The 57671-nt window shown below is 65.4% G+C and carries 50 protein-coding genes, 6 tRNA genes and 1 pseudogene (1 of these 57 cut by a window edge); 36 read left to right on the top strand and 21 right to left on the bottom strand.

Annotation, left to right across the window (positions count from 1 at the left end):
* Positions 1–8 precede the first annotated feature (8 nt).
* Positions 9–1169 (top strand): pyridoxal phosphate-dependent aminotransferase, encoded by a 1161-nt coding sequence (locus tag P8T11_RS13165; RefSeq protein ID WP_268081528.1) that lies wholly within the window; start codon positions 9–11, stop codon positions 1167–1169.
* A 57-nt stretch (positions 1170–1226) separates the two neighbouring features.
* Here the strand turns inward: P8T11_RS13165 and P8T11_RS13170 are convergent, their stop codons facing one another.
* Entirely contained in the window at positions 1227–2039 is an 813-nt protein-coding gene (locus P8T11_RS13170; protein ID WP_268081527.1) for a lytic transglycosylase domain-containing protein, read from the bottom strand.
* A gap of 83 nt (positions 2040–2122) precedes the next feature.
* Between P8T11_RS13170 and ubiD the strand changes: the two genes are divergently transcribed.
* On the top strand, positions 2123–3667 hold the full coding sequence (ubiD, locus tag P8T11_RS13175; RefSeq protein WP_268081526.1) for a 4-hydroxy-3-polyprenylbenzoate decarboxylase: 1545 nt from the start codon (positions 2123–2125) through the stop codon (positions 3665–3667).
* A gap of 87 nt (positions 3668–3754) precedes the next feature.
* Here the strand turns inward: ubiD and P8T11_RS13180 are convergent, their stop codons facing one another.
* From P8T11_RS13180 to P8T11_RS13220, 9 genes and pseudogenes are all read right to left on the bottom strand, one after another.
* Positions 3755–4105: a hypothetical protein gene (locus P8T11_RS13180; RefSeq protein ID WP_268081525.1), complete on the bottom strand. Its 351-nt coding sequence runs from the start codon at positions 4103–4105 to the stop codon at positions 3755–3757.
* 3 nt (positions 4106–4108) lie between these two features.
* Positions 4109–4522, bottom strand: coding sequence for a phage holin family protein (locus tag P8T11_RS13185; protein ID WP_100854827.1), 414 nt, complete (start codon positions 4520–4522; stop codon positions 4109–4111).
* Between the two features lie 51 nt (positions 4523–4573).
* The gene (locus tag P8T11_RS13190; protein ID WP_268081524.1) at positions 4574–4891 is read right to left on the bottom strand and encodes a DUF883 family protein; all 318 of its coding nucleotides are present in this window, start codon (positions 4889–4891) and stop codon (positions 4574–4576) included.
* 84 nt (positions 4892–4975) lie between these two features.
* Positions 4976–5701 (bottom strand): hypothetical protein, encoded by a 726-nt coding sequence (locus P8T11_RS13195; RefSeq protein ID WP_268081523.1) that lies wholly within the window; start codon positions 5699–5701, stop codon positions 4976–4978.
* 62 nt (positions 5702–5763) lie between these two features.
* Complete coding sequence (locus P8T11_RS13200; RefSeq protein WP_431521707.1) at positions 5764–8409, bottom strand: molybdopterin-dependent oxidoreductase; 2646 nt, start codon at positions 8407–8409, stop codon at positions 5764–5766.
* Positions 8361–9786: pseudogene (locus tag P8T11_RS13205) on the bottom strand (NAD(P)/FAD-dependent oxidoreductase); the annotation flags it as partial. The pseudogene P8T11_RS13205 and the gene P8T11_RS13200, both read right to left, overlap by 49 nt.
* 20 nt (positions 9787–9806) lie before the next feature.
* Positions 9807–10685, bottom strand: a complete 879-nt coding sequence (locus tag P8T11_RS13210) for an ABC transporter ATP-binding protein (RefSeq protein WP_268081521.1) — start codon at positions 10683–10685, stop codon at positions 9807–9809.
* A 4-nt stretch (positions 10686–10689) separates the two neighbouring features.
* Entirely contained in the window at positions 10690–11523 is an 834-nt protein-coding gene (gene ntrB, locus P8T11_RS13215) for a nitrate ABC transporter permease (protein ID WP_268081520.1), read from the bottom strand.
* Positions 11524–11548: 25 nt separating this feature from the next.
* Positions 11549–12850 (bottom strand): CmpA/NrtA family ABC transporter substrate-binding protein, encoded by a 1302-nt coding sequence (locus tag P8T11_RS13220; protein WP_268081519.1) that lies wholly within the window; start codon positions 12848–12850, stop codon positions 11549–11551.
* Positions 12851–13243: 393 nt separating this feature from the next.
* Between P8T11_RS13220 and P8T11_RS13225 the strand changes: the two genes are divergently transcribed.
* Positions 13244–13825 (top strand): ANTAR domain-containing response regulator, encoded by a 582-nt coding sequence (locus tag P8T11_RS13225; RefSeq protein WP_268081518.1) that lies wholly within the window; start codon positions 13244–13246, stop codon positions 13823–13825.
* 122 nt (positions 13826–13947) lie between these two features.
* Positions 13948–15354, top strand: coding sequence for a siroheme synthase CysG (gene cysG / locus P8T11_RS13230; protein WP_268081517.1), 1407 nt, complete (start codon positions 13948–13950; stop codon positions 15352–15354).
* A 26-nt stretch (positions 15355–15380) separates the two neighbouring features.
* On the opposite strand, the gene upp is transcribed toward cysG, so the two are convergent.
* Entirely contained in the window at positions 15381–16019 is a 639-nt protein-coding gene (gene upp / locus P8T11_RS13235) for a uracil phosphoribosyltransferase (RefSeq protein ID WP_050448260.1), read from the bottom strand.
* A gap of 97 nt (positions 16020–16116) precedes the next feature.
* Positions 16117–17565 carry a D-alanyl-D-alanine carboxypeptidase/D-alanyl-D-alanine endopeptidase gene (dacB, locus tag P8T11_RS13240; protein ID WP_268081516.1) on the bottom strand — a complete coding sequence of 483 codons (1449 nt, stop codon included), beginning with the start codon at positions 17563–17565 and terminating at the stop codon, positions 16117–16119.
* A gap of 183 nt (positions 17566–17748) precedes the next feature.
* On the opposite strand from dacB, the gene queA reads away from it, so the two are divergent.
* The 8 genes from queA (at position 17749) to P8T11_RS13280 (ending at position 25566) form a co-directional block, all read left to right on the top strand.
* Entirely contained in the window at positions 17749–18807 is a 1059-nt protein-coding gene (gene queA / locus P8T11_RS13245) for a tRNA preQ1(34) S-adenosylmethionine ribosyltransferase-isomerase QueA (RefSeq protein WP_268081515.1), read from the top strand.
* Positions 18804–19940 carry a tRNA guanosine(34) transglycosylase Tgt gene (gene tgt / locus P8T11_RS13250; protein WP_268081513.1) on the top strand — a complete coding sequence of 379 codons (1137 nt, stop codon included), beginning with the start codon at positions 18804–18806 and terminating at the stop codon, positions 19938–19940. The genes queA and tgt overlap by 4 nt, the downstream gene beginning before the upstream one ends.
* Positions 19941–20187: 247 nt before the next feature.
* On the top strand, positions 20188–20532 hold the full coding sequence (yajC, locus tag P8T11_RS13255) for a preprotein translocase subunit YajC (RefSeq protein WP_006221220.1): 345 nt from the start codon (positions 20188–20190) through the stop codon (positions 20530–20532).
* A 113-nt stretch (positions 20533–20645) separates the two neighbouring features.
* Positions 20646–22526, top strand: a complete 1881-nt coding sequence (gene secD / locus P8T11_RS13260) for a protein translocase subunit SecD (protein WP_268081511.1) — start codon at positions 20646–20648, stop codon at positions 22524–22526.
* Positions 22527–22581: 55 nt separating this feature from the next.
* Positions 22582–23517, top strand: a complete 936-nt coding sequence (secF, locus tag P8T11_RS13265; RefSeq protein ID WP_050448255.1) for a protein translocase subunit SecF — start codon at positions 22582–22584, stop codon at positions 23515–23517.
* Positions 23518–23732: 215 nt separating this feature from the next.
* Positions 23733–24050 (top strand): helix-turn-helix domain-containing protein, encoded by a 318-nt coding sequence (locus P8T11_RS13270; protein ID WP_268081510.1) that lies wholly within the window; start codon positions 23733–23735, stop codon positions 24048–24050.
* 73 nt (positions 24051–24123) lie between these two features.
* Positions 24124–24801, top strand: coding sequence for a VOC family protein (locus P8T11_RS13275; RefSeq protein ID WP_268081509.1), 678 nt, complete (start codon positions 24124–24126; stop codon positions 24799–24801).
* A 30-nt stretch (positions 24802–24831) separates the two neighbouring features.
* Positions 24832–25566 (top strand): alanyl-tRNA editing protein, encoded by a 735-nt coding sequence (locus P8T11_RS13280; protein WP_268081508.1) that lies wholly within the window; start codon positions 24832–24834, stop codon positions 25564–25566.
* Between the two features lie 66 nt (positions 25567–25632).
* Here P8T11_RS13280 and P8T11_RS13285 read toward each other — a convergent pair whose 3' ends face one another.
* Positions 25633–26400, bottom strand: coding sequence for a phosphatase PAP2 family protein (locus P8T11_RS13285; RefSeq protein ID WP_268081507.1), 768 nt, complete (start codon positions 26398–26400; stop codon positions 25633–25635).
* Between the two features lie 172 nt (positions 26401–26572).
* Between P8T11_RS13285 and miaB the strand changes: the two genes are divergently transcribed.
* From miaB to lnt, 5 genes are all read left to right on the top strand, one after another.
* A complete protein-coding gene (gene miaB, locus P8T11_RS13290) occupies positions 26573–28024 on the top strand; it encodes a tRNA (N6-isopentenyl adenosine(37)-C2)-methylthiotransferase MiaB (protein WP_268081506.1) in 1452 nt (483 codons plus the stop codon).
* Positions 28021–29043: a PhoH family protein gene (locus P8T11_RS13295; protein ID WP_268081505.1), complete on the top strand. Its 1023-nt coding sequence runs from the start codon at positions 28021–28023 to the stop codon at positions 29041–29043. The genes miaB and P8T11_RS13295 overlap by 4 nt, the downstream gene beginning before the upstream one ends.
* Entirely contained in the window at positions 29033–29509 is a 477-nt protein-coding gene (ybeY, locus tag P8T11_RS13300) for an rRNA maturation RNase YbeY (RefSeq protein WP_268081504.1), read from the top strand. Before P8T11_RS13295 ends, ybeY begins: the two co-directional genes overlap by 11 nt.
* A gap of 194 nt (positions 29510–29703) precedes the next feature.
* Complete coding sequence (locus P8T11_RS13305) at positions 29704–30594, top strand: HlyC/CorC family transporter (RefSeq protein ID WP_268081503.1); 891 nt, start codon at positions 29704–29706, stop codon at positions 30592–30594.
* On the top strand, positions 30591–32219 hold the full coding sequence (lnt, locus tag P8T11_RS13310) for an apolipoprotein N-acyltransferase (protein ID WP_268081502.1): 1629 nt from the start codon (positions 30591–30593) through the stop codon (positions 32217–32219). Before P8T11_RS13305 ends, lnt begins: the two co-directional genes overlap by 4 nt.
* Positions 32220–32276: 57 nt before the next feature.
* Here the strand turns inward: lnt and P8T11_RS13315 are convergent, their stop codons facing one another.
* Positions 32277–33332 (bottom strand): aldo/keto reductase, encoded by a 1056-nt coding sequence (locus tag P8T11_RS13315; RefSeq protein WP_268081501.1) that lies wholly within the window; start codon positions 33330–33332, stop codon positions 32277–32279.
* A 361-nt stretch (positions 33333–33693) separates the two neighbouring features.
* On the opposite strand from P8T11_RS13315, the gene P8T11_RS13320 reads away from it, so the two are divergent.
* The 9 genes from P8T11_RS13320 (at position 33694) to P8T11_RS13360 (ending at position 38420) form a co-directional block, all read left to right on the top strand.
* Positions 33694–33769: transfer RNA gene (locus P8T11_RS13320), tRNA-Ala, on the top strand.
* A gap of 49 nt (positions 33770–33818) precedes the next feature.
* Positions 33819–33894, top strand: a tRNA-Glu gene (locus tag P8T11_RS13325).
* A 69-nt stretch (positions 33895–33963) separates the two neighbouring features.
* Positions 33964–34040 (top strand) — tRNA-Asp (locus tag P8T11_RS13330).
* A 107-nt stretch (positions 34041–34147) separates the two neighbouring features.
* Positions 34148–34223, top strand: a tRNA-Ala gene (locus tag P8T11_RS13335).
* Positions 34224–34268: 45 nt separating this feature from the next.
* Positions 34269–34344 (top strand) — tRNA-Glu (locus P8T11_RS13340).
* A gap of 70 nt (positions 34345–34414) precedes the next feature.
* Positions 34415–34491, top strand: a tRNA-Asp gene (locus P8T11_RS13345).
* Between the two features lie 239 nt (positions 34492–34730).
* Complete coding sequence (locus P8T11_RS13350; protein ID WP_268081500.1) at positions 34731–36224, top strand: helix-turn-helix transcriptional regulator; 1494 nt, start codon at positions 34731–34733, stop codon at positions 36222–36224.
* Positions 36225–36483: 259 nt separating this feature from the next.
* The gene (bioB, locus tag P8T11_RS13355) at positions 36484–37551 is read left to right on the top strand and encodes a biotin synthase BioB (RefSeq protein WP_418910305.1); all 1068 of its coding nucleotides are present in this window, start codon (positions 36484–36486) and stop codon (positions 37549–37551) included.
* Positions 37548–38420 carry a DMT family transporter gene (locus tag P8T11_RS13360; protein ID WP_268082363.1) on the top strand — a complete coding sequence of 291 codons (873 nt, stop codon included), beginning with the start codon at positions 37548–37550 and terminating at the stop codon, positions 38418–38420. The genes bioB and P8T11_RS13360 overlap by 4 nt, the downstream gene beginning before the upstream one ends.
* Before the next feature lie 17 nt (positions 38421–38437).
* Here the strand turns inward: P8T11_RS13360 and P8T11_RS13365 are convergent, their stop codons facing one another.
* Positions 38438–40063, bottom strand: coding sequence for an MFS transporter (locus tag P8T11_RS13365; RefSeq protein WP_268081499.1), 1626 nt, complete (start codon positions 40061–40063; stop codon positions 38438–38440).
* A gap of 86 nt (positions 40064–40149) precedes the next feature.
* Positions 40150–40653 carry a peroxiredoxin gene (locus tag P8T11_RS13370; RefSeq protein WP_100854800.1) on the bottom strand — a complete coding sequence of 168 codons (504 nt, stop codon included), beginning with the start codon at positions 40651–40653 and terminating at the stop codon, positions 40150–40152.
* Positions 40654–40892: 239 nt separating this feature from the next.
* On the opposite strand from P8T11_RS13370, the gene P8T11_RS13375 reads away from it, so the two are divergent.
* Entirely contained in the window at positions 40893–41318 is a 426-nt protein-coding gene (locus P8T11_RS13375) for a hypothetical protein (RefSeq protein ID WP_268081498.1), read from the top strand.
* A 106-nt stretch (positions 41319–41424) separates the two neighbouring features.
* On the opposite strand, the gene P8T11_RS13380 is transcribed toward P8T11_RS13375, so the two are convergent.
* Both P8T11_RS13380 and P8T11_RS13385 read right to left on the bottom strand, forming a co-directional pair.
* Positions 41425–42309, bottom strand: coding sequence for a dienelactone hydrolase family protein (locus P8T11_RS13380; RefSeq protein ID WP_268081497.1), 885 nt, complete (start codon positions 42307–42309; stop codon positions 41425–41427).
* A 69-nt stretch (positions 42310–42378) separates the two neighbouring features.
* A complete protein-coding gene (locus tag P8T11_RS13385) occupies positions 42379–45897 on the bottom strand; it encodes a DUF748 domain-containing protein (protein ID WP_268081496.1) in 3519 nt (1172 codons plus the stop codon).
* Between the two features lie 138 nt (positions 45898–46035).
* Here P8T11_RS13385 and moaC point away from each other — a divergent pair, with 138 nt between their 5' ends.
* The 5 genes from moaC to P8T11_RS13410 are packed head-to-tail and all read left to right on the top strand — an operon-like array spanning position 46036 to position 48971.
* Positions 46036–46524: a cyclic pyranopterin monophosphate synthase MoaC gene (gene moaC, locus P8T11_RS13390; protein WP_100854796.1), complete on the top strand. Its 489-nt coding sequence runs from the start codon at positions 46036–46038 to the stop codon at positions 46522–46524.
* Positions 46505–46756 (top strand): MoaD/ThiS family protein, encoded by a 252-nt coding sequence (locus P8T11_RS13395; RefSeq protein WP_268081495.1) that lies wholly within the window; start codon positions 46505–46507, stop codon positions 46754–46756. Before moaC ends, P8T11_RS13395 begins: the two co-directional genes overlap by 20 nt.
* Positions 46757–46761: 5 nt before the next feature.
* Positions 46762–47244 carry a molybdenum cofactor biosynthesis protein MoaE gene (locus tag P8T11_RS13400; protein WP_268081494.1) on the top strand — a complete coding sequence of 161 codons (483 nt, stop codon included), beginning with the start codon at positions 46762–46764 and terminating at the stop codon, positions 47242–47244.
* Positions 47241–47762 (top strand): molybdenum cofactor biosynthesis protein B, encoded by a 522-nt coding sequence (gene moaB / locus P8T11_RS13405; RefSeq protein ID WP_268081493.1) that lies wholly within the window; start codon positions 47241–47243, stop codon positions 47760–47762. The genes P8T11_RS13400 and moaB overlap by 4 nt, the downstream gene beginning before the upstream one ends.
* 3 nt (positions 47763–47765) lie before the next feature.
* Complete coding sequence (locus P8T11_RS13410; protein ID WP_268081492.1) at positions 47766–48971, top strand: molybdopterin molybdotransferase MoeA; 1206 nt, start codon at positions 47766–47768, stop codon at positions 48969–48971.
* Between the two features lie 31 nt (positions 48972–49002).
* Here P8T11_RS13410 and mobA read toward each other — a convergent pair whose 3' ends face one another.
* The 3 genes from mobA to P8T11_RS13425 are packed head-to-tail and all read right to left on the bottom strand — an operon-like array spanning position 49003 to position 51928.
* Positions 49003–49674: a molybdenum cofactor guanylyltransferase MobA gene (gene mobA, locus P8T11_RS13415; RefSeq protein WP_268081491.1), complete on the bottom strand. Its 672-nt coding sequence runs from the start codon at positions 49672–49674 to the stop codon at positions 49003–49005.
* A complete protein-coding gene (moaA, locus tag P8T11_RS13420) occupies positions 49667–50806 on the bottom strand; it encodes a GTP 3',8-cyclase MoaA (protein ID WP_268081490.1) in 1140 nt (379 codons plus the stop codon). Before moaA ends, mobA begins: the two co-directional genes overlap by 8 nt.
* A gap of 42 nt (positions 50807–50848) precedes the next feature.
* Positions 50849–51928, bottom strand: a complete 1080-nt coding sequence (locus P8T11_RS13425) for a substrate-binding domain-containing protein (RefSeq protein WP_268081489.1) — start codon at positions 51926–51928, stop codon at positions 50849–50851.
* Between the two features lie 158 nt (positions 51929–52086).
* Here P8T11_RS13425 and P8T11_RS13430 point away from each other — a divergent pair, with 158 nt between their 5' ends.
* The 4 genes in view from P8T11_RS13430 to fdhD are tightly spaced (at most 21 nt apart) and all read left to right on the top strand, a layout consistent with a single transcriptional unit that may run on beyond the window.
* Positions 52087–52692 (top strand): formate dehydrogenase subunit gamma, encoded by a 606-nt coding sequence (locus P8T11_RS13430; RefSeq protein WP_268081488.1) that lies wholly within the window; start codon positions 52087–52089, stop codon positions 52690–52692.
* Positions 52689–54311, top strand: a complete 1623-nt coding sequence (locus P8T11_RS13435; protein WP_268081487.1) for a formate dehydrogenase beta subunit — start codon at positions 52689–52691, stop codon at positions 54309–54311. Before P8T11_RS13430 ends, P8T11_RS13435 begins: the two co-directional genes overlap by 4 nt.
* Positions 54312–54326: 15 nt before the next feature.
* The gene (gene fdhF, locus P8T11_RS13440; protein ID WP_268081486.1) at positions 54327–57203 is read left to right on the top strand and encodes a formate dehydrogenase subunit alpha; all 2877 of its coding nucleotides are present in this window, start codon (positions 54327–54329) and stop codon (positions 57201–57203) included.
* Between the two features lie 21 nt (positions 57204–57224).
* Positions 57225–57671, top strand: partial view of a formate dehydrogenase accessory sulfurtransferase FdhD gene (gene fdhD / locus P8T11_RS13445; RefSeq protein ID WP_268081485.1) — the 5' portion only. Its footprint extends 381 nt past the window's final position; only the first 447 of its 828 coding nucleotides appear in the window; the start codon lies at positions 57225–57227; its stop codon lies beyond the right edge, outside the window.

Raw genomic sequence — 57671 nt, forward strand, 5'->3', positions numbered from 1 at the left:
AGAATCCAATGCCCCGCCTTGCTACTCGCACCCATGACTTTCTGACCTTCCAGGTAGTGGAACTTTTCAAGCAGGCGCAAGCGCTACAGGCGACGGGCAAGGACATTATCAGCCTGGGCATCGGCGAACCGGACTTTACCGCGCCGCCCCAGGTGGTGGAAGCGCTGGAACGCGCCGCGCGCGCCGGCCTGAGCGGCTACGGCCCACCCGCCGGCCTGATGCCGCTGCGCGAGGCCATTGCGCAGTTCTACCACGACCGGTTCGGCGCCAGGATCAATCCGGCGCGCGTCATTGTCACGGCGGGGGCGTCCGGTGCGCTCACGTTGGCCTGCGCGGCGCTGGTCAACCACGGCGGCGAAGTCCTGATGCCGGACCCGTCCTACCCCGCCAACAGCAACTTCGTGCTGGCGGCCGGCGGCGTGCCGCGCCTGATCCCGAGTTCGGCCGAAAAGCGGTTCCAGCTTTCGGCGGCTGACGTGGCCCAGCACTGGACGCCCGCCACCCAGGGCGTGCTGGTGGCGTCCCCAAGCAACCCCACCGGCACCTCCATTGCCCATGCCGAATTGGCGGAACTGCTGGCGCAGGTTCGCGCACGCGACGGCTTTGCCATCGTCGACGAAATCTACCTGGGACTGTCATATGAAGGCCAGCCGAAGTCGGCCCTGACCCTGGACGATGACATCATCGTCATCAACAGTTTTTCGAAGTACTTCCATATGACGGGCTGGCGACTGGGCTGGATGATCGTTCCCGAAGACATGGTGGCGCCGGTTGAGAAAATTGCCGCCAGCCTGGCGATCTGCGCGCCCACCCTGGCCCAGCACGCCGCGCTGGCCTGCTTCACCGAGCAGGCGATGAAAACCTTCGAACACCGCCGCGAAGCGTTCAAGCAGCGCCGCGACTACCTGTTGCCCGAATTCGAGCGCTTGGGCATCCATGTGCCCGTCAAACCGGACGGCGCGTTCTATATCTACGCCGACATCAGCAACCTGGGCATGGACAGCGCCGCATTTTCGCAGCGCCTGCTGCTGGAAGCCGGGGTTGCCGCCGTGCCGGGCCTGGACTTCGGACCGGCCCATGGCAGCCACACCATGCGCTTTTCCTACGCCACCGGCCTGGACCGGCTGGAAGAGGCCGTGGCGCGCATCGGCAAACTGCTGCAACGCTGACCAAAAAAAAGCGCGCTTCGGAAAGAAGCGCGCTTGGGGTCCGAGCGGCCGGCAGCGTCAGTCGCGCGCCAGCGCAATGCCCGAGGCCAGCGCCAGGCGCCGGCGTTCCGCCTGCACTTTGGCGCCGTAGCCATTGTCATTCGGTCCGGTGGCGCCCACGTAGCAGGCAAGCCCGGCGTCGACGGATCCGCGACGGTTGATGCAATCGCGCAGAATCGTGGCGCCCACGCCGATGTTGGCGGAGGGGTCCAGCGGGTCCTTGCCCACGGCGTCGAACTTTTCCTGATGCACGCTGGTCATGACCTGCATCAGGCCCTGCGCGCCCACGTGGCTTTCGGCCAAGGGGTTGTAGCGGGATTCGATGGCGATGACGGCCAGCACCAGCAGGGGGTCAAGCTTCTTTTCGCGGCTGACCTTGTACACGGTGTTCAACAGCGGACCGGTGGCGTCATAGGCCACCTTGTATTTGCGCGAAATATAGTTGCGCAAGGCCTCCGCCTGGGGTCCCGTTGCCGACACGGCAGGCTTTTTGGGCGGCGCGACGCGCGCAGGCCCCAGCATGCCGGTGGCGTTGCTGGCGGGAGCGGTTGGTACGGCCATGGCAATTGCCGACGCAGTGTCGGAACCCAATTCGGAACCGGCATCGGAATCGGTGCCGGATTGCATGGATGAAGGCGCTAGGGCGGTCAACAAGGCTTTGTGCACTTGCAATGCCTGGTCGCGCAAACCGGGCAGGGCAAATCCCATACTTACCGTCACAATCACCGCGATGCCCAGATAGACTGAACAGATTCGCAAGCACTCGGCAAGATACTGGTGCACTCCTTGGGCCATATTCCTGAACAGGCTGGCCACTGACGCATCGGGCATGAAAACCTCCTGCGTGGAAAAAGAGGGAGTCAATGTTAACCTCTCTTTCGACCTCAAATGTAACCAAATCGCTGGGATCTGTAGTGAAATACCGCGACCTTAGAGACTTCCTCGCCCAACTTGAACGCATGGGCGAGCTCAAACGCATTGCCGCGCCCGTGTCCACGCGCCTGGAAATGACCGAAATTTCCGACCGCGTGCTGCGCGCCGAAGGCCCCGCCCTGCTGTTTGAAAAAGCCCTCCACGACGGCCAACCGGCGCAGATGCCGGTGCTGACCAATCTGTTCGGCACCCCTTCCCGGGTGGCGCGCGGCATGGGCGCCAACAACGTCAGCGCACTGCGCGACATCGGCGAGCTGCTGGCGTCGCTGCGCGAACCCGAGGCGCCCAAGGGCCTGCGCGATGCATTGGCCAAAGTGTCGATGCTGAAGGCCGCGCTGTGGGACATGAGCCCCAAGAACGTGAAAAGCCCGGCTTGCCAGGAAGTGGTCTGGGAAGGCAAGGACGTGGATCTGACCCGCCTGCCGATCCAGACCTGCTGGCCGGGCGATGTGGCGCCGCTGCTGACCTGGGGCCTGGTGATCACACGCGGCCCCAATGCCAAGCGGCAAAACCTGGGCATCTACCGCCAGCAGTTGCTGGGGCCGAACAAGCTGATCATGCGCTGGCTGTCGCATCGCGGGGGCGCGCTGGATTTTCGCGACCACGCCCTGGCCAACCCCGGCACGCCCTTCCCCATCGCCGTGGCGTTGGGCGCCGACCCGGCCACCACGCTGGGCGCCGTCACCCCCGTGCCCGACAGCCTGTCTGAATACCAGTTTGCCGGCCTGCTGCGCGGTTCGCGCACCGAAGTCGCGCAGGCCTTGGGCAGCAACCTGTCGGTGCCGGCCTGGGCCGAGATCGTGCTGGAAGGGCATCTGCTGCCGTCCTCCGACCCGCGCGCCGTCAAGCCCGTGGTGCCCGAAGGCGTCAATCCGCCGCCCAACAGCGATTATGAAATGGCGCTGGAAGGCCCCTACGGCGACCACACCGGTTACTACAACGAGCAGGACTGGTTCCCCGTCTTCACGGTCGAGCGGATCACGATGCGGCGCAACCCCCTGTATCACTCCACCTACACCGGCAAACCGCCCGACGAACCCGCCGTGCTGGGCGTTGCGCTGAACGAAGTCTTCGTGCCGCTCTTGCGCCGCCAACTGCCGGAAATCGTCGACTTCTATCTGCCCCCCGAAGGTTGCAGCTACCGGCTGGCCGTGGTGTCGATCCGCAAGCAGTACGCGGGCCACGCCAAGCGCGTCATGTTCGGGCTGTGGAGCATTCTGCGCCAGTTCATGTACACCAAGTTCATCGTGGTGGTGGACGAAGACATCAACCCGCGCGACTGGAAAGAAGTGGTGTGGGCCATGACAACCCGCATGGACCCCGTGCGCGACACGCTGCTGGTGGAAAACACGCCTATCGACTACCTGGACTTCGCCTCGCCGGTGTCCGGACTGGGCGGCAAGATGGGGCTGGACGCCACCAACAAATGGCCCGGCGAAACCCAGCGCGAATGGGGCACGCCCATCACGATGGATGCCGAAGTCAAGAAACGCGTGGACGATATCTGGGGCCAGTTGGGCCTGTAGCGCCTCAGCACAAGCTATCCGCACTATGTAAAAACCCCCGCTTTTTTTCAAAAGGCGGGGGTTTTTTCCGAGGCACAACGCGGGACCCTATTGATCGTCCTCGCGGGAACTGCGCCACATCTTGAACAATTGCCAGCCGACCAACGCGCCGCCAGCGATTTTCAGCAGCTTGAACCGTTTGCCGCCCCGCATCAGCAGCGTCGACAAGGACGAACTGACCAGCGGATAGCGGCGCGCCATGGTGATGGCCTGCAGGGCCCAACGCGAGGCGCCGCCCGAGGCCAGCCGGGGCAAGAGCCCCCGGATGATCGAGGCGGGTTCCAGCCTCTGGCCGGTTGTCACGATGTCATGCACCAACGATTCACGTTCGATGGCGGCGCGGGCGCGCAGCAGCTCGATACGCACGGCGCGATCCACGACGGGAGACCTTTTCGACATGGTTCAGTCCTCCTCGCGCCGACGCGCCGGGGGATCGTCGTCTTGCGCATCACGCACCCGTTCCAGCAGTTCCGCATCGCGGCTCAGCTCATCCAGGGTGGCCGCGAAAGGCGGCGCGCCATAGACCAGTCCGTGGCGCACAACCAGCAGCAACACAATGCCGACAATGCCGTAGAACGCCGCCAACAGGCCCAAGGCCATGTAGCGGTCTTCGGTGGGCCAGAACAGCACCGCCACCGTCACCGTGAACACCAGCACCGCAAGCGTCAAAAACAGCAACGCCGCAAATGCCATGCCCAGCAGTTTGAGCAGGCGCGCCTTTTCATCGGCGGCTTCCAGTGCCAGAAGCTCCAAGCGCGTTCGCAACAGTCCGACCAGACTGGAGGCAACGCCGAAAACAGATTTTCGTAGACCCATGGCGTCTGGAACGTCAAAGGCGGGCAGTGCCCGCCTTTGACGCTCAAGCCCTTAGCGGCGGCTGATCAGCAAGCCGAGCAGCAGGCCGGTCACGCCTGCGATGCCGATGGCTTGCCAGGGATTGTCATGCACGTAGTCGTCGGTGGCGCGTGCGGCTTTGCGGCCACGCTCCAACACGGCGTCTTGTGCTTCGTAGAGGGCTTCGCGCGTGCGCTTGAGCGAGGTCATGGCGCGTTCACGCAATTCGTTGGCCTTGTCGCCGGTGGTGCCGGCTGCTTCGCGCAGCAGGTTTTCGGCGTCGGTCAGGCTGGTCTTGACACTGTCGATGAGTTTTTCTTTTGCGACTTCTTCGGATTTTCTCGTGGCCATTTTATTGAGCTCCTGTTGTGTGTCTATGACGAAAACATCATACCAGCCGCCTTGCCCGCGACAAGGCGTGCTTGATACCGTGTGCTACTTGATCTGCGTAATTTCAACGGCCGATTTGACGCCGCCCTGATCGATGTCTTGCTTCATCACCAGATTCACCGCCGGGCAATACCAATCGGTGACCGTGGTGTTCATGCCGGGGATGGGAATGGTCAGGCCTTGGAAGGTGGCCATGGTGGGATCCGAGTTGCGCGTGTACTTGACGGGATGGCACGACTGGTTGCCCAAAGCCGTGTTCAACGAGGTCTTTTGGCCCACGCTTTTTTCGCCGATGCGAACCGTGGTGCTGGGCTGACCACCCACCGGCGCTTCCTTGCCGATCTTCAAACGAAACGACGAACCCGGCAGCTTCTGGCCTGCGTTCAGATTGCCGTCGTAAGCGAACAGGCCCAGCATGCGCAGGTCGAACTGGCCTTCGGACGGCTTCGGCGCTTCGCCCGCGGTGGCATAGCGCACGAAGGTGGCCTGGCCGCCCTTCACCGTCATCAGGTAGTCAAGCTTGGACTTGCCCGGTGGCAGGCCGGCGTAGCCGAAGGTGGCCACGCCTTGCACGCGCGCCCGGCAGTTATCGCCATTGCTTTTTGTAACCTCGGTGAAGCTCAGGTCCGCGCCCAGGGCCAGGTTGCCCGAGCCGGTCAACTGCACCGCACCGCCGTCATGCATGAACTGGGCGTCGCACACGCCCGCCTGCACCGACGCGGCCGCGCCCAGCGCGCCCACGCAAAACACCAAGGATGCGATTTTTTGCATCGTCACTAGCCACTCCAGAATTCAGGACAGGCCGCCCACGGCTGGCGGCGGCTGGCTTGATACTACACCGGTTGCCGTGCCTGACATATGTCCACTCGTGTCGAGGCGCGGGCGATCAACGCGCGCACTTCGGGCACGCAGGAACCGCAACCCGTGCCGCATCCCAAGGTGGACTTCAGCCCGTCCAGATCGCATCCGCGCGCAATGCCCGCCAGGATCGCGGACTCGCTGACGCCGATGCATGCGCAAACCGTACGCGATCGCGCCGGCCCGCTGATGCGCCCCGCCAGCAAGGCGGACACGCTGGCGGGCGCCTTGCCGCCAGCGGCCCAGGACAGCAAGGCGTCCTGCGCCCGCAGGTCCCCCGCCAGCAGGAAAGCGCGCAGGCCGCCCTCGGCCACCGCCACCCGGCGCAGCTTGCCTTGCGCCAGGTCATCGAACACCACGTCGGCCTGGCAAAGATCCAGCGACTGCGCCAATTCGGCGAGCACGTCGTTGTCTGGCGCCTGCGCCGCGGCCACGCGAATGCGCACGCCGCCCGCGCTGGATGGCAACACCACCGCGTAGTCAAAGCGGCGCAGCCAGGGCGCCAGGCGCGCGCGCAAGGCCACCGAGTCGCCTTGTAGCCAGCCTGACGCCTGCCAGGGCAGCGCGGCGGGTTCAACGGCAACGGCGCTGAATTTCAATTCGGGCTGGCGCGAAAAGGGATCCGTGGCCGGACTGGCCAGCGCGTTCACGCCCAGGCCCGCCATGTAGGCGCTGCCCCAATGCATGGGCAAGAAGGCGTGACCGCGTTGCAGCCCTTCGTCCGCCTGCACGGGTAGCACCACACTGCCCCGCCGCGAACGCAGCCGAGCCAGGGCGCCCGACGCCAGACCCAGCCGCTGCAAAGTATCAGGATGCAGAGACAGCCACGGCTCTTCAACATGCTGCGTCAATACGCGCGCTAACGACGTGCGCGCCATCGTGTGCCAGTGGTCGCGCAAACGGCCGGTCGTCAGCGGCATGGGGAAGTCTGGCGTGAGCGCGTCGGCGGGCGGTAGATAGCGCACATCGCAAAATCGCGCGCGGCCGTTGGGGGTGGGAAACGCGCCGTCGGCGTAGAGGCGCGCCGTGCCCTGCCCCGCCCGATAGGGCCACTGCTGCGGGCCATCCCGATCCAGGATGCCGTAGTCCAGCGCGCTGTAATCCAGATCGCGTCCGGCCGTCGTGCGGACGTGTTCCGCGAAGACTTCGCTTTCGTCGCGGTACGCAAACGCCGCTGCCTTGTCCGGCGCGATGCGGGCCGCCAGACGCTGCGCCACCGCCTGCGCCAGCCGCCAATCCGGCTGCGCATCGCCGGGCGGCGATACAGCGGCATGCACGCGGCTGACGCGGCGTTCGGAATTGGTGACCGTGCCCGATTTCTCGGGCCAGGTGGCGGCGGGCAGCACCAGGTCGGCGTAGGGCAGCGTCTCCGTGCCGGCAAAGGCCTCTTGCACGATCACGAACTCGGCTTGCTCCAAGGCCGCCCGCACGCGGGCCTGATCCGGCAGCGACTGCGCCGGGTTGGTTGCCGCAATCCACAGCACTTTCACGCGGCCCTCCAGCACGGCGTCGAAGAGCTCCAGTGCGGTGGCGCCCGGCGTGTCGGGCAGTCGGTCCACGCCCCACAGCGCCGCGACCTCGGCGCGGTCCTGGGCCACAGCCGGGTCGCGGTGGCCCGGCAGTAATGTCGCCATGCCGCCAGCTTCGCGCCCGCCCATGGCGTTGGGCTGGCCGGTCAGCGAAAACGGCCCCGCGCCCGGCTTGCCGATCTGACCGGTGGCCAGATGCAGGTGGATCAGCGCGGTGTTCTTGTCGGTGCCCTGGGTCGATTGGTTCAGGCCCATCGTGTAGAGCGACAGCGCCGCGCCGCCGCTTCCGAACCAGCGCGCGGCCTGGATGATGTCGGCGGCCGGCACGCCGCAAATGTCCTGCACCACGGTCGGGGGATACGCTTCCACGGTATGCATCAGCGTGTCAAAGCCGTCGGTATGGCGGTCGATGTAGGCCCGGTTGATCCGTCCTTCGCGCACCATCACGTGCAACATGGCATGAAAAAGCGCCACGTCCGTGCCCGGTGCGATGGGCAGGTGCAAGTCAGCGAACGCGGCGGTATCCGTGCGGCGGGGGTCCACCACGATCACCTTCATGCCGGGCCGGCGCGCGCGGGCCGCTTCCAGGCGGCGAAACAGCACGGGGTGGGCGTACGCCATGTTGGAACCGGCGATCAGCACGGTGTCGGCCAGGTCCAGGTCGTCGTAGCAGGCGGGCGGCGCATCCGCGCCCAGGGTGCGCTTGTAGCCGGACACCGCGCTGGACATGCACAGCCTGGAATTGGTGTCGATATTGTTGGTGCCGGCCAGCGCGCGCGCCAGCTTGTTGAAGACGGCGTAGTCTTCGGTCAGCAACTGGCCCGACAGGTAAAACCCTAAGGCGTCCGGCCCGTGCGTCAGTATCGTATCGGCCAGCTTTTGCGCCGCGATGTCCAGTGCTTGATCCAGGGCAATGTCCTGATGCGCCGCGCCGCGTGACTCGCGCCATTGCGCCGACAGCACGCGCGCGCCGTCTCGCCGCACCGTGTCGGCCAGGGCCAGGCCCTTGCTGCACAGCTTGCCGTGATTGGCGGGATGATCTTCATCGCCACGCACCCGCAGCACCGCGCCGTCGCGCACCTGCACGCGCACGCCGCATCCCGTGCCGCAATAGCAGCAGACCGAACGCAGCTCGCGATCGCCCTCATGCGCGCCGCCCTCATTCGACAGCGGCACGATCCTGCGCAACGGCATGTCCATGGTTTATCCGCCCGCCGCCGCGTTCTCAAGCCCATCACCGGCGAACTCACCCGCCATCAACTGATCGCGCAGCGCGCCAATGCCCTGCCCTTCGCGCATCAAGCGCACATACCAACTGCTGTCGGCCGTGTCGCCATACAGGCACGCGCCCACCAGCTTGTCGTCGCTGATCACCAGCTTCTTGTAGACACCGTCCAGCGCATCAGCCAGCACGATCGTCTCGGTGTGCGCGCCGCCCGTGAAGTCCCCGGCTGAAAACAGGTCGATGCCCGTCACCTTCAGTTTCGTGGACGTGATGCTGCCTTCGTATCGGCCTATGCCATGCATGGCCAGATGATTGGCGGCCACCTTCGCCTGCTCGAACAAGGGCGCGACCAGGCCATAGGCCGTGCCACGATGGCTGACGCATTCGCCCACCGCGTAGATGCGCGGGTCATAGGTCTGCAAGGTATCGGTCACCACGATGCCGCGATCCACCCGCAAGCCGCAGCTTTCCGCCAGCGCCGTATTCGGCCGCACGCCCACCGCCATCACCACCAGGTCCGCTGGCACTTCCGCGCCATCCGCAAACCGCAGCGCGCGCACGCGTCCATCGTCGCCCGCGACGATCTCGCGGGTCTGGCGTTGCAGCAGGAAAGTCAGGCCGCGCGCCTCCAGGCTGCGCCGCAACAGCGCGGCCGCTTCAAGATCCAACTGGCGGTCCAGCAATGCCGCGCCCAGATGCACCACCGATACGTTCATGCCTCGGGCGGCCAGGCCATTGGCGGCTTCCAGGCCCAGCAACCCGCCGCCGATCACCACCGCGTTGCGGTAGCGCGACGACGCCTCGATCATCCGGTTCACATCGTCGATATCGCGAAACGCGACCACGCCGTCCAGGTCGTGGCCCGGCACCGGCAGGATGGTCGGGTTCGACCCCGTGGCCAGCAGCAGGCGGTCATAGGCGGCTTCGGTGCCATCGTCGCAATGCACTCGGCGGCGCCCCCGATCCACCCGCGTGACCTTGCGGTTGCACAGCAGCCGGATGCCGTGCCGCGCATACCAGGCTTCATCGTTCAGCATGATGTCCTGCAAGGTCTGCTCCCCGGTCAGCACCGGGGACAGCAGGATGCGGTTGTAGTTGGTGTAGGGCTCGGCGCCGATCACCGTGATGTCGTAGAGCTCGGGCGCCTGCGCCAGCAGCTCTTCCACCGTGCGGATACCGGCCATGCCGTTGCCCACCACCACCAGCCTGGGCTTGGCGCCCGTGTTGGGTGTCGTCGCGCCCATGTGCTCTCCTGTGCCGCCGTTCAGGCGACGGCGCGAACGGCGTCGTCGCGGGATTCCAAGGCCTCGGCTTCGCGTTCCAGTTCGGCGTTGATATCAGCGGCGGCTTGCGAACGTTCCGGGTTGCCATGGCGGCGATGCAGGAAGTCCACGACCGACGCGCGGCAGGCCAGATACATGGCGTCGTTGGCCAGCCGCACGCGGTCACGCGGGCGCGGCAAAGGCACGGACAGGATGTCGCCAATGGTGGCGGCCGGGCCGTTGGTCAGCATGACGATGCGGTCGGACAGCAGCACGGCCTCGTCCACGTCGTGCGTGACCATGATGGTGGTGGTGCGCGTCTTGGCCACGATCTTCAGCAGCTCGTCCTGCAGATGCGCGCGCGTCAACGCATCCAACGCGCCAAAGGGTTCGTCCATGAGCAGCACGCCGGGCTCAATGGCCAAGGCGCGCGCGATGCCCACGCGCTGCTTCATGCCGCCTGAAATTTCACGCGGCAGTTTGTTTTGCGCTGGCAGCAGCCCCACCAGTTCAAGCGCCGCCCGCGTGCGCTGCTCCAGTTGCGGGCGCTTTTCCGTGGAACCGAACACGCGCTCCACCGCCAGGTAAACGTTCTGGAAGCACGTGAGCCAAGGCAGCAACGAATGGTTCTGGAACACCACAGCGCGGTCGGGACCGGGCCCGGTGATCTCGCGCTCGGCGCACAGCAGCACGCCACGGCTTGGCCGGGTCAAGCCCGCGATCAAATTCAACAAGGTCGATTTGCCGCAGCCGGAATGGCCGATCAGGGTAATGAACTCCCCCTGCTCGACCGTCAGGTCGATATCGCGCAGCGCCACGAAGTCGCCCTTGCGGGTGTGGAAGGTCTGGCCCACGTTTTCGATGCGAACGAATTTCTTCATGGCGCTATTCCTCGGTGTAGGTGAAGCGGCGGGCCAGGGCCACCAACAGGGTTTCCAACAGCAAGCCCACAATGCCGATTAGAAAAATGGCAATGACGATGTGCTCGACCTTCAGGTTGTTCCATTCATCCCACAGCCAGAAGCCGATACCCGTGCCCCCGGTCAGCATTTCGGCTGCCACGATCACCAGCCAGGCGGTGCCGATGGACAGGCGCACGCCCGTCAGCACATAGGGCAGCACGGCGGGCAGCAGCACTTTCGTGGTCAGCTTCCATTCGGACAGGTTCAGCACCCGCGCCACGTTCAGGTAGTCCTGCGGCACGCGCGACACGCCCACCGCGGTATTGATGATCATCGGCCAGATCGAACAGATGAAAATCGCCCAGATCGCGGCAGGGTCCGCGGCCTTGAACAGCAGCAGCCCCAGCGGCAGCCAGGCCAGCGGCGACACCGGCCGCAACAGGCTGACGATGGGGGAGAACATGGCGTTGATGGCGGCATAGCGCCCGATGGCGAAGCCCGCGGGAATACCGATCACCGCCGCCAGGCCAAAGCCGATGGCCACGCGCTCCAGCGAGGCCACAAGGTTCCAGCCTATGCCCTTGTCGTTGGGGCCGTTGTCGTAGAACGGGTCGGAAAACAGCGTCACGGCGGCATGCCAGGTCACCCCCGGCGTGGGGATCTCTGGAATCTGCATCGCGATCACCTGCCACATCAGCACAAACAACGCGAAGCCGGCCACCGGTCCGGCCACGGCTTTCAGCGCGGATTCCAGTTTCTCGCGGCCAGCGGCAACCAGTGCTTCGCCGCGGCCCACAGTCGTTACGGTAGAAGTCATAGCAAGCCCTCTTGTGGTTTTCCGGTCAGACCTTGACCTTGAATCCGTCGGCATAGGCCGCCGGGTTGCTGCCGTCCCACTTCACCCCGTCGATCAGCGTTGACGTGCGCGTTTCGCTGGTGGGCAGCGCCACGCCCGCGGCTTGCGCGGCCTGCTTGTAGAGGTCGATGCGGTTGATCTGCTTGGCCACCGCCAGGTAGTCCGGGTGCTCTTTCAAGAGGCCCCAGCGCTTGTGCTGCGTCAGGAACCACATGCCGTCGCTCAGGTACGGAAAGTTGGCCGATCCGTCGGCGTAAAAGCGCATGGCGTGCTCGTCCGTCCAGGTCTTGCCCAGGCCGTCCTGGTACTTGCCCAGCATGCGGTCCACGATGCCACTGGCGTCCGTGTTCACGTAGGACTTGGCGGCGATGGTTTCGGCCGTCTTCTGACGGTTGGCGGGCGAGGCGTCGATCCACTTGCCGGCCTCGAGGATGGCCGCGGTGACGGCGCGCGCCGTGTTCGGATTGCGCGCCACGAAATCCGCGCTGGTACCCAGCACCTTTTCGGGATGGTCCTGCCAGATGTCCTGCGAGGTCACGGCGGTAAAGCCGATCTTGTCCATGATGGTGCGCGCGCCCCAGGGCTCGCCCACGCAGAAGCCGTCCATATTGCCCACGCGCATGTTCGCCACCATCTGGGGCGGCGGCACGGTGATGACCTTGGCGTCTTTCATCGGGTTGATGCCATAGGCGGCCAGCCAGTAATACAGCCACATGGCGTGCGTGCCGGTCGGGAAGGTCTGCGCGAAGGTGTATTCGCGCTTGTCCGACGCCATCAGCTTGGCCAGCGATTCGCCGTCGCGCGCCCCACCTTCCAACACCTTGTTCGATAGCGAGATCGCCTGGCCGTTCTGATTCAGGCTCATCAAGACCGCCATGTCCTTCTTGGGGCCGCCGATGCCCAGGTGCACGCCGTACACCAGCCCATACAGCACGTGCGCCATATCGAGCTCGCCGTTCAGCAGCTTGTCGCGCACGGCCGCCCACGAGGCTTCCTTGGAAGGCGTGATGGTCACGCCGTATTTCTTGTCGATGCCCAGCACCGACGCCATCACCACCGATGCGCAATCGGTCAGTGGAATAAAGCCGATCTTCACCTCGGTCTTTTCCGGCGCGTCCGTGCCGGCCGCCCAGGCGCCGGCGCGCACCAGCGGATCAACCAGAGACAGCAGGCCGGCGCCCGCCACCGCGCGCGCCGTACCGCTCAACCACTTGCGGCGGCTGGCATTGGCACCCGCGTCCGCATGGGGGGCAAGGTCGGATGAGGGGCTACGTTGTACTGGCGTCATGCATGGCTCCTGGCAAAAAAAAACGTCCCGCGCGCCATGGAACCCAGTCCATTGGCGCAGCGGAACGTCGTTGTCCCTTGCCGCGTAGTGCGGCGCGTTGCGTCGGCGACCGCCGTTGGCCGCCCGATATCACTCAAGCAAACGCTGTGCCAGGCGCGTGGAAAATGCCCCTGAACACCCGGCAGGCCGCGCCGGCATTGGCGTTGCGATGAATCACGCATCACCGCGGCGTTGCCACCGTGTGCGCGGCGGAACCAAGTTGGTGCGCAATGCGTTGCGGCGGCGCACCAACGCTGTGCCGTCCACGCCCTGCCGCTGTGCGCGGCAAACTCGCCGCGCGTGCAATCCGGGATGGCATGGAACTTGCATGCACGACAGCATCGGGGGGATCACATGCTGAAGGTCATGCTGCTGAATGATGGCGAGGGACGCGCGGCGTCGCTGCGGCAAACGCTTGCCGCGGCCGGCGTACACGTGGTCTCGGAAGTGGCCCCCGGCACCGACCTGGCCACCGCCATCGCCCAGGCCGCCCCGGACGTGGTGCTGATCGACAGCGACGCCCCCGGGCGCGACACCCTGGAAAACGTCTGTGTGGCCAGCGCGCACAGTGATCGGCCAGTGGTGATGTTCACCGATGACGGCAACCGCGACACCATCCGCACCGCGTTGCGCGCGGGCGTGGCCGCATATGTGGTGGGCGACGTGTCGGCCGCCCGCATCGAACCCCTGCTGACCGTGGCGATTGAACGCTTCGCCATGGAAAAGTCGCGGCGCGAGGAACTGCGCGACGCGCAACTGCGGCTGGCCGAGCGCCAGTGGGTGGAAAAGGCCAAGGGCATCTTGATGAAGACGCGCTCGATTCCGGAAGAGGAAGCGCACCGGCTATTGCGTGACCGCGCCATGCAAAGCCAGAAGCGGTTGGGCGAGGTGGCCCGCGAAGTCGTCGAAATGAGCCAATGGTTGGGCAGCGCCTGACCAGATAAGTTCTGAATATAAGTTCTAGATATAAGGATTCAAGAAATCAAAAGTTGTGGGGATGTAAGCCCGTCCCTATCATCGGCTGATATTTTGCCGGGTACGCCCGAGGCGGGCACAAGATGAAGCTTTTCCCGATTTTTGCTGATCTGAAGGGTCGGCGGGTGCTGGTGGTGGGCGGTGGCGCGGTGGCCGAGCGCAAGACGCTCGCGCTATTGGAAGCCATGGCCGACGTGGTGGTGGGCGCGCCGGAACTGACCCCGGCACTGACCGAGCTGGCGGCGCAGGGCCGCATCCGCCACCTGGCCGGCCGGTTCAACCCCGACTGGCTGAACGATGTGTGGCTGGTGGTGGCCGCCACGGACGACCGCGGCGCCAATGCCGAGGTCTCCGACGCCGCCAGCGCGCGACGCATTTTTGCCAATGTGGTGGACGACCCTGAACTGTCCTCGTTCCAGGTGCCCTCCATTGTTGACCGCTCGCCCGTCATCGTGGCGATCTCGTCGTCGGGCGTGGCGCCCGTGCTGGCGCGCCGCGTGCGCGAGCGCATCGAATCCCTGTTCGACCATACGCTGGGCCAACTGGCCGCGCTGGCCGCGACCTACCGCAAGCGCATCCGCGCCAGCCATCCCGACCTGGGCGCGCGCCGCCGCTTCTACGACTGGTTGCTGGACGGCCCCGTGGCGGGCCTGCTGCGCCAGCAGCAAGCCGCGCAGGCCGAAGCCGCGCTGACCCAGGCGCTGGACACGCCGCTGGCCCCGGCCGAGGGCAGCGTGGTGCTGGTGGGTGCGGGGCCGGGCGATCCCGGCCTGCTGACCCTGAAAGCGCTGCGCGCCTTGAACGAAGCCGACGTCATACTGTACGACCGCCTGGTCAGCGACGACGTGATGTCGCTGGCGCGCCGCGACGCCGAACGCATTGCCGTGGGCAAGCTGCCCGGTGAAAACCACCACGCCACCCAAGCCCGCATCCATGCCCTGCTGGTGGAACACGCGCAGGCGGGCCGCCGGGTGGTGCGCTTGAAAGGTGGCGACGCGTTCATCTTTGGCCGGGGCGGCGAAGAACTGGAGTATCTGCGTGCGCACCGGGTGCGCTTCGAGGTGGTGCCAGGCATCACGGCCGCGCTGGCCTGTGCCGCCTATGCCGGCATTCCGCTGACGCACCGCGAGCATGCACAGTCGGTGCGGCTGATCACGGCGCACTGCCGGGAAGACGAAGACAACCTGGATTGGCCCGCGCTGGCGCGTGAAAAGCAGACGCTGGCGTTCTATATGGGCGTGGGACAGCTAGACCTGCTGACCCGCCGCCTGCTGGCTCATGGCCGTGCGGCCGACACGCCGTTCGCGCTGATTGAAAACGGCAGCCGGCCGGAACAGCGCGTGCTGTCGGGCACGCTGGAAGCGCTGCCACGCCTGGCGGCCGAACACACCATCCGGTCCCCCGCCCTGTTGATCGTGGGTGAAGTGGCGGGGTTGGCGTCGCGCTTGCAATGGTTTGGCCAGCATATCGAGGGCGCGAGCGGCGCGTAGCCGCTTGCATCGCCCCCGCGCTTGCCTTAGATCGCCTTCTGGTTCGTGCCGAAAATGCGGTCGCCCGCATCGCCCAGGCCGGGCATGATGTAGCCGTGTTCGTTCAGGCCGTCATCGATGGACGCCGTATAGATGTGCACGTCGGGGTGCTTGGCCAGCACGGTATCGATGCCCACGGGCGCGGCCACCAACACCAGCGCGCGGATTTCCTTGCAGCCAGCGCGCTTGAGCAGATCAATGGCGGCAACCATCGAGCCGCCGGTCGCCAGCATGGGGTCCACGATCAGCGCCAAGCGTTGGTCCAGTTCACCGACCAGGCGTTCCAGGTACGTATGGGCTTCCAGTGTTTCTTCGTTGCGGGCCACGCCCACCACGCTGACCTTGGCGCCGGGGATCAAGCTGAGCACCCCGTCCAACATACCGATGCCGGCGCGCAAGATGGGCACCACGGTGACCTTCTTGCCGGCGATTTTCTCAACCTGGACCTCACCACACCAGCCCTGGACGGTGGCAGGTTCCAAGGGCAGGTCCTTGGACGCTTCGTACGTCAGCAGCGCGCCCACTTCCTGCGACAACTCCCGAAAGCTCTTGGTGCTGAGGTCGGCGCGACGCATGATTCCGAGCTTGTGGCGGATCAGCGGATGGCGGATTTCGTGCACGGGCATGTGCGTAATTCTCCAGAATATTGAAATACAGGGGGTGTCGCCTCAGGCCATTTTCGAGCCATAGCTGAGGATCGTAATCGGTTTGGAAAAAAAAGCCCTATTGTTCTGCAAGCCAGGCGATGAGGGCGTCGTCAAAGGCGCGAACGGCGCCCGCCTGCTCGTGGTTCACGATGCTGACCACCACGTAGCGCTTGCCGCTGGCGCCCAGCACGTACCCGGCGATGGCGCGCACGTCGCGCAGCGAGCCGGTCTTCAGGTGGGCCATGCCCTGCGTGCCGTCACCCTTCAGGCGGCGGCGCACCGTGCCGTCGACCCCGGCAATGGCGAACGATGAAATGTATTCGGGCATGACCGGCGAATTCCACGCCACGGTCAGCATCGACGCCAGGCTGTCGGCCGACACCCGGGCCTCGCGCGACAGGCCCGCGCCGTTGTCGATGATCAGTTCGGGCATGTCCAACCCCTGCTTGACCAGCGCGCCCTTGGCCACGGCCTCGCTGCTGGTCACGGTGGCGGGCCGGCGGCCGCGCTCGGCGCCCAGGGTCAGCAGCAGCGTGCGCGCCATGACGTTGTTGCTGCGCTTGTTGATCTGGCGGATCACTTCCGCCAGCGTCGGCGAATCGTGCGAGGCCAGCACCACCGCATCGGCCGGCACCATGCCGGACTTGACCTGCCCCTTGAACGTGCCACCCAGCTCTTTCCAGAGCAGGCGGAAGATTTCGGTGGCGTATTCGGGCTGCGACAAGGCCAGACGGTACAGGCTGAATTCCCCGCACGAACCCGCCACTTTGCCGCCCAGGCGGATCGTGACGCCCTGCTGGGTGATCAGCGGCTCGGTCGTGACCACGGGTGGGCCAGGGCAACGGATGTCGCTCCATTCCACGCTGCCCTCGATTTTCAAGCCAGGCAGGGGCGGATCAATCAGCGGCACCCATTTGTGCGCGGCCGGGTCCGGCGTGAACAGCAGGCGCTGCGCGCCAAAGCCCACCATCAGCGCATCGGGGCTGGCGTTGTAGGCGCGGTCGGGCGCGCCATCGAAGGCGCCGGGGTCGGTGGCAACCTGGCCGAAGATGCTGCGGTCGATGATCAAGTCATTGATCTGCTTGACCCCGCGCAGACGCAACTCGCGCAACAGGGCCCACAGGTCTTGCATCAAAAATTGGGGGTCACCGCCGGCCCGCAAATACAAGGGGCCGGAGAGCACGCCACGGGCGTCGGGCCGGGCGCCGGGCGCGGTCATGAATTCGGTACGCCAGACGTAATTGGGGCCAAGTTCCGACAGCGCGGTCCAGGTCGTCACCAGCTTCATCACCGATGCGGGGTTGCGGGGTTCCTTGGCGTTCAGCGCCACCATGCGCGGCCCGCCCAGTTCCTGTACCACCAGCGACAGCGAACTGTCGGGCAACTTGGTGGCCTTCCAGGCCCGGATGACGTCCGGCGGCAAGCCCTGGACTTGCGCAAAGGCGGTGCCCGCCGACAAGGCCAGCAGCCCGCCGGCCAGCCATTGCCTGAGTCCGCCCACCCGCTTTTTCGCTTGTCCCGTCATGCCCTGTCCACCTTGTTGCCCGTACTGCAAAACCGAGAGCATACAAAACCTGGGACGGTTACGGGCGCCCCGCTGTTCCGGCCCTGATAACCTTCGCCTTTACAATAGCCGGTTGCCCCAAGCCCGCCCGGCTGCCCCAGCCCACGTTTTCCGGGCCGCCCTTACTGACAGACAGATACCCGCGTGACCCAGTCCCTGACCGTTTCCGATTTCAATTACGAGCTGCCGCCCGAGCTTATCGCGCAGACGCCCGCCGCCCAACGCACGGGCAGCCGCCTGCTGCATCTGGACGCCGCCAGCCAATTGCACGACCGCCAGTTCGCCGACCTGACCGATTTGCTGCGCCCCAACGACCTGCTGGTGTTCAACGACACCCGCGTCATCAAGGCACGCTTGGGCGGCCACAAGATTACCGGTGGCAAGGTCGAGGTACTGGTCGAACGCATCACCGAATCCGACCGCGTCCTGGCCCACGTGCGCGCCAGCAAATCGCCCGGGCCCGGCATGGTGCTGCGCCTGGCCGAGGCCTTCGAGGCCACCGTGCTGGGCCGCGAAGGCGAGCTCTTCGACATCCGCTTCCCCGGCCCCGTGCTGGACTTGCTGGACGCCCATGGCGCCACCCCGCTGCCGCCCTACATCACGCACGCGGCCGACGCGGGCGACGACGACCGCTATCAAACCGTCTATGCCCGCGAACCCGGCGCGGTTGCCGCCCCCACGGCCGGCCTGCACTTTGACCAGCCCACGCTGGACCGTCTGGCCGACCTGGGTATCGAACGCGCTTTTGTCACGCTGCACGTCGGCGCGGGCACGTTCCAGCCGGTGCGGGTCGACAACCTGGCCGACCACATCATGCACGCCGAGTGGTTCACGGTGCCCCAGGCAACCGTGGACGCCATTGCCGCTACCCGCGCCAAGGGCGGCCGCGTCATCGCCGTGGGCACCACCAGTGTGCGCGCGCTGGAATCCGCCGCCGCGCAGACCGAAGGCCGCACGGCGCCCGGCCTGCCCCTGGCCGCCGCCCAGGGCGATACCCGCCTGTTCATCACGCCCGGCTACCAGTACCGCGTCGTGGACGCCCTGGTCACCAACTTCCACCTTCCCCAGTCAACCCTGCTGATGCTGGTGTCGGCGCTGGCCGGCGTCGAGCCGATCCGCCGCGCCTACGCCCACGCGGTGGCCCAGCGCTACCGCTTCTTCAGCTATGGCGACGCCATGTTTATCGAGTCTTCCGCCCCATGACCGGTCTGAATTTTGAACTGCTCGCCACTGACGGCGGCGCCCGCCGCGGCCGCATCACGCTGAACCATGGCGTGGTCGAGACGCCCATCTTCATGCCCGTGGGCACCTATGGCAGCGTCAAGGCCATGATGCCGCACGAGCTGAAGGAAATCGGCTCGCAGATCGTGCTGGGCAACACGTTCCACCTGTGGCTGCGCCCGGGCACGGACATCATGGAAAAGCATGGCGGCCTGCATGGCTTCATGCAATGGGACAAACCCATCCTGACCGACTCGGGCGGTTTCCAGGTGTTCAGCCTGCAGGGCATGCGCAAGATCACCGAGGAAGGCGTGAAGTTCGCCTCGCCCATCGACGGCGCGCGCCTGTTCCTGACGCCCGAAGAATCCATGCGCATCCAGCGTTCGCTGAATTCCGACATCGTCATGGTCTTCGATGAATGCACGCCGTATGAAATCGACGGCCGCCCCGCCACGGTTGAAGAAGCCGCGCGCTCGATGCGCATGTCCTTGCGCTGGGCGCGCCGCTCGCGCGACGAATTCGACCGCCTGGGCAACCCGAACGCGCTGTTCGGCATCGTCCAGGGCGGCATGTATGAATCGCTGCGCGATGAATCCCTGGCGGGCCTGCAGGACATCGGCTTCCATGGCTACGCCATCGGCGGGCTATCGGTAGGCGAGCCCAAGGAAGACATGATGCGCATCCTGGCGCACGTCACGCCGAAGCTGCCGGCCCAGGCGCCACGCTACCTGATGGGCGTGGGCACGCCGGAAGACCTGGTCGAGGGCGTGAGCCGTGGCGTGGACATGTTCGACTGCGTCATGCCCACTCGCAACGCCCGCAACGGCTGGCTGTTCACCCGCTTTGGCGACGTCAAGATCCGCAACGCCAAGTACCGCGACGACACCCGCCCGCTGGACCCCAGTTGCACCTGCCACACCTGCGCCAATTTCTCGCGCGCCTATCTGCACCATCTGCAGCGGGCCAACGAGATCACCGGCGCGCGCCTGAACACGCTGCACAATCTGCATTTCTATCTGACTATCATGAAGGAAATGCGCGAAGCCATCGCCGAAGGCCGTTTCGACGCCTGGCGCGCGCAGTTCGCCGCGGACCGTGCCCGCGGCATCGAGTAGTCGGGCTTTCCCTGAGGGGGCTTTTCTATTGGGATTTCGTCCCCATAGATTGGGATCCCCCCCTAGTGAAAGGCCGGCAATAAGATGGATACAATAGCCGGCTTGCCCTATCCATGGCTCGCGCGGGGATGGGCGCATAACAAGACAGCTAGTGGGTACGGCGATGTTTCGTAGTTACATAGAGAACTCGGGCATGGCCGTCCGTAGCAACAAACAACCCAAACAGACTTAAACGCAGGAGAATTCAATGTCCGTTATCGATACCGCAAGCCTCGTCGTGGCTCAAGCCGCCGCCCCTGAAGGTAATGCGCTGATGGGCATGCTGCCCATCGTCCTGATGTTCGTGATCCTCTACTTCCTGATGATCCGTCCGCAGATGAAGCGTCAGAAAGAACACCGCAACCTGATCGCCGCCCTGGCCAAGGGTGACGAAGTGGTCACCGCCGGCGGCATGCTGGGCAAGGTCACCAAAGTCAATGACAGCTACGTGACCGTTGAAGTGTCCGAACTGGCCGACAAGCCCGTCGAAGTCATCATGCAGAAGTCGTCGGTTTCGACCGTGCTTCCTAAAGGAACCATCAAGGCCCTTTAAGCGTCTAATAGGAGCCCCATCGGGCTCTTCTTACGTTTGATGGGACCCACCGCCGCCCGCCGCGTTCATCGCCCGGGCGGCCCTTTTATCACCCTGACATGAAGTAGCCGGCAATGAACCGCTATCCCCTCTGGAAGTACATTACGGTCCTGATCGCGGTCATCATTGGCCTGCTGTACACGCTTCCCAATTTCTACGGCGAGTCCCCCGCGGTCCAGGTTTCCAGCGCCAAGGCCACCATCAAGGTGGATCCGGCCATGCTGAACCGGGTCGAACAAATCCTGACCGACGCCAAGATCCCGAACGAAGGCGTCTTCTACGAACAAAACGGCACGCTCGGCACCGTGCGCGCCCGCTTCACGTCGACCGACCTGCAACTGCAGGCCCGTGACCTGATCGAAAAATCCCTGAACACCGTCGCCGACGACCCGCACTACACCGTGGCGCTGAACCTGCTGCCCGCGTCGCCCCCCTGGATGCGCGCCCTGGGCTGGTTCGCCCCCAAGCCCATGTACCTGGGCCTGGACTTGCGCGGCGGCGTGCACTTCCTGCTGCAGGTCGACATGCAGGGCGCGCTGACGGCCCGCTACGACTCGCTGGCCGCCGATGTGCGTTCCGTGCTGCGTGACCAGAAGGTCAACGTGGCCAGCGTTGAACGCTCGGGCATGGGCGTTGCCGCCACCTTCGCCAACAACGACGACCGCGACCGCGCCATCGCCACCCTGCGCACCCGCCTGCCCGACCTGGAATTCACGGAACGCGAAGAAGGCGGCAAGCCGCTGCTGCTGGGCGCCCTGAATCCCGCCGCCGTCCAGCGCGTGCAGGACTCCGCGCTGAAGCAGAACATCAACACCCTGCATAACCGCATCAACGAACTGGGCGTGGCCGAACCGGTCATCCAGCAACAGGGTACGGACCGCATCGTGGTGCAACTGCCCGGCGTGCAGGACGTGGCCAAGGCCAAGGAACTGCTGGGTCGCACCGCCACGCTCGAAATCCGCATGGTTGACGACTCCCCCACTGCGCAAGCCGCGCTGCTGGGTGGCACCGTGCCCTTCGGCCTGGAACGCTACAACGACCGCGACGGCCGCCCGATCCTGGTTCGCCGCCAAGTCGTGCTGACGGGTGAAAACCTGCAAGACGCCCAGCCCGGCCGCGACTCGCAAACCCAGCAAGCCGCCGTCCACCTGACGTTGGACTCCAAGGGCGCGCGCATCTTCCGCGACGTCACCCGCGACAACATCGGCAAGCGCATGGCCATCCTGCTGTTTGAAAACGGCAAGGGCGAAGTGGTCACGGCGCCGGTCATCCGCAGCGAAATCGCGGGCGGCCAGGTGCAGATCTCGGGCAGCATGAGCTCGGAAGAAGCCGCCGACACCGCGCTGCTGCTGCGCGCGGGCGCGCTGGCCGCGCCGATGTCCATCATCGAAGAACGCACCATCGGCCCAAGCCTGGGCGCCGACAACATCTCGAAGGGCTTCCATTCGACGCTGTACGGTTTCCTGGCCATTGCCGCGTTCATCATGCTGTACTACCGCCTGTTCGGCGTGTTCTCCACAGTGGGCCTGACGCTGAACGTGCTGCTGCTGCTGGCGCTCTTGTCCATGCTGCAGGCCACGCTGACCTTGCCGGGTATCGCCGCCATTGCGCTGACCCTGGGCATGGCGATTGACTCGAACGTGCTGATCAACGAGCGGATACGCGAAGAACTGCGCGCCGGGGCTTCCCCGCAGCAGGCCATTCACCAAGGTTTTGAACGCGCCTGGGGCACGATTCTTGACTCGAACCTCACGACGCTCATCGTCGGCCTGGCGCTGCTGGCCTTCGGTTCGGGTCCGATCCGGGGCTTCGCGGTGGTGCACTGCCTGGGCATCCTGACGTCGATGTTCTCGTCGGTGGTGGGCGTGCGCGCCCTGGCCAACCTGTACTACGGCCGCAAGAAGAAGCTCACCACGATCTCCATCGGCGAAGTCTGGAAACCGAAGGCAAACTGACAATAAGGCGGGTGGCGCGCAGCCATCCGCCGTAGAAAAGAACCGAAGGCGAAAAATGGAATTCTTCCGTATTCACCGCACCATCCCGTTCATGCGCCACGCTTTGGTGCTGAACATCATCAGTCTCATCACGTTCGTCCTGGCGGTCTTCTTCATCGTCACGCGCGGCTTTCACCTGTCGATCGAATTCACCGGCGGCACGGTCATGGAAGTCAACTACGCCCAGACGGCACAGCTTGAAAACGTGCGCGGCGTGGTGTCCAAGCTGGGCTACACCGACTTCCAGGTGCAGAACTTCGGCACCTCGCACGACGTCATGATCCGCCTGCCGCTGCAGGAAGGCCAAACGTCGGCCACCCAAAGCGAAAGCGTGCTGGCCGCCCTGAAGGCCGCGGACTCGGGCGTGGAACTGCGCCGCGTGGAATTCGTGGGGCCGCAGATCGGCCAGGAGCTTCTGCACAACGGCTTGATGGCCCTGCTGGTGGTGGTCATCGGCATCATGGTGTATCTGGGCTTCCGCTTCGAATGGAAGTTCTCCGTCGCCGGCGTGATCGCCAACCTGCACGACGTGGTGATCATCCTGGGCTTCTTCGCCTTCTTCCAGTGGGAGTTCTCGCTGTCGGTGTTGGCGGGCGTGCTGGCGGTGCTGGGGTACTCGGTGAACGAATCCGTGGTCATCATGGATCGCATTCGCGAAAACTTCCGCAAGTACCGCAAGGCCGACACGCAGGAAGTCATCAACAGCGCCATCACCCAGACCATCTCGCGGACCATCATCACCCACGGTTCGACGCAGATGATGGTGCTGGCCATGCTGTTCTTCGGCGGCCCCACCCTGCACTACTTCGCCCTGGCCCTGACCATCGGCATCTGGTTCGGCATCTATTCGTCGGTGTTCGTCGCTGCCGCGCTGGCTATGTGGATGGGCGTCAAGCGCGAAGACCTGATCAAGCCGGTCAAGAAGGAAGGCGAAGAAGGCGAAGTCGCCTGATCCTGATCTGTCCCAGGCTCCAGACAAAAACCCGTCGCTCGCGCGACGGGTTTTTGCTTTCTGCTTTTCCTGCTTCTAACTAGGGAATGCCTCGGCGACTACGAATGGCGCCCTGAGCCAGGGAACTACCCAATTTAATGCCGGAAGACGCATTGATATATATACCCGAACTGGTATATTCGACCCAGCATATCTTCCTACAGCAATAACCATCCATGAATCAACCCTCAAACCCTGGCACCAAGAACGTCCTCTACGACCTCGGTTTTGAAGACGCCGCCGACCTTACCGCCAAAGTGCAATTGGCCATGAAGCTCAATGACCTGATCGATAAGCGCGGGCTGAATCAGACCGACGTCGCGGCACTGACCGGGATGACGCAGCCCAAGGTGTCTCAAATTCGCCGCTACAAATTGCTGAACATCTCACTGGAACGGCTCATGCAAGCCCTGGTTGCCCTGGATCAGCATGTTGAAATCCGGGTGCGCAAAGCGCGGCAATCCGACACGGCCGGCATTACCGTCACGGCCTGATCCGCACTGTACCGTCCGCTCTCGTCATGCTGTACGGGTACGAATCCTTCCACATTCGCTACCATAGACCACCATGAAACTCACCATCGATCATCTCGTCATCGCCGCGGCGGACCTTGCCAGCGGTACGGAATATGTCGCGGGCCTGCTGGGCATTGCGCCCCAGGGCGGCGGCGCGCATCCGCGCATGGGCACCCACAACCGCGTGCTGGGCATGGCGGACGGCGTGTATCTGGAGGTCATCGCGATTGATCCCGATGCGCCCGCGCCCGAGCGCCCCCGCTGGTTCGGGCTGGACCAGGGCGACATGCGCGCGCGGCTGGAACAGGGGCCTTTCCTGGCGCACTGGGCGGCGCGCGTGGAAGCGCCGCTGGACCTGACCCGCATGCAGGCCGAACACCCGGAACGCATCGCCCCCGTCATCCCCATGACGCGCGGCGATCTGCGCTGGCGGCTGACGGTGCCAGACGACGGCAGCCTGCCCGCCTGGCGCGAAGCGGGCCACGCGGCGGGTGACGGCCTGCTGCCCACGCTGATCCAATGGGACGTGGACGCCTACCCCGGCGTCAGCCTGCCGCGCCAACCCTTGAAGCTGGTGCGCCTGACCGGTTGCCATCCGCAGGCGGGCCTGCTGCGCCAAGGGCTGACCTGGATGGGAGCCGACACCCTGATCGACCTGGAACAGACCGACGGGCCGCCGCGCCTGAGCGCGCTGATCGACACGCCGCAAGGGCAGAAGACCCTGGCGTAACGCGCCCCCCTTACAAACCGGAGACCCCGCATGTCCGCTGCCCACCCGACCGCCACCCAGAAACGTTTCGACGACGAACCCTACCTGGACCATTGCAAGGCCACCATCATTGCCGTCAGCCCCGAAGGCGTCGAGCTGGACGAGACCATCTGCTACGCGCGCAGCGGTGGCCAGGCGGGCGACAGCGGCACGCTGACCCTGTCTGATGGGCGTGTGCTGACCGTGGCTGACACGGTCTACGCGGACGACCGCCAGCGCATCCTGCACGTACTGGCCTTGGCCGAGGGCGACGCGGCCCCGCAAGTGGGCGACCGCGTCACCGTGGCCATCGACTGGCCGCGCCGCCATCGCCTGATGCGCCTGCACACCTGCCTGCACTTGCTGGGGGCTTTGGTGCCCGCGCCCGTCACGGGATGCAGCATCTCGCCCGACTCCGCGCGCATCGATTTCGACCTGCCCGAATCCACATTGGAAAAGGGCGAACTGACCGAGCGCCTGAACGCCCTGATCAACCGAAGCCTGGACGTTGCCGTGAACGGCATCACGCCCGAAGAACTGGCCGCGCAGCCCGACCTGGTGCGCACCATCGGCGCGGCGCCGCCGGCTGGCACGGCCAAGATCCGCATCATTGACATCCCGGGCGTGGACCGCCAGCCCTGTGGCGGCACCCATGTGCGCAACACCAGCGAAATCGGTGCGGTGGCTATCACCAAGATCGAAAAGAAAAGCCGCACGAACCGCCGCGTGGTCGTCAATTTCGCCTGACACTTATGAATGAAAAAGGCCGCGATGATCATCATCGCGGCCTTTGCTTTTATCCAACGCGCCTGCTCAGGCTTTCTTCCACCAGCGCCACGGCGCGCGCAGCGGCCATTGGTACTGGCTGCCCAGCACACGCGGCGCCAGCATGTGTCCCACCACGAAGGCGATGCCCGCCGCCGTCATCACATCCGACAAGTAATGGTCCAGGTTGACCAGGCGGCTCATCGCCACCAGCACGGCCAACAGCAGGAAGACCACGCGCCAGCGCGGGGCCAGGATACTGAGCACGACGGCCACGGCGAACGCCGCATACGTGTGGCTGGACGGAAACGAATTGAACTGCTGCACGCGCGAAAAGGATTCGCCCAGGCCGTAGATGCCTTTCTCAAAAAACAACTCGGGACGCGCCCGCGCCACCGAACGTTTAAGCACTAGCACAATCAGGCCGCCCACCGCCAGGGTCGACAGCATCAACAGGCTGCCGCGCGCCATGCTGGCGTAGCTCATGCGCAGCGGGTTGCTCCAGCCGCGCGCCAGGCCAATCAGGCCGATCACGTAAAACCCCAGCGCCACGCCAATGTACGGGCCGCTTTCGCCCAATTCCCCGATCCATTCGAAGGACAGGTTCACGCCGTCCGACACGGACCGCTGAATCCAGACCGCCAGCGGCAGATCGACCCAGCGCGCGCAGGCACCGGCCACCAGCGCCAACACCGCGGCAAGCAGCAGCCATGTCACCAGGGAGACAGGGGGGCGGATCGGGTTCTGCGGTGACAGGCCAGGCGCGGCAGGGGCCACGGAAACGGCGGCCCGGGGTGCCAGGGGATCGGGATTCATCGGTAACGCTCAAGGAGAATAAGAAATATTACTGTCGGCTTAAAACCAGCCGGCTCGCTATCGTAACGGCACCCGCACGCTCGGCAAAGAAACAATTTCCACGCAAGGGTTAAAATCCCGCCTTTCCACCTCATTGAAGCCCCCGGGATCTACACCCGTCACGGCGACCATCATGCAAGCTACCTCCCTGAAGCGCGGCAACGCGCCCGGCGATGGCACCCCCGCCGCGCCCGTCCTTGACACTCCCGCCGCTGACGCCGGCACCGGTTCCCCCCGCAAGCTGTACATCCGCACCTTTGGCTGCCAGATGAACGAGTACGACTCGGACAAGATGGCCGACGTGCTGCGCGGCGACCAGGGCCTGGAACTGACCGACAACCCGGAAGAGGCCGACGTCATCCTGTTCAACACCTGTTCGGTGCGTGAAAAGGCGCAGGAAAAAGTGTTTTCGGACCTGGGCCGGGTGCAGCACCTGAAGAAGACCAATCCGAACCTGGTGATCGGCGTGGGCGGCTGCGTGGCCAGCCAGGAAGGCGCCGCCATCGTCAAGCGCGCCCCGTACGTGGACGTGGTGTTCGGGCCGCAGACGCTGCATCGCCTGCCTGACCTGATCGCGCGCCGCCGTGCCGAAGGCCGCTCGCAGGTGGACATCAGCTTTCCGGAAATCGAAAAATTCGACAACATGCCGCCCCCGCGCGTTGACGGCGCCACGGCATTCGTGTCCATCATGGAAGGCTGTAGCAAGTACTGCAGCTTCTGCGTCGTGCCGTACACGCGCGGCGAGGAAGTCTCGCGCCCGTTCGAGGACGTGCTGATCGAAGTGGCCGACCTGGCCGACCAGGGCGTGAAGGAAGTGACGCTGCTGGGCCAGAACGTGAACGCCTATCGCGGCAAGATGGAAGGCACGGACGAGATCGCCGACTTCGCCATGCTGCTGGAATACGTGCACGAAATTCCCGGCATCGAGCGCATCCGCTACACGACCTCGCACCCCAAGGAAATGACCCAGCGCATGGTGGACGCCTACGCCCGCCTGCCCAAGCTGGTGTCGTTTTTGCACCTGCCCGTGCAAGCCGGTAGCGACCGCGTGCTGGCCGGCATGAAGCGCGGCTACACCACGCTGGAATTCAAGTCGGTGGTGCGGCGCCTGCGCGCGGCCCGCCCCGACCTGACCCTGTCGTCGGACTTCATCGTGGGCTTTCCCGGCGAAACAGAGGAAGACTTTGAAAAGACCATGAAGCTGATCGAGGACGTCGGCTTCGACACCTCGTTCTCGTTCGTCTACTCGCGCCGCCCGGGCACGCCAGCCGCCGACCTGGCTGACGACACGCCGCAAGACGTGAAACTGCGCCGCCTGCAACGCCTGCAAGCGCTGATCAACGAGCAGGCGGCCACCATCGCCCGCAACATGGTCGGCACCCGCCAGCGCCTGCTGGTCGAAGGCCCGTCGCGCCGCGACCCCAACGAACTGATGGGACGCACCGAGAACAACCGCATCGTGAATTTCGCCGCGCCCGCGCGGCTCATCGGACAAATGGTCGACGTCATCATCACCGAAGCGCACACGAATTCGTTGCGCGCCCGCGTGGCCGATGTGGACCGCGTTCCCCAAGAGGCCGAATGACCACTCCCCGTTCCCGCGCCCGTCGCAGCATGCCCGCCGTCGTCAACCTGGACGGCGACAACACCCACCTGGCCAACCTGTGCGGCCCGCTGGACGAAAATTTGCGTCAGCTTGCCGATGGCATGGAAGTGAAGCTTTCGCGCCGCGGCAGCCGCGTCACCATCGAGGGCGAACGGGCTGAGCTGGCCGGCCGCGTGTTGCGGCGCTTTCACGAACAGGCCGTGCACCGCGCCCTGTCGGTGGATGACATCCAGTTGGGCCTGGTTGAAATCGGCGTCGGCCGCCAGGAAGACAAGCAGGAAGCCCAGCCCCCCGAAGCCGACCCGCTGCCCGCCCTGGACGACGAAAGCGACGGCATCGCGCTGCGCACCAAGCGCAGCGACCTGCGCCCGCGCACGCCGCGCCAGCGCGACTACCTGAACAACATCCTGAAGCACGACATCACGTTCGGCGTTGGCCCGGCCGGTACCGGCAAGACCTGGCTGGCGGTGGCCTGCGCCATTGACGCCATGGAGCGCGACACGGTGCAACGGCTGGTGCTGACCCGGCCCGCCGTCGAAGCCGGCGAGCGCCTGGGCTTCCTGCCCGGCGACCTGGCCCAGAAGGTGGACCCGTATCTGCGCCCGCTGTACGACGCGCTGTATGACCTGATGGGCTTTGAGAAGGTGCAGCGGCTGTTTGAAAAGCAGACCATCGAAATCGCGCCGCTGGCCTATATGCGTGGCCGCACACTGAACCACGCGTTCGTCATCCTGGACGAAGCGCAGAACACCACGCCGGAACAAATGAAAATGTTCCTGACGCGGATCGGTTTCGGCAGCAAGGCCGTCATTACCGGCGACCCCTCGCAGGTGGACCTGCCGCGCGGCCAGGACAGCGGCCTGGCCCACGCGGTCAAGGTGCTTGAAGACGTGCAAGGCATCGCCACCACCCGCTTCACCAGCCGCGACGTCGTGCGCCACCCCTTGGTGGCCCGCATCGTCGACGCCTACGACCGCGCCTCTGAAAATGAAGCCTGAGCTGTCCCTGTCCGTGCAATACGGGGTGGAAGAGCCGCGCCTGCCCCGCTGGCGCCTGCGCCGCTGGGCCGAGCGCGCGCTGGCGGCCGCCGCCGACGATGGCCTGGTGGATTTCTCGGCCGCCGAACTCAGCCTGCGCCTGGTCGGCGCGGCCGAGGGTCGCCGTCTGAACCGTGACTTTCGCGAACGCGACTACGCCACCAACGTGCTCACCTTTGAGTACGGCGTGGACCCCGTGGGCGTGGCGCGCGGCGATATCGTGATGTGCGTGCCCGTGCTGGTGCGCGAGGCCCGCGAGCAGCGCAAGCCCTTGCTTGAACATGCCGCCCACCTGACCATCCATGGCGTGCTGCATTCGCTGGGCTATGACCACATCAAGGCGCGCGACGCCAAGCGCATGGAAGCGCTGGAAACGGCCACGCTAGCGCGGATGGGCATCAACGACCCGTACGTCGTCGCCGACTGAAGCTCATAGGCGTGGGTTGAACGTGGGGGATTCAGCGTGGGCCCGGAGGTTCGGGTCTACCCCTACGAATCTTATGAAAATGGCGGGCAGCAAGGCGCAGATGCCGTTGTTTGGCCCCATTTTCGTGGCCGTCGTAACAAAAGGCGGTTCAGTTTCGGTTATGCTGGCCCCTCCATAACTTGTCCTCCCGGACGATGTCTGACCCTTACCCTGCTCCTGAAGCGACCACTGCTCGCTCATCCAAACCCGCAACCAAATCCCTTCTAGACCGCCTGCTTTCCCTTGTGCGCCGAGAGCCCGAGGACCGCGAAGGCATCAAGGCCATTCTGGAAGCCGCCCACGATCGCCACCTGCTGGACGCCGAGTCCTACAAGATGATCAAGGGTGCGCTGGCCGTGTCCGAAGGCACCGTCGGCGACATCATGGTTCCCCGCTCGCGCATGGATCTGCTGGACGTCACGCAGCCCATCCCCTATCTGGTGGCCTCGGTGATCGAAACCGCGCATTCGCGGTTCCCGGTCTACGAGGGCGACCGCGACAACATCATCGGCATCCTGCTGGCCAAGGATCTGCTGCGCTGCATGCTGGAACCCGGCATCGAATTGCGCACGCTGGTCCGCCCTGCCGTGTTCATTCCCGAATCCAAGCGCCTGAACGTGCTGCTGCATGAATTCCGCGCCAGCCGTAACCACCAGGCCATCGTCATCGATGAGCACGGCGGTATTTCGGGCCTGGTCACGATGGAAGACGTGCTGGAACAAATCGTCGGTGAAATCGAGGACGAATTCGACGAAACCGAGGAAGACGAGATCTTCCCCGAAGGCGAAAACCAGTGGCGCGTCATGGCGGCCACCGACATCTCGCACTTCAACGAGGTGTTCGGCTGCGCCTTGCCGGATGACGAATACGACAGCGTCGGCGGTTGGATGGGCGGCCAGTTGGGCCGCATTCCGCGCCGTGGCGACGTCGCCGAATTCGACGGCCTGCGCCTGGAGGTGGCCCGGGGCGACGCCCGCCGCGCCATCTGGCTGCGCGTCAAGCGCAACGTGCCCGCCCAAACCTCCCACTCCACCAACGACGAATGAGCCGTATCCCGCGCAGCACCCTCCTGCGCGGTGCCGCCGGCTTGACGCTGGCCGGCGCCGTGCACGCCCTGACCTTCGCGCCCGGCCCATTGCCCGACTGGGCATTGGCGATTACCCAGATCCTGATGCTGGCTATCGCGGCGCGCGTCACGCTGACGGCGCCGTCGGCCAGGCAGGCCTGGATGCGTGGCTGGCTGTTCGGCTTCGCCACCTATGCGGTGGGCCTGTACTGGCTGTTCATCAGCATGCATCGCTACGGCGATCTGGCCGCGCCACTGGCCGTGGCCGGCGTGCTGGCCTTGTCCGCCTTCCTGGCCTTGTTTCCCGCCACGGCCAGCGCGCTGACGCGCCGCTATGCCCCCCTGAGCGCCGACGCCACGCCTCTGGGAATTCTTGCGTCCACCCTGGCCTGGGCCGCGATGTGGGGCGGCTTCGAATGGTTGCGCGCGGTATTGCTGACCGGCTTTCCGTGGCTGAACATCGGCTACGCACAGGTGGACAGCCCCATCGCCGGCTGGGCGCCGATTCTGGGCGTGCATGGCATGGCGTTCATCGCCGCCTTCGTCGCGGCGGCGATCGCCACCTTGTGGCAACCGTCCCGCAAGAAAGCCATGGATTCGCGCCAGGCCATGGCGGCCGGCATCGCGGTGGCGCTGGCCGCTGTCGGCTGGCCACTGTCCCGCATGGACTGGTCCGCACCCACGGGCGACCCGCTCAACGTGCGCTTGATCCAGGGCAACATCGAACAGTCGCAGAAATTTGATCCGGCCTTGCTGGAACAAAGCCTGGTGCGCCATCTGGAAATGACGGCCTTGCCGCCTGCCCAGGGCGTGCCCGCGCCGCAACTGGTGATCCTGCCCGAAACGGTGCTGCCCATTTTCCAAGACCAATTGGATCCGCGCGTCTGGGACGCCTGGCGCGGCGTGGCCGCCCGAGGCAACATGACGATCGCCATGGGCGTGCCCTTGCACGACCGCGTGGACGGCCGCGACCGCTACACCAACAGCGTCATGGGCTTTGACGGCAACACGCCGGTCGAACAACTGGTGCGTGGCAACACCGCCATGCGCTACGACAAGCGCCATCTGGTGCCGTGGGGCGAATACGTGCCGCCGGGATTCCACTGGTTCGTCGAGCTGTTGAACATGCCACTGGGCGATTTCGATCGCGGCGCCGCGCGGCAGACGCCGTTTGCGGTGGGCGGCCAGCACATCGCCTTCAACATCTGCTACGAAGACCTGTTCGGCCCCGATCTGCTGCCCGCGTTGCAGACCGGCGCCAATGGCGAGCCCGGTGCCACCATCCTGGTCAACGTCAGCAACCTGGGCTGGTTCGGCAATTCGTGGGCCTTGCGCCAGCATTTGCAGATCGGCCGCCTGCGCACCATCGAAACCGCGCGCCCCATGCTGACGGCCACCAATACCGGCATCACCGCCGCTATCGATGCCAAGGGCCATGTCGCCGCACAGCTAGCGCCGTTGCAGCCGGGTGTGCTGCCGGTGTCGGTCCAGGGCATGACGGGGCTGACCCCTTATGCGCGTTTTGGCGACAAACTGGCGTTGGCGCTGATGGGCCTGGTGCTGATCGCCGCCATCGGCGGCCATCGCAAGGCGCGCCAGGGCTGATCGGCCCCGGGGGGCCAGACCTGGGATTAGGTCCAGCCCCAGACCCAGGCTCCAGACCTAGGCGAACAGGTTGGCCGGCAATCGGCCGCTGTCGTCGGGCGGGCGCACGGGCCCGGCGCCCGCACCGGTCAGTTCAATCGCTTCCGCCACGGCGTCCATGTCGTCGCTATCCAACTCCAATTCCGCCGCGCCCAGCAAACCGTTGACCTGCGCGGCGCTGCGCGCGCCCACGATCGCCCCGGTGACGCCGGGCCAGGCCAGCGTCCACGCGGCGGCAACGGCGGCCACCGTGGTGCCATGGCGCTCAGCGATGGGTTTCAAGGCATCGGCCAGCGCCAGGTTTCGATCCAGGTTGGGCGGCGAAAACTCCGCATTGCGGGCACGCCAGTCGTCTGGCGGCAGGGTACGCGCGCGCTCGGCGGAAAACGCACCGCTCAACAAGCCGGATTGCAGGGGGCTGTAGACGATCACGCCGATGTCGTGCTCGGCGCACCACGGGATCAGGTCAGTGGCGGCAGCGCGCTGGATCGCTGAAAACGGCGGCTGCAAGGAATCCACGTGGCCCAGCGACTCGGCATCCTGGACCTGCGCCAGGTTGTGGTTCGACAGGCCGATCGCGCCCACCTTGCCTTCCTGCTTCAAGTCCAGCAGCGCTTGCCAATAGGTTTCGATCGGCGTGCCGTCGCCAGCCGGCCAGTGCATTTGATAAAGGTCGATGCGTTCCACACCCAGACGGCGCAGAGAGCCCTCGATTTCGCGACGGATGCTGGCGGGCGCGCCGGTGCGCCGAGGCATCGCCTGGGGGTTGTCGGCCGACCAGGTCAGACCGCATTTGGTGAACACGTAGGGCCTTTCGCTCGGCCCCATCTGCGCTAGCGCGCGGCGTACGATCTCTTCGGAATGTCCCAGCCCGTAGACCGCCGCGGTGTCGATCCAGTTGATGCCCCGGTCTACCGCCAGGCGGATCGCCGCGATGGAGTCGGCGTCGTCCTGCGGCCCCCACCCCACCGCCCAGCCGTTGCCACCGATTGCCCACGCGCCCAGACCGATCCGCGTAATGGCCATGCCGCTGCGGCCAAGCGGCCGAGTGGGAAACGAAGTCTTCGTGCTCATGCGTGAATTCTCGATGTTGTCGCGCCGGCTTTTTTTACGCAAAAGCCACAGGATGAAGAAATTTTTTGCCTCTCACGATAGCATCCGCACAAGCCTTTGATTTTCCTGGATTCTGGACAAATCGATGCGGCCGATTTTGCGACGAATCGGTCACAAAATAAGCAGAAAAAGCCATCCAACCCTCATTTATTTTGTCGTTTTACCGTTTTTGCCCCCGATCGACTTGCACACCCGATTCTGTTCGTGCATAATCTCGTTTCTTCGCCAACGGCACTAAACAAAACCGGCAACGAACGACGAAAAACGCACCATAAAACGTGTGTTTATCTCGTAAAACGTAGCTGGCATTGCTTAGAGAAACGGGGGTATAGCTCAGCTGGGAGAGCGCTTGCATGGCATGCAAGAGGTCAGCGGTTCGATCCCGCTTACCTCCACCAGTCAACAGCGAAGAATGCAGTACCAGTAACGCAGTAACAGCAAGTCCAAGTCCCCTTCGTCTAGAGGCCTAGGACATCACCCTTTCACGGTGAGTACAGGGGTTCGAATCCCCTAGGGGACGCCAGTTCACTGGCAGCAGTACAGAAGTAGATAAGTGCAGTTGAAGTGACAAAGTAGTTGAGTAAGCCGCTGCGGAGCGGTAGTTCAGTTGGTTAGAATACCGGCCTGTCACGCCGGGGGTCGCGGGTTCGAGCCCCGTCCGCTCCGCCAAAAGCTCTCTCGCTCTGGGTCTTTCAAGAGCTCCGTCTTCGGGGCTTTTTGCTTTTATAGAGTGTGAGACCTTGTTGTTTGCCGTTTGGAACATCAAGGCGCCCTGTGGGGGTATAGCTCAGCTGGGAGAGCGCTTGCATGGCATGCAAGAGGTCAGCGGTTCGATCCCGCTTACCTCCACCACAATGCAGTACCGTAGTAAAGTTGTTTGCAGTTCTGTTAGTTCAGGTCCCCTTCGTCTAGAGGCCTAGGACATCACCCTTTCACGGTGAGTACAGGGGTTCGAATCCCCTAGGGGACGCCAGCTTTCCTGGCATGTAGTTCCAAGCTGCCTTGACACCGCAGTGTAGTGATGAAGTTCAGTAAACCGCTGCGGAGCGGTAGTTCAGTTGGTTAGAATACCGGCCTGTCACGCCGGGGGTCGCGGGTTCGAGCCCCGTCCGCTCCGCCAAGCACTTCGTGCTTGTCAGCATTGCAGTAAGCCACAGCAGTACGCCACAGCAGTACGCCACTGAAGCTCCGGATTCCGGAGCTTTTTTGTTTTCAGCGCTGGCGTATATCCCCCCCTCTCTCGGCCCTATCCCCCCGGGCTTTACCCCGCCGCTAAGACTCGTCCGTTTTGCTCTCTGGACAGCATCGCCGCGCGCCTGCATCCTGTGGGCTCACGCCACGCGAACCGAAGAGGCCTACGTGACCGCAAACGCCGCCGCGCCCCACGCGCATCGCCAACACCTGCAAGCCATCATTGCGGGTTTGAATGAAGGCATCATCCTGCTCGAATCCGACGGCTCAATTGCCTGGGCCAATGCCAGCGCGCTTGAACTACACGGCGTGGACACGCTTGACGCGCTGGGCGGCACGCCAGTCGGCTACCGCAAACGCTACACCCTCACCTACCGTAATCACCATCGCGTACCCGCGCGCCAATATCCGCTGGATCTGCTGGCGGCCGGCGACACGTTTGACGATCTGCTGCTGGACCTGGGCCGCAAGGACGACGACGAATTCCTGCGCAACCTGCGCGCGCGCGGCCTCAAGCTGGAAGGCGACAAAGACGCCGATTACCGCGTGCTGATCCTGCACGACCAAACCGAACAGATCAACGCCGAAGAGCGCTTCGAACGTGCGTTTGGCGCAAACCCCGCACCCGCCTTGATCTGCCGGCTATCCGACCTGCGCTACGTGAAGGTGAACCAGGGCTTCCTGGAAATGACGGGCTACACGCGCGAGACCGTGCTGGGCAAGTCGGCCTACGAACTCGACGTACTGGACGGCGGGGAAGACAAAGACCAGGCCGTGGCGAATCTGAATGAAGGCAAGACCATCCCGCAGCGCGAGGGCGTGGTGAAGCTGGCGAACGGCGAGACGAAATTCGTCATGGTCGCTGGCCAGCCCATCGACATGCACGACGAACCCTGCATGCTGTTCACCTTTATTGACCTGGAAGCGCGCAAGCGGACCGAAACAGCGCTGCGCGAAAGCGAAGAGCGCTTCTCGAAGGCGTTCAAGCTGGCCCCCGTGCCCATGGCCGTGTGCGAAGGCGATTCGCTGCGCGTGCTGGACTTCAACGACGCCTTTGCGGCGGTCACGGGCGCCTCGTTGGAAACCAGCACGGGCGAGGCCCTGACCGACATCGGCCTGCAGCCCTATGAAGGCATGGCCGCGAGCCTGAAGCGAGGAGAAAGCGCGCGCAACCGCGAGGCCACGCTGGCCACCCCTGACGGCGGCAGGCTGGACTGCCTGGTGTCTGCCGAGCCGGTGATGATCGGCGGCCTGCGCCGACTGCTGATCGTCATGCAGGACATCACCGAGCGCAAGCGCTCCGAAATTGAACTGCTGGCCGCGATCGAAGCGGTGATGCAGGACACATCCTGGTTCAGCCGCGGCATCATCGAAAAGCTGGCGCAACTGCGCCAGCCCGCGCCCGCCTCCCGCGACGTGGCGGAACTGGCGCAACTAACCACCCGCGAACGCGAAGTGCTGGGCTTGCTTTGCCAAGGCCACGATGACGACGCCATCGCCAAGGCCCTGAAGCTGTCGCGCAATACCGTGCGCAACCATGTGGCCACGATCTACAGCAAGATCGGCGTGCATCGGCGCAGCGCGGCGATCGTGTGGGCGCGCGATCGCGGTATTACGGGCCATGAAACTGCCCGGGTGCGCGACAAGCCTGCCAAGGACTGATCAACACGCAGCCGGCCCCTTGTATTTACAATTAGAAGCAAAATATCCGAGGGGCCGGCGTCGCCGAAGATGCCACCGAGTTAGATCACGCCGCGCCGCAACATCCCGCATCTGCGGTAATTAGCCCCATAAGTTCCCGGCATTTTCGGGCTGCGGGCACACGTTGCGTAAACCCTGCGCAGGTTCTTACGATCCGCCGATCCGCTCTTGCCTGCTTTGGCAAGCGGCGCGATTTCCGGAAGACCGACAGGAGCCCGCCTTGCATATCGCCACCATTCCCGTCCCGACGACGTCCAAGCACTTGCCCGCCCCGGCGTGGCGCGCCGCCGACATCCTGGCGCTGTTCGCGCTGCCGTTCATGGACCTGGTACACCGTGCGCAACAGGTGCACCGCGCCCACTTCGACCCGAACGCCGTCCAGCTGTCCAGCCTCTTGTCGATCAAGACGGGCGGCTGCCCCGAAGATTGCGCCTACTGCCCGCAGTCTTCCCACTACGACACCGGCCTGGATGCGGACAAGCTGATGCCGCTGGACGAGGTGGTGGCCGCCGCCCGGGCTGCCCAGGCTGGCGGTGCGCAGCGCTTTTGCATGGGTGCGGCCTGGCGCAGCCCCAAGCCGCATCACCTGGAGGCCGTGGCGCAGATGGTCAGCGCGGTCAAGGCGTTGGGCCTGGAAACCTGCGTCACGCTGGGCATGCTGCAGGCTGGCCAGGCCGAGCAATTGAAGGACGCCGGGCTGGACTACTACAACCACAACCTGGATACGTCGCCGGAGTTCTACGGCAAGATCATTTCCACCCGCACCTATCAGGACCGGCTGGATACGCTGGACCGCGTGCGCGACGCCGGCATCAGCGTGTGCTGTGGCGGCATTGTCGGCATGGGCGAATCGCGGCGCGAGCGCGCGGGTTTGATCGCCCAACTGGCCAACATGGATCCCTACCCCGAGTCGGTGCCGATCAATAACCTGGTGCACGTTGAAGGCACGCCGCTGGCCGACGTCGAGGCGCTGGACCCCTTTGAATTCGTACGCACCATTGCCGTGGCGCGCATCACCATGCCGCGCGCGGCGGTGCGCCTGTCCGCGGGCCGCGAAGCCATGGACGACGCGCTGCAGGCCTTGTGCTTCATGGCGGGCGCCAACTCGATGTTCTACGGCGACGCGCTGCTGACCACCGCCAACCCGCAAATGCAGGCCGACCAACGCCTGCTGCAACGCCTGGGCATGCACGTCGAAGCCGGCGATCACCCCACGCCCGCCGGGGCGCAGCAGCAGCAGCAGCAGCAGCAGCAGCAGCGGCAGCAGCAGAACCCGACATGCCGTTGACGCCGGGCATCCTGTACCTGCTGGCCAGCGTGACGTGCAGCGTCACCGTGGCCGTACTGCTGAAGCTGGCGCGCCGCTATGACGTGGACGTGCGCCAGGCCATCGTCATGAACTACGCGGTGGCCGCCCTGCTCTGCTGGGCCATCTTGAAGCCCGACCCCGCCGCGCTGCTGGCGCCGCACACGCCTTGGGCCGTGCTGGCGGCCCTGGGCGTGCTGCTGCCCAGCGTTTTCCTGGCGATGGCGGCGGCCGTGCGCCACGCCGGCATCGTGCGCAGCGACGCGGCGCAGCGCCTGTCGCTGTTCATTCCCTTGCTGGCGGCCTTCCTGCTGTTTGGCGAGCCGGTCAGCGGGCGCAAGCTGGCGGCGATCCTGCTGGCCTTCGGCGCATTGGCCTGCCTGCTGCGCCGTCCCGCTGCCCACACCGGCACCGATACCGGAACAGCGGCGAGCCGAGGCATCTGGTTGTGGCCGCTCGCGGTCTGGGCAGGCTATGGGGTGATCGACATCCTGTTCAAGCAGATGGCGCGCGCCGGCACCGCGTTTGCCGCAGGGTTGCTGCTGGCGTTCGTGTTGGCGGGGGGGCTGATGCTGGCCTATCTGCTGGCGCGCCGGGTGCGTTGGGAACGCCGCCACCTGTTGGCTGGCGTAGCGCTGGGCGCTTTCAACTTCGGCAATATCCTGACCTATATCCGCGCACACCAATCGCTGCCCGAACACCCGGCGCTGGTATTCGCGTCGATGAACATGGGCGTCATCACCCTGGGCACGCTGGTCGGCGCCTTGGTGTTCCGAGAGCCGCTGACGCGAGTCAACGGCTTGGGCATCGCGCTGGCGCTGGCCGCCATCGTGCTGATGGCGCCTTGGTAGCCCACCACAGGCCGGTTTCAGGTGCCGGTGCGGCGTGCGCGTTCGGCACGTTCGGCAGCGTCGTCCGCGTCGCGGGTTGGCTCCGCTGTCCCCGCGCTCCCCGCGGTCCCCGCTGTCCCGGTTGACCCGGTTGACGAGGCAGCGGAGTCGGGCCCTGCCGTGTCGGCTGCCGCAGCGTCGGCTGCCGCAGCATCGGCTGCCGCAGCGTCGGCTGCCGGCGTTGCCGCTGCATCGGCCGGCCATTCCTGGGTGAGCGGCGTAGCGGCAGGCGGCGACTCGGAAGGCTGCAACAGCTCCGACTGCTCCTCCGAGAGCTCCACCGCTTCCGTCGGCTCCGACACTGCCGCGGCCGCGGATACCGTTGCCGCCGCCGGATCAGGCTGCACCATTTCCATCGCAATATCGTTTTCCGGGTCCACGCGCGGATCCAGCACCGCCGCGGCGGGCGAGCTTTGCAAGGTGTCGGGCATGGGCACGAAATGCGTTGGCGCCTCGTCGACCTGGTGAGCGCCGGTGACGCGCGTCGGGCGCACCTGCCACACCAGAATCAGCGCGCACGCCGAGATGAACACGTAGTACATGCTGGGGCCGAAAAGCGACATCAGCAGGCCCGCGATCATGGGGCCGATACACGCGCCCACGCCGTAGGTCATGAGCAGCACGGCCGACAGGCTGACCCGGCGCTCGGACTCCACGTGGTCGTTGGCGAATGCCGCGCCCAGCGGGTACAGCGTGAATTGCAGGATGCCGAAAACGCAGGACAAGGCCACCAGCGCCCAATACGGCAAGGTCAGCCAGCCCCACATCACCGTGGGCAGCAACACCAGCAGCAAGGCGTTGAAGCGGATCAGGCCGGCGCGGTTGATGCGGTCGGACAGCCAGCCCATCGGCCATTGCGACAGCAAACCGGCCGTGACGGCGGCGGCCACGAAGATGGCGGCTTGCGAGGTCGTCAAACCGTGCTTGGCGCCATAGACGGCGGCCAGGCCATAAAAAGCGCCCGACAGGTTGCCCGCCACGAACAGCACCGTCATCGACAGCGGCACGCGGCGCATGAAAAAGCGGATGTCCAGCGGCGCGGGCAGCGGCGTGGGGGGGTGCGAACGCGCGGTAACGGCAATGGGCACCAGGCACAGCACCAGGCACATGGCCACCAGCGTCAGCGGCCGCAGGTCCAGGGTGGCATAGGCGGTCAGTGCCAATTGCCCCAGCACCGTGCCCAGGCCGGACACCACCATGTAGACCGAGAACACCCGGCCACGCTGATGGTTTTCAGTTTGTTCGTTGAGCCAGCTTTCGATGACCATGAATTCGGTCACCATCACCACGCCGGAAATCAGCCGGAACACCAACCACAGCGGCATGGAATCGACCAGCGTCTGGGCCAGGATCATGCTGGTGGCGATGGCCGCGCACGCGACGAACGCGCGAATGTGGCCCACGCGGATGATGAGCTTGTGCCCCAGGCGGGCACCGCACACCAGGCCCAGGTAGTAGCCGGCGATCAAGGCGCCGATCCACACTTCGCTGACGGACTGCGCGGTCAGGCGCAGGCCCATGTAGGTGTTGAACAGACCTGTGCCGATCAGCATCAACAAGGTCGCGAAATACAGGGACGAGAATGAGGAGAGGGTGGCGAGCATGGCGTTGGCAACCGCTGCTGGCATTAGCGCGGCAGGCTGCAAAGGCAGCCTGCCGTGTTGAGCGGTAATACAGGAACTACGTTAGGTCAGATTTGCGACAGCAGCGTGGCGGCGTCGCTGACTTCGAACTTGCCAGGGCCTTCCACGTTCAACTGTTTGACCACGCCGTCGACGATCAGGGCCGAATAGCGTTGCGACCGCACGCCCATGCCGCGCGCGATCAGGTCCAGTTCCAGACCCAGTTCCTTGGTCCACAGCGCCGAGCCGTCGGCCAGCATGCGAACCTTGCCTTCGGTCTTTTGCTCGCGGCCCCAGGCGCCCATGACGAACGCGTCGTTGACGGCCACGCACCAGATTTCATCCACGCCCTTGGCCTTCAAGGCGGCGGCTTGTTCCACGTAACCCGGCAGATGCTTGGCCGAGCAGGTGGGGGTGAAGGCGCCCGGCAAGGCGAACAGCGCGATGGTCTTGCCGCGGGTCAGGTCGGAAACCTGGAACGCGTTGGGGCCCAGCGAGCAGCCGGCGGTTTCGGTTTCGATGAATTCGGTCAGGGTGCCTTCCGGCACGCGGTCGCCGACGTTGATCGTCATGGGGTATCTCCAGGGAAAAGTGGGGCAATGCATTGAGGCGGGATCGCCTCACACCCGACATCATAGTTCGTGCGCGCCCTGCCCGCTGCGTCAGAGCGACGCGAAAAAATCACGCACAGTCTGAAACGACTCCATACCCCGGCCACATGGCCTGGAAACGGCTGCTTGCCATAATGCAGGCGTAACCCACGCCCGCCCGGGCTGGAACCGGCCCGCGGGCATCTATCGGAGACACCCCGATGCACAAGATCTTGACTGGCCTGGCCTGGGTGCTGGCCACAGCCGCCGCGCCGGCCTGGGCCGCGCCGCAGGCAAGCGAACAGACCCAGTACGATTCCTTCGTCATTGCCGCCGGGGCGTCCAACGGCGCCGCGCGCGCCTGCGGCGCCTCGGACCCCGACCTGGCCCAACACCGGGCGACAGCACAGAAAAACCTGACACAGTTCGCCAAGGAATATGGGTTCTCGATGGCGTCCTACGAGGCCTTGTTCGAACAGGGCCTGGCCGAGGGCAAGACAATGATGAACGACATGAAACGCTCGGGCGTGGACGGGTGCCAGGGCGTGCTGGGCAGCTTCCAGCACGAGCGCGCCATCAGCTATGAGGGCATGAAAAAGGCCTTGGCGGAAGTCAGTGACGGCCTGCCAGGGGAAAAAGCCCAGTAGGCTCCCAACGGGTTCCCCCATCGTCCCCTGAGCCCCTGGGCCCAAATAGCCCCCGCCATAGACCGCCGCCCGCCCCCTGTCTGGCTGTTGTCCGGTAACGCGTCGGCTACACCGCCAGCCCGTTCTGCTTGAACCAGTCCAGCATCCGGGTCCAGGCCTGCTCGGCCTCGGGCTTGCGGTACGACGGCCGGTAGTCCGCATGAAAGGCATGCGGTGCTTCGGGGTACACGTCGATCCGCGACGCCTTCGCCGCCGCCGATCCTTTCGCCAGTTCGACCCGCATGCGGTCGACGTCCGTCAGCGGAATGCCCGCATCCTTGCCGCCATACGCGCCCAGCACCGGGGCCTTCAGTTCATTCACCAGGCTCATGGCCGACTTGGGCTTGAGGTCGGTGGGTTCGCCGGCCAATTGGCCGTAGAACGCCGCGCCCGCTTTCAGCTTGGGGTTGTGGGCCGCGTACAGCCAGACCTGGCGGCCGCCCCAGCAAAAGCCCACAATGCCCAGCTTGTCGGGGTTGCCACCGTTGGCCGCCGCCCACGTCGCGGTGGCGTCCAGGTCGCTCTGCACCTGAAGGTCGGGCACTTTGCTCACGACCTCGGCCAGCAGCTTCGGGATTTCGGTGTATTTGGATGGGTCGCCCTGGCGCGCGTAGAGTTCCGGGGCAATGGCCAGGTACCCCAGGTGCGCCAGGCGGCGGCACACGTCCTGGATATATTCGTGCACGCCGAAAATCTCGGACACGACCAGCACGGTGGGCAGGTTCTTCTTGCCTTCCGGCGCCGCGCGATAGGCCGGCATCTTGCCGTCTTTCGTGGGAATGTCGACCTTGCCGGCCGTCAGCCCCTTCGTGTCGGTGGCAATGGCGGTCTGGGCCACGGCCGGCCCCGCCGCCAATGAAAAGCCCGCCGCGACCGTTGTGGCGATGAAGCCCCGGCGGTCCAGCCGCAAGGGCGGCAACAGGCTGTCGAAGTGCGCGTCCTGATCTTTCATGAAGAATCTCCTGGCAAAAAAGCCGGGTCCAAGACGCGGCACGCGGCGCGCGTCGTCGGCCTGGCGGGTTCACTTCAGGGAGAAGTCCACGCGCGAGGGTTGCCCCTCGTCCTTGATGCCGTCTGCGTCCAACTGCGGCGCAACGATGAAGACACGGTCCGCGAGTCCTTCCTGGGCTTGCAACTTCTCATAAACCGCCTGCGCGCGGGCATCGGCCAATTGGCGCAATTGCTCGTCGCCCACCGGCGCCACGCCACGCAGCATGGATTCCATCTGCTCGGTCGGCACGGACTTGGCCATGCCGATGAAATTGCGCGGCTTGTCCTCGATGTCCGTGTCGTCATAGACCTCTTCGAGGTACTTGGCGCGCTCGGCGGCCGATACCTGCACCCCTGCTGGGTTCGGCTTTTTGCCTCGAGGGGCCGTGTCTGCGGCCTTGGCGGCGCGGATCTGCGCATCCACCCACGCCTGGCGCAAGCCTTCCGTGTCGGTCTTGGGATCGGCGCGGCCGCTGATGTCCATCTTCAGCGCGGGGCGCTCGGTCAAGGCCTTGGTCAGCGTGTCGATGCGCTGGATGGAATCTTCCGTCAGCACCGCGCTGCCCGGCGCGAATTCCACATACGACAATTCTTCCCCGCCCCCGAAGGCCGAGGCCAACAGGCTGAACGGCGAGGTCACCGCCTTGACCACCAGGTTCAGCAACACACGCACCACGATGCCGCCCACCGAGAATTCCGGATCGTCCAGCGAGCCGGACACGGGCAGGTTGATGTCGATATTGCCGCGCGAATCTTTCAGCAGCGCCACCGCCAGCAGCACCGGCAGCTTGGTCGCGTCGGGGCTGTTGGTTTTGTCGCCAAAGGTCAGTTGGTTCAGCACCACATGGTTGGACGCCTGCAAGGCGCGGTTCTTGATCTTGTATTCCAGGTCCACCGACAGCTTGCCGCGCTTGATCGGGTAGCCCACGTACTTGGCGGAATAGGTGTTGAAGCGCGGCAGGTCCACGCCCTTGGCCGACGCCTTCAGGTCCAGTGTCAGGTACTTGGCGAATGGCTGCACGATGCCACTGATGGACAGCGGGGCCGTGGTGTACACGCGCCCCGTCACCTTCACCTTGGCGGGCTGCGGGTTGGTGGACGACACCGCCGAGATCGCGCCTTCAATGGCGGAAAGCTCCGCCACGTAGTTCGGTTTGACGAAGCGGTCGGTGAACGTCATGCGGCCGCGCGAGAGCGTGACGCTGTTGACGGAGATGTCCGGCATGGCGGCGCCGGCATCACTTTTCGAGGAAGCCGGCGCGGCGGGCGCTTGCCGGCCCGGCGTCTGCGTATCTTGCGTGATGGAGCCGCCAGCCTGGCCGGGCGCGGCCACCAGGTCCATCACGTTCAAGCGGCCCTGCGCGTTCAGCAGGATGCGGCCATAGAAGTCTTCCAGCGCGATGTCGCCCAGCTTGGCGGCCACTTTGTCGCCCGCCACGGACACATCCATGCCGGCAAACGCCAGGCGCTTCCAGTTGAGGAAGTCGTCGTTGTTGACGCGGTCTTGCAGGTCAACGCCGGTGATGTCGACGCCGCCCTTCCAGTTGACCCGCATGGGCGCGTTGCCGGTGGCGGCGGCAAAGGCCACGTCGCCCTTGGCCGCTAGCGTAATGGCGCGCACGGTGGCGTTCAGGCTGCCGGCCGCATAGGGTGCGAACGGCGCCACGTTCAGGTCGGACAGGTCCACGGAAGACGTCAGCGTCAGCGGCTGCGGCGTGAACGCGCCCTTCATGTTCAGCGCGCCGTCGCCCTGGATGCCCGCGGCCGCCAAGGTGAAATTGCTTTGCCCGGGACCCATGGCCACGCGGTCCGCCGTCATGCGCAGCGATTGCAGGGCGATGTCCAGCGCTGGCTTCTGGGCCTCGTCGCGCGCCTTGAACTGTGCCAGGTCCGCCTGCACGGCGGTGGCGTAGGCATCGACGGCGCCGTCCTTTTCGCGGACATGGATCTGGGCCGATGCGCCCAGCCGGCCATCCAGCAGCAGGATCGGCGCCGCGTTGCGCACAGCCGGAGCCAGGGGCGCCAGGGCGATGTTGCCCATCCGCACGGCGAGTTCCAGCGACAGTGGCTTCAGTTCCAGCGGCCCCTTGGCGCGGATCCAGCCGCCGTCGGTGCTGTTGTCCACGTTCAGCCACAGGTTGACGGGCTGGTCCTTGACCTCGGGAATGGTTACGCCTTCAACGGTGGCGCCCACGCCGGTCACGACGTAGTCCAGCTTGCTGATCGCGTCGGTCAGGGTGAGCTCGCCTTCGTGCAGGTTGAAGGCGTCCAGCGTGACTTTCCAGTCTGATGAGTCGGGGGTGGGGGCAGGCGCCGCGGTAGTAGCGTCTACCGTAGCACCTGCTGGAGAGACACCTGATGCGACAGCCGGAGCATCATCCGGGGCAGGCGTCGCGGCGGCGTCGGGCTTTGGCTTTTCTTTCAAGCCGATATCGCGCCGCAGCTTGTCGGCCACGGGCGTCTCGGTGGGCGCCACGCCCGCCAGCGCCTTCAGCTTGACGACGACGTCCTGCCAGTTCAGGTGTTCATTGGCGTAGCGCCGCACATGGACCTGCGGCGCCCACAGGCCGATCTCGCCCACATAGGCCTGGCGCGCGATGGGTTCCAGTTCCAGGCGGGTGACGGTCAGCGCGCTCCAGGCGGCCAGCGGGTCGCCGTTGGTATCGCGCAGGTCAAACCGGCGCAGCCCCAGATCGCCCACCACGCGGATCTTGGGCGCGGCGTCCTTGGGCTGTTCAAACACCACTTGCAGGTTGGAATCCAGCAGCGCGCTTTCCAGCTTGAACGGCAGCGGCATCGGCCAGACGTCCGCCCACTTTTCAAGCTGCAGGCCGTTGAAGGCCACGCGCAAGGTGGACGATGGCACCTTGTCGAAGGGGCGCGCCACGCCGGTCAGGTCGAAGGGGCTGCCGTTGATGCGCAGGTGCAGCCGGGGCTGCACGTCGATGTCGGTGGCATAGCCGAAGTTGGAAATGAACGGCACGCCCAGGCCCAGTTCATCCACCACCTGCTTGCGCCCGGTGACCTTGTCATCCAGCGTGATGGACCCGCCTTCGATGACCATGTTGTTCAGCGAAAAACGGGGCAGGCCGGCGTCGGGCTCGGGCGGTTCTTCAGGCTGGGCCGCCGCCATGTCCGCGACGCGTTGCTGGATGTCGGAAAAATTGAAGCGCGTGACGTCTTCACGCACGATGGCGATGCTGGGCTCGCGCAGCGTCAAGCGGTCTACGACGGGCGCGAACCAGAACAGGGAGCTCCAGGCGGCGCTGGCATCCAGTTCGGCCAATGTCAGCAGCGGAGTCTGCGACCCGGGTTGCGCCACGGCAAGGTCGCGGGCGCGTACCGTCAGGGTAAAGGGGTTGAAGCTGATCTTGCCCACGGAAACATCGCGGCCGATCATCTTGGCGACGTCGGTGGTCAGTACGTTGTGCAAGACCTTCGGCACTTGCCAGGCGGCGATGCCGCAGACGATCAGCGCGAACGCCACAATGCCCAGTAGGATTTTGCCGGCGCGCCGGGTGAACCGTAACTTGGGGCGCCGCAAGGGCATCGCGAGTCTCCTGATACGAGTTGATGGCGATTATCGCGCCCTGGTTAGCGCTCGTCTATCATAGGCGGAACCCCGGCCCCGCCCGGCCCGCTGGCGCGGCAGTTTTCAAACATTAACAATTCTCGATCCCGATTCCCAATGTCATCTTCCCCCCCTTCCCTGAGCCACCTGGACGAAGCCGGCCAGGTGCGCATGGTTGACGTCATCGCCAAGTCGGACACCGAGCGCGTGGCGATCGCCGTGGCCAGCGTGCGCATGAACGCCGTGGCTTACGGCCTGTTGACGCAGCCGGGCCAGGGCAAGGGCGAAGTGCTCAACACGGCGCGCGTGGCCGCCGTGCTGGCCGCCAAGCGCTGCGCGGAGCTGATCCCGCTTTGCCACAGCCTGCCGCTGGCGTTCGTGGGGGTCGACTTCGCGCTGGACGACGCCGCGCATCGCATCGACATCCAGGCCACCTGCCGCACCAGCTACAAGACGGGCGTGGAAATGGAAGCCATGATGGCGTGCAGCGTGGCCGCGCTGACCATCTACGACATGTGCAAGGCCGCCGACAAAGGCATCGTGGTCGAACAAGTACGCCTTAAGTACAAGGCTGGAGGAAAAAGCGGTGAATGGCGCAACGATTAATCTGCTGTACTTCGCCCGCGTGGCCGAACTGGTCGGCAAGCGCGGCGAAGACTGGCCGCTGGATGGCGAATCCACCGGCGCGCAACTGCTGGCCGCGCTGGGCGAACGCTATCCCCAACTGGCCCCGGCAGCGCGCTTGAAACTGGCCATCAACCAAACCCACTCCAAGCCGACGGCACCGATCCGCCCCGGCGACGAAGTCGCCGTGTTCGAACCCGTCACCGGAGGTTGAACGCCATGATCAGCGTCCAGGAAGCCGATTTCGACGCCGCTGCCCTGACGGCCGCGCTGCGCGAAAGCGCAGGGTCCGGCGTGGGAGGCATCGTCACCTTCGTGGGCTATGTGCGCGACTACGCACCCGATGCGCCCACCGACACGCTCTATCTTGAGCACTACCCCGGCATGTGCGAGCGCGAGCTTGAAGCCATTGCCGACACCGCCCGCCAGCGCTGGAAGCTGGACGGCACGGTCATCGTGCACCGCGTGGGCGCGCTCTCGCGCAACGCGCAGATCGTGTTCGTGGCGGCCGCCAGCGCGCACCGGGGCGACGCCTTCCGCGGTTGCGAATACATCATCGACGCGCTGAAGACCCGCGCGCCCTTCTGGAAGCGCGAAACGCTGGCAGGCGGCCGCAGCTTCTGGGTAGAACAACGCCAGGCCGACCAGGACCGCACCGATGCCTGGGATGAAGACTCCGCCCCCAAGAAGGAACGCCCATGAGCGAAGAAATTCCCGTCTCGCTGGCCTGCGCCGTGCTGACGGTCAGCGACACCCGCAGCGCGGGCGACGACACCTCCGGCAACCTGCTGGCCCACAGCCTGGCGCATGCGGGCCACGAGTGCGTGCGCCGCGACATCGTCCGCGACGACATCTATCAAATCCGCCGCATCATCAGCGACTGGATCGCCGACCCCGAAGTGCAGGTCATCCTGACCACGGGCGGCACGGGCTTTTCGCATCGCGACCACACGCCCGAAGCCATCCTGCCCCTGCTCGACCGCGAGATCCCCGGCTTTGGCGAACTGTTCCGCCAGATCTCCTACACCGAGATCGGCAGCTCGACGATCCAGTCGCGCGCGTTCGCGGGCTCGGCCAACCAGACGCTGATCTTCTGCCTGCCCGGTTCGAACAACGCCTGCGAAACGGCCTGGGCCCAGATCCTGCGTGAGCAGCTCGACAGCAGGCACCGCCCGTGCAACTTCGCCTCGCACTTCAAGCCCAAAAAAGAAGACCACTGACCCATGCTGGATTTTGATCACGCCCAGACCCTGCTGGCCAACGCAGCCGGACCGCTGCAACGCCGCGAAGAGATTGAACTGAACGAAGTTGCCGGCCGCGTGCTGGCAACCGATCTGCAAGCCACGGTGGACATCCCACCGGCCGACAACAGCGCCATGGACGGCTACGCGCTGCGCGTGGACGACTGGCGCGCGGGCGCCCGCCTGCCCATCCAGCAGCGCTGCTACGCGGGCGACGTGCCCGAGCCGCTCAAGCCCGGCCACGCCATCCGCCTGTTTACCGGCAGCCTGATCCCCGATGGCGCGGACACCGTCGTCATGCAGGAAGACGCCGTCGAAGCCGACAACCAGGTAGAGATCACGCGCGCGCCCGCTCCCGGCCAACACATTCGCCGCCGGGGTGAAGACACGATGGCCGGCGCCCCCTTGCTGGCGGCCGGCGCCATGCTGCAAGCCGCGCACGTAGCGCTGCTGGCCTCGCAAGGGCTGGCCACCGTGCCGGTGATGGGCCGGTTGCGCGTGGGCATCCTGACCACGGGCGACGAGCTGGTGCCCCCCGGCACGCCGCGCGCGCCCGAACAGATCTACAACTCCAACGGCCCCATGCTGGCCGCGCTGACGCGCGGCCTGGGCGCCATCCCCGTGCACGTGCTGCATGCGCGCGACACCGAAGAAGAACTGCTGGCCGCATTCAAGACCCTGCTGGCCGATTGCGACCTGGTGCTGAGCGTGGGCGGGGTGTCGGTGGGCGAGCGCGATCTGGTCAAGCCCGCCCTGGCCTCCTTGGGCGGCGAGCTATCGCTGTGGAAAGTCCGCATGAAACCCGGCAAGCCGGTGGCGCTGGCCCAGATCGGCGGCAAGCCCGTGGTCAGCCTGCCGGGCAATCCGGTGTCGGCCTATGCGGTCTTCGCCATGCTGGTATCGCCGCTGGTGCGGCGCATGCAGGGCCGCGAAGACATCTTTCCGCCCGTCAACCTGTTGCCGCTGCGCACCGAGCACCCGCGCCAGGACGGGCGCGAAGAATTCCTGCGCGTGCAGCGCCGCATGGCGAAAGACGGCACCGCCGAGCTTGTGCCCTATGGCCAGCAAGGGTCAGGGGTAATCAGTTCCATGCCCTGGGCCACGGGGCTGGCGCGCTTGCCGGCTGACGTGCTGGTCAATGACGGCGACCGCGTGCCCTACTACGACATGCGGCACTGGCTGGCGTAGCTGGCGTAGCTAGTGCAGCGCTGTCGCTGACTTAGCTGGCAAAGCCGGCGCAGCGTTCAGCCACAGCCAGCTCTTCGGGCGTATTCACGTTCATGAAGGCGTCTGGCGCGTCGTCAAAACTCGCCGCCACGCCGCCCACGCGGGCCTGCCACAAGCCCACCTTGCGCTCGCCCGCCAACAGATAGGCGCGCAGGTCTGGCAAGAGTGATGGGCGCAACGCCATGCAGGCGGCATGGCGTTGGCCGCCAGCCATGGCATAGGCCAGCGGGGCCTGGGCGGAATCCGCCGCGGCGATCAGCCGCGTTGCAAGGTCATGGGGAAGAAAAGGCGTGTCGCACGGCACGGCCACCACCCAGTCGACGTCAGCAGTTGAAGTAGCAGTTGAAGCCGAGGCTGACGCTGCGGCCGAAGCTGTGGCCAAGCCCGCCGCCAGCCCCACCAGCGGGCCTTGAAATTCACCCAGCGCGGGTTCCCCGTCCGCCACCACCGTTCCGTATTGCGCGTAACGCTCGGCATGCCGGTTGGCGCTGATGATCAGCCTGCCCACCTGCGGCGCCAACCGGCGCGCCACGTGCGCCACCATGGGCGCGCCGTGCAATAAGACCAGGCCTTTGTCCTGATGGCCCATGCGCGCGCCCTGCCCGCCCGCCAGGATCAACCCGGCAATGCCTGGCGTGGATAACGGCAAAGGCTGGTCAGCCACCGATGTAGCTCATCTCGACCTTGCGGCCGGAAGTTGGCGTGGGGTCTGCCATGTTGCGGCCACGCAGTTCGGAATAGTTGTCGTGGCGGCCGGCCCAGATGCCCGCCAAGATGGCGGCCAGTTCGGCGTCGGTCGCGCCGTCGCGCAAGGGCGCGCGCAGGTCAAAGCCCTCGTGCGCGAACAGGCACAGATAGAGCTTGCCCTCCGGCGACAGGCGCGCGCGCGTACAGCCGCCGCAGAAGGCCTGCGTGACGCTGGAAATGACGCCGATTTCGCCGCCGCCGTCCGCATAGCGCCAGCGTTCGGCCACGCGTCCCATGTCATTGCTCTGCACGGGTTCCAGCGGGTACACCGCGCCGATGCGGTCCAGCACTTCCTGGCTGGGCACCACTTCCGTCAGGTTCCAACCGTTGGTGTTGCCCACGTCCATGTATTCGATGAAGCGCAGGATGTGGCCGCTGTGGCGGAAGCGTTCCGCCATGGGCAGGATCTGGCCGTCGTTCAGGCCGCGCCGCACCACCATGTTGACCTTCACCGGCGCCAGGCCGGCCTCGGCCGCGGCGTCGATGCCGCGCAGCACGTCGTCGGGCGTGAAGCCGCTGTCGCTCATGTCCTGGAACATGGAGGCATCCAGCGCATCCAGGCTGACGGTCACGCGCGTCAGCCCCGCCGCTTTCAGATCGGCGGCCTTGCGCGCCAGCACGCTGCCATTGGTGGTCAGAGTAAGGTCCAGCGGCAGACCCGCCGGCGTGCGCAGCGCGGCCAGTTGGCCCACCAGGTTTTCCAGGTGCTTGCGCAGCAGCGGCTCGCCGCCCGTCAGCCGGATTTTTTCCACGCCCAGCTGCGTGAAAATGCCGGCCAGGCGGCTGATTTCCTCAAAGGACAGCAGCGCCGAATGCGGCATGAAGGTATAGCTGGCGTCAAAGACTTCGCGCGGCATGCAGTAGGTGCAGCGGAAGTTGCAGCGGTCGGTGACGGAGATACGCAGATCGCGTAACGGACGCGCGCGCAGGTCCAGCGCGGGCTGGCCGTCCGGCGGCAGCTCGCCAGGCGCGGGCCAGGCGGAGCGGTCGGACCCGGGCTTGGACCCGGGCTTGGTCCGCTCATCGGCAAGGAATATCACTTTGCTCATGGGGCGATCATATATCGGCGGCCAGGGTCCGGGCGGCCCCGCCTACGCGAAAGCCTCTTCCAGGGTTTGTAAACGGCCGGTGTCCTGGGCGTCGTAGCCCACCAGTTGCCCTACGTAGCCCACATAGTCGGCGCTGCGCATGATGGACAGCAGGTCCTGCATGGCGGGCGTCTCCAACGACGATTTGCGGATGGCGAAGAAGTAGCGTTCGCGCACCAGTGGAATGAAGTCCAGCCCGAACCGGCAGGCGGCCGTCTCCACCCCCACGCCCGTGTCCGCCATGCCGCTGGCAATGTGCGCGGCAATCGCCATGTGCGTGAATTCATTGGTTTCGTAGCCCTGGACCTCGCCAATGGAAACCCCGGCGCGCTGCAGCATCAGCCCCACCAGGTAGCGGGTGCTGGACCCGATCTGGCGGTTCACGAAGCGCACGTCCTGGCGCGCCAAGTCAGCCATGCCACGGATCTGCTTAGGGTTGCCGGCCGTGACAAACAGGCCGGTATTGCGCACGGCCAGATGAATCAGCAAGTACTCGTCGGCGTGCAGCCACTGCGCGTAACGCTCCATGATGGGCGATTCGAAGTCGCCCAGCGGCACCTGAAAGCCGGCCAGATCGCATTCATGACGTTCCAACGAGGCCAGCGCCTCGATCGCGGTGCGATAACGCAATTCCAGCCCGGGCTTTCTGCCGCTCATGTGCTGCATCAGCGATTCCACCGCGAACCCATGGCTGGCGTGCAGCCGCAGGTGCGGGCCGGTTTCAGGCAGCAGCCGTTCCAGCTCTTCCTGCAATTCCGAGGCCATGCTGTCCAGGGTCGGCATCAAGCGCGCCTCGATGCGGCGATTGGCCCATAACAGGCGCTGCGCGAACGGCGACAGTTGCGTGCCCTGGCGTCGATTCGTGATCAGCAACTGCGTGCCGAAGGTGGTTTCGAACCGGCGCAGCACGCCCCAGGCATGCCGGTACGACAGCCCGCAGGCGCGGCAAGCGCCCGAGATATTGCCGGTGGCGTCAATGGCGGCCAGCAGCGCAAGCATGTCTTGCAAGGGCACCGGCGCCGTGTCGTCACCCCCGCCCAAGGTCCACTGCGGCCGCAGGCCGATTCGGAACTTATATGTCATTTCTTTCTTATTGAAGACAGTCAAGTACGTGGTTAGAGTACACAAATAACGCGGCGGCCGGGCTTTTAATATGTTTTTAAAAACATATTAAACGCCATCAGACGCTGAACCGCACGACAGACCCCTGAACGGGGCCCGCAACATTGGAGGAGACCACCGTGCAACAGCGCGAGGCAAAATCCGACCTGGCATCCAGCGGCGGCGCCCGTGGCGGCCCATTGGCGCTGGACGCCGCCCAGGCGTCCACCACCCCCGCCATCGCGGCCACCGCGCGCATTCTTGCGCGGCTGAAAGACCTGCCCGGCCCCTTGCTGCCGGTACTGCACGAGGTGCAGCACGAATTGGGCTGTATTCCGGCCGAGGCGGTGCAAACCATCGCCGAGGCCCTGAACCTGTCCCGCGCTGAAGTTCACGGCGTCATCACCTTCTACCCGCACTTTCGCAGCCAGCCGGCCGCGCGCCACACGCTGGAAGTGTGCCGTGCCGAAGCCTGCCAGGCCATGGGCGGCGAGCCGCTCGCGGCGCATGCCCGCGCCAGCCTGGGCTGCGACTTCCATGCCAGTTCGGCGGACGGCAATTTCACCTTGGAACCCGTCTACTGCCTGGGGCTGTGTGCCCAGTCGCCCGCCGTCATGATCGACGGCCAGCCGCATGCCCGCGTCACGCCAGACAAGCTGGACCGCCTGTTGGCGCGCACCTTGGACCGCGCTTCGGACCACACCATGGACCGGGCTTTGGCCCGCACGCCGGAGACCACGCCATGAGCGCCCCCGTCGTCATCTACGTGCCGCGCGACGCCGCGGCGCTGGCCATGGACGCCGATGCCGTGGCCCATGAAATTGAACGCATCGCCGATGAACGCGGCGTGGCCGTGCAAGTGGTGCGCAACGGCTCGCGCGGGCTCTTGTGGCTGGAACCGCTGGTGGAAGTGGCCACGCACGATGGCCGCGTGGCTTACGGCCCGGTGGCGCCGGAAGACGTGGCAGGTTTGTTCGACGCCGGTTGGCTGAGCCCTGGCAACACCAAGGGCAACGTCGACATCGACGGCAAAGCCGAAGCGCGCCACCCCCTGTGCCTCGGCCTGACCGAAGACATCCCCTACCTGAAACACCAGGAACGCCTGACCTTCGCCCGCGTCGGCGTGATCGACCCGCTGTCCTTGCAAGACTATGCCGCGCACGGCGGCCTGGCCGGGTTGAAGCGGGCACTGGCGATGGAGCCTGCGGGCATCATTGACGAAGTGATCACCTCGGGCCTGCGCGGACGCGGCGGCGCGGCGTTCCCCACCGGCATCAAATGGAAAACGGTGGCAGGCACGCCCAGCGACCAGAAGTACATCGTGTGCAACGCCGACGAAGGCGACTCGGGCACCTTCGCCGACCGCCTGCTGATGGAAGGCGACCCCTACGTACTGATCGAAGGCATGACCATCGCCGGTCTGGCGGTGGGCGCAAGCTACGGCTACATCTACGTGCGCTCGGAATATCCGCACGCCATCGCCACGCTTGAGGCAGCCATCACCCGCGCCCGCAGCGTGGGCTGGCTGGGCGCGGACGTGCACGGCAGCGGACGCCGCTTCGACCTGGAAGTGCGCAAGGGCGCGGGCGCCTACATCTGCGGCGAAGAAACCTCGCTGCTGGAAAGCCTGGAGGGCAAGCGCGGCGTGGTGCGCGCCAAGCCGCCGCTGCCCGCCATCTCGGGCCTGTTCGGCAAACCCACCGTGATCAACAACGTGATCTCGCTGGCCACGGTGCCCATCATCCTGGCCAAGGGCGCCACCTACTACCGCGACTACGGCGTGGGCCGTTCGCATGGCACGCTGCCCTTCCAATTGGCGGGCAACCTGAAGCAAGGCGGGCTGGTGGAAAAGGCCTTCGGCCTGAGCCTGCGCGACCTGCTCTATGAATTCGGCGGCGGCAGCGCCTCGGGGCGGCCCCTGCGCGCCGTGCAGGTGGGCGGGCCGCTGGGCGCCTATTTGCCCGAATCGCAATGGGACGTGCCGCTGGACTACGAGGCCTATATCCAGATCTCGGCCATGATCGGCCACGGCGGGCTGGTGGCATTTGACGACACCGTCGACATGGCGCGCATGGCGCGTTACGCCATGGAATTCTGCGCCATTGAATCCTGCGGCAAATGCACGCCCTGCCGCATTGGGTCGACGCGCGGCGTCGAAACCATCGACAAGATCGCGGCGCCCGGGGCCGACGCCCGGCAACGCGAACAGCAGGTGCATCTGCTGCGCGACCTGTGCGACACGATGATGGGCGGTTCGCTGTGCGCGCTGGGGGGCATGGCGCCCTACCCCGTGCTGTCCGCGCTGAACCACTTTCCGCAGGACTTCGGCATCGAGTCCTCGCAGTCTGCCGCGCACGCGGCCTGAACCCGAGAGGCGACCATGCTGGAAACCGTCATCAAGCGCGAACGCGACCTGGGCACCCCAGCCCGCGTGTCCGAAAACACCATCACCCTGACCATCGACGGCCAGGAAATCCGCGTGCCCGAAGGCACGTCCCTGATGCGTGCGGCCGCCGAGGCCGGCATCAACATCCCCAAGCTGTGCGCCACCGACAGCCTGGAACCGTTTGGATCCTGCCGCCTGTGCCTGGTGCAGATCGAAGGGCGGCGCGGCTATCCCGCTTCGTGCACCACGCCGGCGGAAAACGGCATGGTGGTCTTTACCGAAACGCCCAAGCTGCACGAGCTGCGTCGCGGCGTGATGGAGCTCTACATATCCGACCACCCGCTGGACTGCCTGACCTGCCCCGCCAACGGCGACTGCGAATTGCAGGACATGGCCGGCGTGGTGGGCCTGCGCAACGTGCGCTACGGCTACAACGGCGCCAACCACCTGGACGCCAAGGTCGACGACTCCAACCCCTACTTCAGCTACGACGCGTCCAAGTGCATCGTCTGCAACCGCTGCGTGCGCGCCTGCGAAGAAACGCAGGGCACCTACGCCTTGACGATATCCGGCAAGGGCTTTGAGTCGCGCGTATCGCCCGGGCAGGACCAGCCGTTCCTGGACAGCGAATGCGTGTCCTGCGGCGCCTGCGTGCAGGCCTGCCCCACGTCCACCCTGCAGGAAAAGACCGTCATCATGATGGGTCAGGCCGAGCACTCGGTGGTGACCACCTGCGCCTATTGCGGCGTGGGCTGCGGCTTCAAGGCCGAGATGAAGGGCCAGGAAGTGGTGCGCATGGTGCCGTGGAAAGACGGCCAGGCCAACCGCGGCCATTCCTGTGTGAAGGGCCGTTTTGCATGGGGCTACGCCACGCACAAGGAACGTGTGCTGAAGCCCATGATCCGCAAGCACATCACCGATTCCTGGAAGGAAGTGTCCTGGGACGAGGCCATCAACTACGCGGCCTCTGAATTCCGCCGCATCCAAAGCGAGTATGGCCGCGACGCGGTGGGCGGCATTACGTCGTCGCGCTGCACCAACGAAGAAACCTGGCTGGTGCAAAAGCTGGTGCGCGCGGCCTTTGGCACCAACAACGTCGACACCTGCGCGCGCGTCTGCCATTCGCCCACCGGCTACGGCCTGAAGCAGACCTTGGGCGAATCCGCCGGCACGCAGACCTTTGATTCGGTCATGCACACCGACGTGGTGATCGTGATGGGCGCCAACCCCAGCAGCGGCCACCCGGTGTTTGCCTCGCGCCTGAAGCGCCGGCTGCGCGAGGGCGCGCGCCTGATCGTGATCGACCCGCGCCGCATCGAGCTAGTCAGCTCGCCGCACATCAAGGCTGACTTTCATCTGCAAGTGCGGCCGGGCACCAACACCGCGCTGCTGTCGTCCTTGGCGCACGTGATCGCCACCGAAGGCCTGATCGATGACGCCTTCGTGGCCGAGCGCTGCGACACCAAGGCCTTCAATGAATGGCGCGACTTTGTGTCCTTGCCCGAGAACTCGCCTGAAGCCATGGCCGAGATCACGGGCGTGCCGGCGCAAGACGTGCGCGGTGCGGCGCGTCTGTTCGCCACCGGCGGCAACGGGTCCATTTATTACGGCCTGGGCGTGACCGAACACAGCCAGGGGTCCACCACCGTGATGGCGATTGCCAACCTGGCCATGGCCACCGGCAACGTCGGCCGCGAGGGCGTGGGCGTGAACCCGCTGCGCGGCCAGAACAACGTGCAGGGCTCGTGCGACATGGGCTCGTTCCCGCACGAACTGCCCGGCTACCGCCACATTTCCGACAACACGGTGCGCGCGCAGTTCGAAAAGGATTGGGGCGTGACCTTGCAACCCGAACCCGGCCTGCGCATTCCGAACATGTTCGAAGCGGCGCTGGGCGGATCCTTCAAGGGCCTGTACTGCCAGGGCGAAGACATCGTGCAGTCCGACCCCAACACGCAGCACGTGGCGGCCTCGCTGGCAGCCATGGAATGCATCGTGGTGCAGGACCTGTTCCTGAACGAGACCGCGAAGTACGCGCACGTGTTCCTGCCGGGTTCGTCGTTCCTGGAAAAGGACGGCACCTTCACCAACGCCGAACGCCGCATCTCGCGCGTGCGCAAGGTGATGGAACCCAAGAACGGCAAGTCGGACTGGGAAGTGACGGTGGCGCTGTCCAACGCGCTGGGCTACCCCATGAACTACACGCACCCGCGCGAAATCATGGAAGAAATCGCGCGGCTGACACCGACCTTCGCGGGCGTCAGCTACGACAAGCTGGACAAGCTGGGCAGCCTGCAATGGCCGTGCAACGACGACGCACCCGAAGGCACGCCCATCATGCACATCGACACCTTTGTGCGCGGCAAGGGCAAGTTCATGATCACCAAGTACGTGCCCACCGACGAACGCAGCACGCGCCGTTTCCCGCTGCTGCTGACCACCGGCCGCATCCTGTCGCAGTACAACGTGGGCGCGCAGACGCGGCGCACGCCCAACGTCATGTGGCATGGCGAAGACGTGCTGGAACTGCACCCGCAAGATGCCGAGGACCGGGGCGTGGCCGAAGGCGATTGGGTGGGCATTCAAAGCCGCGCGGGCGAGACCGTGCTGCGCGCCACGCTGACCGACCGAGTGCAACCGGGCGTGGTATACACCACGTTTCACTTTCCCGAGTCCGGCGCCAACGTCGTCACGACGGATGCCTCTGACTGGGCGACCAACTGCCCCGAATACAAGGTCACGGCCGTGCAGGTTACGCGCGTGTCCCAGCCTTCGGAATGGCAGCGGCAATGGTCGCGCTTTGCCGACATCCAGCAAAAGCTGCTGCGCGAGCGATCGCGTGAAAACGAAGCGGCGCTGACCGGGAAATAACGCTCCACAGCCCTGGATGCCATGACCGCCCCCACGCCCCCGTCTTCTCGCCCCGACTGCACGCCGACCCAGGTCACGCGCGTGCGGGCCGGGGCCATTGCCCCTGCCGCCGAGTCCGACTTCGTTGCCGAGGAAACGCCGGTGGCGCTGGAGTTCAACGGCATCAGCCACGCCACCATGCTGGCCACCCCCGCCGACCTGGAAGACTTTGCGGTGGGCTTTTCGCTGTCGGAAGGCATCATCGACAGCGTCAGCGATGTGCGCGGCATTGACGTGCTGCCGCAATGCGACGGCATTGTGGTGCAGGTGGAAATATCCAGCGCCTGCGAAGTGCGCTTGAAAACACGCCGACGCGCCATGGCCGGCCGCACCGGCTGTGGCCTGTGCGGCGTGGAGACGCTGCCCGAAGTGCTGCGACCCGTGGCGCCCGTAACGAATGGCTCGACCGTGCGCATCCAGGCCGTGCTG

Origin of the sequence: Achromobacter spanius, assembly GCF_029637605.1 — a bacterium.
Lineage (GTDB): Bacteria > Pseudomonadota > Gammaproteobacteria > Burkholderiales > Burkholderiaceae_B > Achromobacter > Achromobacter spanius_E.

Coding starts and splice junctions, on each gene's coding strand:
- P8T11_RS13165 (WP_268081528.1), top strand. CDS start 9: ATGCCCCGCCTTGCTACTCGCACCCATGACTTTCTGACCTTCCAGGTA.
- P8T11_RS13170 (WP_268081527.1), bottom strand. CDS start 2,039: ATGCCCGATGCGTCAGTGGCCAGCCTGTTCAGGAATATGGCCCAAGGA.
- P8T11_RS13180 (WP_268081525.1), bottom strand. CDS start 4,105: ATGTCGAAAAGGTCTCCCGTCGTGGATCGCGCCGTGCGTATCGAGCTG.
- P8T11_RS13185 (WP_100854827.1), bottom strand. CDS start 4,522: ATGGGTCTACGAAAATCTGTTTTCGGCGTTGCCTCCAGTCTGGTCGGA.
- P8T11_RS13190 (WP_268081524.1), bottom strand. CDS start 4,891: ATGGCCACGAGAAAATCCGAAGAAGTCGCAAAAGAAAAACTCATCGAC.
- P8T11_RS13195 (WP_268081523.1), bottom strand. CDS start 5,701: ATGCAAAAAATCGCATCCTTGGTGTTTTGCGTGGGCGCGCTGGGCGCG.
- P8T11_RS13210 (WP_268081521.1), bottom strand. CDS start 10,685: ATGAAGAAATTCGTTCGCATCGAAAACGTGGGCCAGACCTTCCACACC.
- ntrB (WP_268081520.1), bottom strand. CDS start 11,523: ATGACTTCTACCGTAACGACTGTGGGCCGCGGCGAAGCACTGGTTGCC.
- P8T11_RS13220 (WP_268081519.1), bottom strand. CDS start 12,850: ATGACGCCAGTACAACGTAGCCCCTCATCCGACCTTGCCCCCCATGCG.
- P8T11_RS13225 (WP_268081518.1), top strand. CDS start 13,244: ATGCTGAAGGTCATGCTGCTGAATGATGGCGAGGGACGCGCGGCGTCG.
- cysG (WP_268081517.1), top strand. CDS start 13,948: ATGAAGCTTTTCCCGATTTTTGCTGATCTGAAGGGTCGGCGGGTGCTG.
- upp (WP_050448260.1), bottom strand. CDS start 16,019: ATGCCCGTGCACGAAATCCGCCATCCGCTGATCCGCCACAAGCTCGGA.
- dacB (WP_268081516.1), bottom strand. CDS start 17,565: ATGACGGGACAAGCGAAAAAGCGGGTGGGCGGACTCAGGCAATGGCTG.
- tgt (WP_268081513.1), top strand. CDS start 18,804: ATGACCGGTCTGAATTTTGAACTGCTCGCCACTGACGGCGGCGCCCGC.
- yajC (WP_006221220.1), top strand. CDS start 20,188: ATGTCCGTTATCGATACCGCAAGCCTCGTCGTGGCTCAAGCCGCCGCC.
- secD (WP_268081511.1), top strand. CDS start 20,646: ATGAACCGCTATCCCCTCTGGAAGTACATTACGGTCCTGATCGCGGTC.
- secF (WP_050448255.1), top strand. CDS start 22,582: ATGGAATTCTTCCGTATTCACCGCACCATCCCGTTCATGCGCCACGCT.
- P8T11_RS13270 (WP_268081510.1), top strand. CDS start 23,733: ATGAATCAACCCTCAAACCCTGGCACCAAGAACGTCCTCTACGACCTC.
- P8T11_RS13275 (WP_268081509.1), top strand. CDS start 24,124: ATGAAACTCACCATCGATCATCTCGTCATCGCCGCGGCGGACCTTGCC.
- P8T11_RS13280 (WP_268081508.1), top strand. CDS start 24,832: ATGTCCGCTGCCCACCCGACCGCCACCCAGAAACGTTTCGACGACGAA.
- P8T11_RS13285 (WP_268081507.1), bottom strand. CDS start 26,400: ATGAATCCCGATCCCCTGGCACCCCGGGCCGCCGTTTCCGTGGCCCCT.
- miaB (WP_268081506.1), top strand. CDS start 26,573: ATGCAAGCTACCTCCCTGAAGCGCGGCAACGCGCCCGGCGATGGCACC.
- P8T11_RS13295 (WP_268081505.1), top strand. CDS start 28,021: ATGACCACTCCCCGTTCCCGCGCCCGTCGCAGCATGCCCGCCGTCGTC.
- ybeY (WP_268081504.1), top strand. CDS start 29,033: ATGAAGCCTGAGCTGTCCCTGTCCGTGCAATACGGGGTGGAAGAGCCG.
- P8T11_RS13305 (WP_268081503.1), top strand. CDS start 29,704: ATGTCTGACCCTTACCCTGCTCCTGAAGCGACCACTGCTCGCTCATCC.
- lnt (WP_268081502.1), top strand. CDS start 30,591: ATGAGCCGTATCCCGCGCAGCACCCTCCTGCGCGGTGCCGCCGGCTTG.
- P8T11_RS13315 (WP_268081501.1), bottom strand. CDS start 33,332: ATGAGCACGAAGACTTCGTTTCCCACTCGGCCGCTTGGCCGCAGCGGC.
- P8T11_RS13365 (WP_268081499.1), bottom strand. CDS start 40,063: ATGCTCGCCACCCTCTCCTCATTCTCGTCCCTGTATTTCGCGACCTTG.
- P8T11_RS13370 (WP_100854800.1), bottom strand. CDS start 40,653: ATGACGATCAACGTCGGCGACCGCGTGCCGGAAGGCACCCTGACCGAA.
- P8T11_RS13375 (WP_268081498.1), top strand. CDS start 40,893: ATGCACAAGATCTTGACTGGCCTGGCCTGGGTGCTGGCCACAGCCGCC.
- P8T11_RS13380 (WP_268081497.1), bottom strand. CDS start 42,309: ATGAAAGATCAGGACGCGCACTTCGACAGCCTGTTGCCGCCCTTGCGG.
- P8T11_RS13385 (WP_268081496.1), bottom strand. CDS start 45,897: ATGCCCTTGCGGCGCCCCAAGTTACGGTTCACCCGGCGCGCCGGCAAA.
- moaC (WP_100854796.1), top strand. CDS start 46,036: ATGTCATCTTCCCCCCCTTCCCTGAGCCACCTGGACGAAGCCGGCCAG.
- P8T11_RS13400 (WP_268081494.1), top strand. CDS start 46,762: ATGATCAGCGTCCAGGAAGCCGATTTCGACGCCGCTGCCCTGACGGCC.
- moaB (WP_268081493.1), top strand. CDS start 47,241: ATGAGCGAAGAAATTCCCGTCTCGCTGGCCTGCGCCGTGCTGACGGTC.
- P8T11_RS13410 (WP_268081492.1), top strand. CDS start 47,766: ATGCTGGATTTTGATCACGCCCAGACCCTGCTGGCCAACGCAGCCGGA.
- moaA (WP_268081490.1), bottom strand. CDS start 50,806: ATGAGCAAAGTGATATTCCTTGCCGATGAGCGGACCAAGCCCGGGTCC.
- P8T11_RS13425 (WP_268081489.1), bottom strand. CDS start 51,928: ATGACATATAAGTTCCGAATCGGCCTGCGGCCGCAGTGGACCTTGGGC.
- P8T11_RS13435 (WP_268081487.1), top strand. CDS start 52,689: ATGAGCGCCCCCGTCGTCATCTACGTGCCGCGCGACGCCGCGGCGCTG.
- fdhF (WP_268081486.1), top strand. CDS start 54,327: ATGCTGGAAACCGTCATCAAGCGCGAACGCGACCTGGGCACCCCAGCC.